The organism is Lysobacterales bacterium, from assembly GCA_019634735.1.
Lineage (GTDB): Bacteria > Pseudomonadota > Gammaproteobacteria > Xanthomonadales > UBA2363 > Pseudofulvimonas.
Genome location: JAHCAT010000022.1, coordinates 1 through 43,452 on the forward strand (window position 1 = coordinate 1; position 43,452 = coordinate 43,452).

The 43,452-nt window shown below is 71.4% G+C and carries 48 protein-coding genes and 1 tRNA gene; 18 read left to right on the forward strand and 31 right to left on the reverse strand.

Annotated features, from left to right (window positions below; all coding sequences use genetic code 11):
- The 4 genes from KF823_15900 to KF823_15915 form a co-directional block, all read right to left on the reverse strand.
- Positions 1-932, reverse strand: a 932-nt coding sequence (locus KF823_15900) for a histone deacetylase family protein (protein MBX3727385.1), incomplete at its 3' end; no start/stop codon positions are given.
- Between the two features lie 100 nt (positions 933-1,032).
- Positions 1,033-1,608 carry a cob(I)yrinic acid a,c-diamide adenosyltransferase gene (locus KF823_15905; protein ID MBX3727386.1) on the reverse strand — a complete coding sequence of 192 codons (576 nt, stop codon included), beginning with the start codon at positions 1,606-1,608 and terminating at the stop codon, positions 1,033-1,035.
- 5 nt (positions 1,609-1,613) lie between these two features.
- On the reverse strand, positions 1,614-2,177 hold the full coding sequence (locus tag KF823_15910) for a hypothetical protein (GenBank protein ID MBX3727387.1): 564 nt from the start codon (positions 2,175-2,177) through the stop codon (positions 1,614-1,616).
- Positions 2,177-2,830, reverse strand: a complete 654-nt coding sequence (locus KF823_15915; protein MBX3727388.1) for a histidine phosphatase family protein — start codon at positions 2,828-2,830, stop codon at positions 2,177-2,179. The genes KF823_15910 and KF823_15915 overlap by 1 nt, the downstream gene beginning before the upstream one ends.
- A 75-nt stretch (positions 2,831-2,905) precedes the next feature.
- Here KF823_15915 and KF823_15920 point away from each other — a divergent pair, with 75 nt between their 5' ends.
- A complete protein-coding gene (locus tag KF823_15920) occupies positions 2,906-4,117 on the forward strand; it encodes an FAD-dependent monooxygenase (protein MBX3727389.1) in 1,212 nt (403 codons plus the stop codon).
- Positions 4,114-5,283 carry an FAD-dependent monooxygenase gene (locus KF823_15925; GenBank protein ID MBX3727390.1) on the forward strand — a complete coding sequence of 390 codons (1,170 nt, stop codon included), beginning with the start codon at positions 4,114-4,116 and terminating at the stop codon, positions 5,281-5,283. Before KF823_15920 ends, KF823_15925 begins: the two co-directional genes overlap by 4 nt.
- Before the next feature lie 208 nt (positions 5,284-5,491).
- On the opposite strand, the gene KF823_15930 is transcribed toward KF823_15925, so the two are convergent.
- Both KF823_15930 and KF823_15935 read right to left on the reverse strand, forming a co-directional pair.
- Positions 5,492-5,941 (reverse strand): hypothetical protein, encoded by a 450-nt coding sequence (locus KF823_15930; protein MBX3727391.1) that lies wholly within the window; start codon positions 5,939-5,941, stop codon positions 5,492-5,494.
- A 24-nt stretch (positions 5,942-5,965) separates the two neighbouring features.
- Positions 5,966-6,769: an inositol monophosphatase gene (locus tag KF823_15935; GenBank protein ID MBX3727392.1), complete on the reverse strand. Its 804-nt coding sequence runs from the start codon at positions 6,767-6,769 to the stop codon at positions 5,966-5,968.
- 93 nt (positions 6,770-6,862) lie between these two features.
- On the opposite strand from KF823_15935, the gene KF823_15940 reads away from it, so the two are divergent.
- Positions 6,863-7,627 (forward strand): RNA methyltransferase, encoded by a 765-nt coding sequence (locus KF823_15940; protein MBX3727393.1) that lies wholly within the window; start codon positions 6,863-6,865, stop codon positions 7,625-7,627.
- 15 nt (positions 7,628-7,642) lie between these two features.
- Complete coding sequence (locus KF823_15945; protein ID MBX3727394.1) at positions 7,643-8,554, forward strand: hypothetical protein; 912 nt, start codon at positions 7,643-7,645, stop codon at positions 8,552-8,554.
- 172 nt (positions 8,555-8,726) lie between these two features.
- Here the strand turns inward: KF823_15945 and KF823_15950 are convergent, their stop codons facing one another.
- The 3 genes from KF823_15950 to KF823_15960 all read right to left on the reverse strand — a co-directional run bounded on the left by KF823_15950 (position 8,727) and on the right by KF823_15960 (position 11,450).
- Positions 8,727-9,380 (reverse strand): exopolysaccharide biosynthesis protein, encoded by a 654-nt coding sequence (locus KF823_15950; GenBank protein ID MBX3727395.1) that lies wholly within the window; start codon positions 9,378-9,380, stop codon positions 8,727-8,729.
- A gap of 104 nt (positions 9,381-9,484) precedes the next feature.
- On the reverse strand, positions 9,485-10,732 hold the full coding sequence (locus tag KF823_15955; GenBank protein ID MBX3727396.1) for an inorganic phosphate transporter: 1,248 nt from the start codon (positions 10,730-10,732) through the stop codon (positions 9,485-9,487).
- A gap of 40 nt (positions 10,733-10,772) precedes the next feature.
- Entirely contained in the window at positions 10,773-11,450 is a 678-nt protein-coding gene (locus KF823_15960; GenBank protein MBX3727397.1) for a TIGR00153 family protein, read from the reverse strand.
- 232 nt (positions 11,451-11,682) lie between these two features.
- Between KF823_15960 and KF823_15965 the strand changes: the two genes are divergently transcribed.
- The 5 genes from KF823_15965 to phoU are packed head-to-tail and all read left to right on the forward strand — an operon-like array spanning position 11,683 to position 16,066.
- Entirely contained in the window at positions 11,683-12,681 is a 999-nt protein-coding gene (locus KF823_15965; protein ID MBX3727398.1) for a PstS family phosphate ABC transporter substrate-binding protein, read from the forward strand.
- Between the two features lie 23 nt (positions 12,682-12,704).
- A complete protein-coding gene (pstC, locus tag KF823_15970; GenBank protein ID MBX3727399.1) occupies positions 12,705-13,646 on the forward strand; it encodes a phosphate ABC transporter permease subunit PstC in 942 nt (313 codons plus the stop codon).
- The gene (pstA, locus tag KF823_15975; GenBank protein ID MBX3727400.1) at positions 13,646-14,566 is read left to right on the forward strand and encodes a phosphate ABC transporter permease PstA; all 921 of its coding nucleotides are present in this window, start codon (positions 13,646-13,648) and stop codon (positions 14,564-14,566) included. The genes pstC and pstA overlap by 1 nt, the downstream gene beginning before the upstream one ends.
- 4 nt (positions 14,567-14,570) lie before the next feature.
- A complete protein-coding gene (gene pstB, locus KF823_15980; GenBank protein ID MBX3727401.1) occupies positions 14,571-15,347 on the forward strand; it encodes a phosphate ABC transporter ATP-binding protein in 777 nt (258 codons plus the stop codon).
- An 11-nt stretch (positions 15,348-15,358) separates the two neighbouring features.
- Complete coding sequence (gene phoU / locus KF823_15985) at positions 15,359-16,066, forward strand: phosphate signaling complex protein PhoU (protein ID MBX3727402.1); 708 nt, start codon at positions 15,359-15,361, stop codon at positions 16,064-16,066.
- Between the two features lie 724 nt (positions 16,067-16,790).
- Here phoU and KF823_15990 read toward each other — a convergent pair.
- The gene (locus KF823_15990; GenBank protein ID MBX3727403.1) at positions 16,791-17,198 is read right to left on the reverse strand and encodes a hypothetical protein; all 408 of its coding nucleotides are present in this window, start codon (positions 17,196-17,198) and stop codon (positions 16,791-16,793) included.
- 187 nt (positions 17,199-17,385) lie between these two features.
- Between KF823_15990 and KF823_15995 the strand changes: the two genes are divergently transcribed.
- Both KF823_15995 and KF823_16000 read left to right on the forward strand, forming a co-directional pair.
- The gene (locus KF823_15995) at positions 17,386-17,781 is read left to right on the forward strand and encodes an MGMT family protein (protein ID MBX3727404.1); all 396 of its coding nucleotides are present in this window, start codon (positions 17,386-17,388) and stop codon (positions 17,779-17,781) included.
- Positions 17,782-18,210: 429 nt separating this feature from the next.
- Complete coding sequence (locus KF823_16000) at positions 18,211-18,885, forward strand: rhomboid family intramembrane serine protease (GenBank protein ID MBX3727405.1); 675 nt, start codon at positions 18,211-18,213, stop codon at positions 18,883-18,885.
- Positions 18,886-18,986: 101 nt separating this feature from the next.
- On the opposite strand, the gene KF823_16005 is transcribed toward KF823_16000, so the two are convergent.
- A complete protein-coding gene (locus KF823_16005) occupies positions 18,987-19,154 on the reverse strand; it encodes a hypothetical protein (GenBank protein MBX3727406.1) in 168 nt (55 codons plus the stop codon).
- 437 nt (positions 19,155-19,591) lie between these two features.
- Complete coding sequence (locus KF823_16010) at positions 19,592-19,888, reverse strand: ComEA family DNA-binding protein (protein MBX3727407.1); 297 nt, start codon at positions 19,886-19,888, stop codon at positions 19,592-19,594.
- Between the two features lie 285 nt (positions 19,889-20,173).
- On the opposite strand from KF823_16010, the gene KF823_16015 reads away from it, so the two are divergent.
- From KF823_16015 to KF823_16025, 3 genes are all read left to right on the forward strand, one after another.
- Positions 20,174-21,658 (forward strand): M20 family metallopeptidase, encoded by a 1,485-nt coding sequence (locus KF823_16015; GenBank protein MBX3727408.1) that lies wholly within the window; start codon positions 20,174-20,176, stop codon positions 21,656-21,658.
- A 78-nt stretch (positions 21,659-21,736) separates the two neighbouring features.
- Positions 21,737-22,444: a hypothetical protein gene (locus KF823_16020; protein ID MBX3727409.1), complete on the forward strand. Its 708-nt coding sequence runs from the start codon at positions 21,737-21,739 to the stop codon at positions 22,442-22,444.
- A 77-nt stretch (positions 22,445-22,521) separates the two neighbouring features.
- Positions 22,522-23,001, forward strand: coding sequence for an SET domain-containing protein-lysine N-methyltransferase (locus tag KF823_16025; protein ID MBX3727410.1), 480 nt, complete (start codon positions 22,522-22,524; stop codon positions 22,999-23,001).
- A gap of 34 nt (positions 23,002-23,035) precedes the next feature.
- Here KF823_16025 and KF823_16030 read toward each other — a convergent pair whose 3' ends face one another.
- The 3 genes from KF823_16030 to KF823_16040 form a co-directional block, all read right to left on the reverse strand.
- The gene (locus KF823_16030; GenBank protein MBX3727411.1) at positions 23,036-23,719 is read right to left on the reverse strand and encodes a tellurite resistance TerB family protein; all 684 of its coding nucleotides are present in this window, start codon (positions 23,717-23,719) and stop codon (positions 23,036-23,038) included.
- Between the two features lie 57 nt (positions 23,720-23,776).
- Entirely contained in the window at positions 23,777-24,187 is a 411-nt protein-coding gene (locus KF823_16035) for a DUF2784 domain-containing protein (protein ID MBX3727412.1), read from the reverse strand.
- A gap of 109 nt (positions 24,188-24,296) precedes the next feature.
- On the reverse strand, positions 24,297-26,345 hold the full coding sequence (locus KF823_16040) for an elongation factor G (GenBank protein ID MBX3727413.1): 2,049 nt from the start codon (positions 26,343-26,345) through the stop codon (positions 24,297-24,299).
- Between the two features lie 219 nt (positions 26,346-26,564).
- Between KF823_16040 and KF823_16045 the strand changes: the two genes are divergently transcribed.
- The 3 genes from KF823_16045 (at position 26,565) to KF823_16055 (ending at position 29,058) form a co-directional block, all read left to right on the forward strand.
- Complete coding sequence (locus KF823_16045) at positions 26,565-27,266, forward strand: alpha/beta fold hydrolase (protein ID MBX3727414.1); 702 nt, start codon at positions 26,565-26,567, stop codon at positions 27,264-27,266.
- A 102-nt stretch (positions 27,267-27,368) separates the two neighbouring features.
- Positions 27,369-27,944: a glycine zipper 2TM domain-containing protein gene (locus KF823_16050; GenBank protein ID MBX3727415.1), complete on the forward strand. Its 576-nt coding sequence runs from the start codon at positions 27,369-27,371 to the stop codon at positions 27,942-27,944.
- A gap of 181 nt (positions 27,945-28,125) precedes the next feature.
- Positions 28,126-29,058, forward strand: coding sequence for a class I SAM-dependent methyltransferase (locus tag KF823_16055; protein ID MBX3727416.1), 933 nt, complete (start codon positions 28,126-28,128; stop codon positions 29,056-29,058).
- 31 nt (positions 29,059-29,089) lie between these two features.
- Here KF823_16055 and KF823_16060 read toward each other — a convergent pair whose 3' ends face one another.
- The 5 genes from KF823_16060 to KF823_16080 form a co-directional block, all read right to left on the reverse strand.
- Positions 29,090-29,815 (reverse strand): 2OG-Fe(II) oxygenase, encoded by a 726-nt coding sequence (locus KF823_16060; GenBank protein ID MBX3727417.1) that lies wholly within the window; start codon positions 29,813-29,815, stop codon positions 29,090-29,092.
- 51 nt (positions 29,816-29,866) lie between these two features.
- Positions 29,867-29,953: transfer RNA gene (locus KF823_16065), tRNA-Leu, on the reverse strand.
- Positions 29,954-30,065: 112 nt separating this feature from the next.
- Positions 30,066-32,738, reverse strand: a complete 2,673-nt coding sequence (locus KF823_16070; GenBank protein ID MBX3727418.1) for a hypothetical protein — start codon at positions 32,736-32,738, stop codon at positions 30,066-30,068.
- 89 nt (positions 32,739-32,827) lie between these two features.
- Complete coding sequence (locus tag KF823_16075) at positions 32,828-33,415, reverse strand: cysteine dioxygenase family protein (GenBank protein ID MBX3727419.1); 588 nt, start codon at positions 33,413-33,415, stop codon at positions 32,828-32,830.
- A 56-nt stretch (positions 33,416-33,471) separates the two neighbouring features.
- Entirely contained in the window at positions 33,472-34,569 is a 1,098-nt protein-coding gene (locus KF823_16080) for a homoserine O-acetyltransferase (GenBank protein ID MBX3727420.1), read from the reverse strand.
- Between the two features lie 82 nt (positions 34,570-34,651).
- Here KF823_16080 and KF823_16085 point away from each other — a divergent pair, with 82 nt between their 5' ends.
- Positions 34,652-35,332, forward strand: coding sequence for a hypothetical protein (locus tag KF823_16085; protein ID MBX3727421.1), 681 nt, complete (start codon positions 34,652-34,654; stop codon positions 35,330-35,332).
- Positions 35,333-35,518: 186 nt separating this feature from the next.
- Here KF823_16085 and ccmI read toward each other — a convergent pair whose 3' ends face one another.
- From ccmI to KF823_16140, 11 genes are all read right to left on the reverse strand, one after another.
- On the reverse strand, positions 35,519-36,754 hold the full coding sequence (ccmI, locus tag KF823_16090) for a c-type cytochrome biogenesis protein CcmI (GenBank protein ID MBX3727422.1): 1,236 nt from the start codon (positions 36,752-36,754) through the stop codon (positions 35,519-35,521).
- Positions 36,748-37,188, reverse strand: coding sequence for a cytochrome c-type biogenesis protein CcmH (locus KF823_16095; GenBank protein MBX3727423.1), 441 nt, complete (start codon positions 37,186-37,188; stop codon positions 36,748-36,750). Before KF823_16095 ends, ccmI begins: the two co-directional genes overlap by 7 nt.
- Positions 37,185-37,733: a DsbE family thiol:disulfide interchange protein gene (locus KF823_16100; GenBank protein MBX3727424.1), complete on the reverse strand. Its 549-nt coding sequence runs from the start codon at positions 37,731-37,733 to the stop codon at positions 37,185-37,187. The genes KF823_16095 and KF823_16100 overlap by 4 nt, the downstream gene beginning before the upstream one ends.
- Positions 37,730-39,667 carry a heme lyase CcmF/NrfE family subunit gene (locus KF823_16105; GenBank protein MBX3727425.1) on the reverse strand — a complete coding sequence of 646 codons (1,938 nt, stop codon included), beginning with the start codon at positions 39,665-39,667 and terminating at the stop codon, positions 37,730-37,732. The genes KF823_16100 and KF823_16105 overlap by 4 nt, the downstream gene beginning before the upstream one ends.
- 31 nt (positions 39,668-39,698) lie before the next feature.
- Positions 39,699-40,151, reverse strand: a complete 453-nt coding sequence (ccmE, locus tag KF823_16110; GenBank protein ID MBX3727426.1) for a cytochrome c maturation protein CcmE — start codon at positions 40,149-40,151, stop codon at positions 39,699-39,701.
- Positions 40,148-40,321 carry a heme exporter protein CcmD gene (gene ccmD / locus KF823_16115; protein ID MBX3727427.1) on the reverse strand — a complete coding sequence of 58 codons (174 nt, stop codon included), beginning with the start codon at positions 40,319-40,321 and terminating at the stop codon, positions 40,148-40,150. The genes ccmE and ccmD overlap by 4 nt, the downstream gene beginning before the upstream one ends.
- A complete protein-coding gene (gene ccmC / locus KF823_16120; GenBank protein MBX3727428.1) occupies positions 40,314-41,066 on the reverse strand; it encodes a heme ABC transporter permease CcmC in 753 nt (250 codons plus the stop codon). Before ccmC ends, ccmD begins: the two co-directional genes overlap by 8 nt.
- 97 nt (positions 41,067-41,163) lie before the next feature.
- Complete coding sequence (ccmB, locus tag KF823_16125) at positions 41,164-41,829, reverse strand: heme exporter protein CcmB (GenBank protein ID MBX3727429.1); 666 nt, start codon at positions 41,827-41,829, stop codon at positions 41,164-41,166.
- The gene (ccmA, locus tag KF823_16130; protein MBX3727430.1) at positions 41,829-42,476 is read right to left on the reverse strand and encodes a heme ABC exporter ATP-binding protein CcmA; all 648 of its coding nucleotides are present in this window, start codon (positions 42,474-42,476) and stop codon (positions 41,829-41,831) included. Before ccmA ends, ccmB begins: the two co-directional genes overlap by 1 nt.
- Entirely contained in the window at positions 42,476-42,973 is a 498-nt protein-coding gene (locus tag KF823_16135) for a DUF3293 domain-containing protein (GenBank protein MBX3727431.1), read from the reverse strand. The genes ccmA and KF823_16135 overlap by 1 nt, the downstream gene beginning before the upstream one ends.
- Positions 42,970-43,452: hypothetical protein (locus KF823_16140; protein MBX3727432.1), on the reverse strand; the 483-nt coding region annotated here is incomplete at its 5' end. The genes KF823_16140 and KF823_16135, both read right to left, overlap by 4 nt.

Below are 43,452 nucleotides of genomic sequence, written 5' to 3' on the forward strand. Positions count from 1 at the left end.
TAGGGCTGGCCGGGACCGATCAGCGCCAGGGCATGCGCCCGGGTGCAGGCGGTCAGTGCGCCCAGGTCGTAGCCGCCCTCCAGGCTGGAAACGACGCGGCCGTCGGCGTGGCGTTCGGCCAGCGCGACCAGTGCGGCGGTCAGCCAGGCGAAATCCCCGGTCTCCAGGCGCAGCCCCCCAAGGGGGTCGTCGCGGTGGCCGTCGAAGCCCGCGGAGACCAGCAGCAGTTCCGGCGCGAAGTCGTCGATGCGCGGCAGCAGCAGATCGGTCCAGGCGGTGCGGAACGCCGCCGAGCCAGCGCCCGGCGGCAGCGGCGCGTTTGCGATGTTTGCGCTGGCGCCGGTCTCTGTGAGGGCGCCGCTGCCTGGGTACAGCGGCCACTGGTGGCTGGAGGCGAACAGCACCCGCGGTTCGTCCCAGAAGATCGCCTGGCTGCCGTTGCCGTGGTGGACGTCGAAGTCCACCACCGCGACCCGAGAAAGGCCATGTCGGGCGAGGGCGTGGGCGGCGCCGACGGCGATCGAGTTGAACTGGCAGAAGCCCATCGCCAGGCGCCGGGTGGCATGGTGGCCGGGCGGCCGCACCGCGCAGAAAGCGCGCCGGCCGGCACCGCCCAGCACGTGGTCGACGGCGGCGATCACCGCGCCTGCCGCACGCAGCGCGGCGTCCAGCGAGCCCGGCCCGATTGCGGTATCGGGATCGAGCCGCACCACGGAACCGCTGCGGCCGGCCTCGAAGACGCGATCGACATGGGCCGCGGCATGTGCACTCAGGAGATCCTCGCGCGCGGCCAGCGGCGCTTCCAGGCGCGGGCAGCCGGACAGCGCCGGGTCGTCGAAGGCGGCCAGCGCAGCGGCGAGCCGGGCCGGCTGTTCCGGGTGCCCGGGCACCGGGTCGTGGCCGGCGCAATCGGGATGACTGAACAACGCCAGGGTTGAGCCGTGGCCGCCATCGCGGCTCGCGGCGCCGGCGTCGGCGTGCGCGGTCATCGGCGGTGGTCCGGATCCGGATTGCGGGTCCGCATGACCGGCGTCAGCCGGCGTCGGTCGGGTGGCCGCGCCGCGTGTGCTGCCAGAGCACCTCGCCGGCGCCTGCGGCCCGCGCCAGCACCCGTCCCAGCACGAACAGCAGGTCGGACAGGCGGTTGAGATAGCGGATGCACGGGCCGCGCACCGGTTCCTCGCGCGACAGTGCGACCAGCACGCGCTCGGCGCGCCGGCAGATGGTGCGGGCCAGGTGGCAGTGCGCCGCGGCAGCACCGCCACCGGGCAGGATGAAATCCTTCAACGGCGGCAGGTCGGCGTTGAAGCCGTCGAGCTGCTGTTCCAGGCGGGTCACATCGCGGTCGTGGACCAGCTCCGTGCCGGGCGGGAGGCACAGCTCGCCGCCGAGGTCGAACAGTTCGTGCTGGACCTGCACGAGCACGGCGGCCACGGCCGCAGGCAGATCCTGCTGTGCGAGCACGATGCCGATCGCGCTGTTCAGCTCGTCGACCGTGCCGTAGGCCTCGACGCGCAGGCTGTCCTTGCCGACCCGCGCGCCGTCGCCCAGGCCGGTGGAGCCGTCGTCGCCGGTGCGCGTGTAGATGCGCGAAAGGCGGTTGCCCATCGGGCTCAGCGGGCGGGCGCGGCCAGCGCCGGCCAGCGCCGGGTCAGCAGCGCCCAGCCGCCGAACAGCAGCAGCGAATAGAACAGGGCGCCGGCGATGGCGTTCTTGAGGAAGGGCAGGGCCGCGACGTAGCAGGCCAGCAGGCCGGCGGCGTCCTGCGGATAGAACGACGAGCCCCACCAGACCGCGAAGTTGGTAACCAGGAAGAAGCCGAGCGCGCTGGCGACGCTGGCCGCCGCCACGCTGGCCACGCCGATGCGGCCGCGCAGCAGGAAGCCCAGCAGCACCGTGCCGGCGATGCAGGCGTAGACCACCGGCAGCAGCGAATGGAAGCCGTAGCCGGCGCCGAACAGCAGGGCCAGGCCGACGTCGGACAGCGCCATCGCCGCCAGCGGCACCAGCAGGGCCAGGCGCCGGTCGACGAACAGGGCCCCCGCGAACAGCGCCATAGACTCCGCGGGCGCGAAGTTGGGCGGGTGCGGCAGCAGTCGGGCCAGCGCCACCAGCGCGATCATCGCGGCCAGGGTGCGGCCACGCGGGCTGAGCAGGAGCTCGGCGGCTTTCGACATCAGGAATCCTCTCCAGACAGGCTCGCCTCGAAGCGCGAGGCGTTGCAATAGGATAGCTCATAGCGCCCGTGGCGCTGCCGCAGCGCGCTGATCCGGCCGTGGTCCAGCACCAGCCGCAGCGCATGCTGCAGCGGCAGGCCCAGGGCCAGGCACAGCAGGGCGCGGATCGGTCCGGCATGGCCGGCGACCAGCACCAGTCCGTCCGGGCCCTGCTGCGCCTCGGTCTCGGTCAGCCACAGGCCGGCGCGTTCGGCGACGGCGGCGAAGGACTCGCCACCGGCCGGCGCATGGCCGACCCAGTCGGCGAGCCAGGCATGGACGTCGGCCGGGCGCGCCTCGTGCAGGCGCGACCACAGCTCTCCCTCCCAGGCGCCGAAGTCCATTTCGTCGAGGCGCGGCTCGACCCTGGGCAGGCGGCCAAACCGGCGCGCGAACGGTTCCAGCATGGCGCGGCTGCGCCGCAGGCTGGAGCCGACCAGACAACTGGCAGGCGGATAGGGCCAGTCGTCGGCCAGTTGCCGCGCCTGGCGTCGGGCCGGCGCGGACAACGGCAGGTCGGTCCGGCCGATGCAGCGACCGGCCGCGCCGTCGGGTTCGCCGTGGTAGAGCAGCACCAGTCGCATCGTCTTGCCGGCGGTTGGAGACCCCATCATGCCCGCCACCGCGGGACGGATGGAAACGGCGCGCACTTCCGGATGCGCCGGTCGACGCCGCTATCATGCCCGGCTATGGATACGCACAGGCGTGAGCTGGTCGTGGTGGGCGGCGGCCTGGTCGGCAGCAGCCTGGCGCTGGCCCTGGCCGGTGCCGGACGCGCGGTGACCCTGGTCGAGTCGCGTGCCGCCGGACAGGCGTTGGCCGACCCCCTCCAGGAGCGCTACCTCGCCCTCTCGGCGAGCAGCATCAATGCGCTGTCCGCCCTTGGAGTCTGGCCCGGGATATCGCCCCAGGCAGAGCCGATCAGGGCCGTGCACGCAAGCCGCGCGGGGACCTTCGGCCGCGTGTTGCTGCGCGCCAGCGAACACGGACGCGAGGATTTCGGTGCCGTGGTCCCGGCCAGCGTGCTGGGCGTGGCACTGGAGGCCGCGCTGGCGCGCTGTCCCCAGGTGGAACGGTTGCGGCCGGCCCGGCTGGAGGATTTCCGTCAGGACGCGGCGGGTATCCGGGCGACCGTCGCGACCGACGCCGGTCGCCACGCGCTCGAGGCCGGCGTGCTGGTCGCCGCCGACGGGGCCGACTCGCCGGTGCGCACGGCGCTCGCGGTGCCGGTCGAGCTGGACGACTACGGCCAGCACGCCATCGTGGCCAGCGTCGGTCTGGGTCGTGGCCACGAGGGCGTGGCCTACGAACGGTTCACCGCCGACGGCGCGATCGCGGCGCTGCCCTTGCCCGGGCGCCGCGCCGGCCTGGTCCTGACCCTGCCATCGGCGCACGCGGCGACGCTGGTGGATGGTGGGCCGACGGTCCTGGTGGCGGCCCTGCAGGAACGCTTCGGGCATCGCCTCGGACGCCTGCATTCGCCCGGACGGGTCTCGGCCTGGCCCCTGCTACGCCGCTACGCCCGGCAGTTGCACCAGGGCCGCGTGGTGCTGGTCGGCAATGCCGCCCAAAGCCTGCATCCGATCGCCGCACAGGGCTTCAATCTGGGGTTGCGCGACGCCCTGGTGCTGGCCGAGTGCCTGGATGCGCATGCCGAGCCGACGACTGCCCTGGCAGTGCATGCGGCCCGCCGGGAGCCCGACCGTTCCCGCATCGCCGGGCTGAGCCATGCCCTGGCGCGCTGGCCGAAGCTGTCGGTTCCGGGCGGATCGGCGGTCGCCAGCCTGGCCCTGGCGGCCTTCAACCTGCTGCCGCCGCTGCGCGATTCGCTTGCGCTTGCCGCGATGGGTTTTGCCGACGACGCGCCGGCGCTGGCCCTGGCGCCGGTGCCGGTGTCATGACCCCCCCGCGGATCCTGGTGGCCGGTGCCGGGCCCGCCGGGCAGGCGATGGCCCTGGCGATCGCCGCCAATGGCTTGCCGTGCACCCTGCTGGACCCGGCACCTGCCGCGCCGGAACCGGCCGGCGAGCCCGACCTGCGGGTGTTCGCCCTGACCCCGGCGTCCCTCGATCTGCTGGTGCGTGTGCTGGCCTGGCCGCCGCCGCAGGCGCCGCGCATCCAGGTGTTCCGGCGCATGCAGGTCTGGGAGCGGGACCCCGCCGACGGCTTCGAACTCGATGCTGCGGCCGGCGGCGCAAGCGCCCTGGGCGCCATCGTCGAACACAGCGTGCTGCAGCACGCGCTGGCCGGGCGGCTGGCCGTCCAGACCCGGGTCGAGCGGCTGCAGGGCGCCCAGGTCCTGCGGTGGCAGGAGCGGGCGTCCGGCATCGAGGTGGAGCTGGCCGACGGCCGCCGCCGCGAGGGCGCAGCGCTGGTCGCGGCCGACGGTGCCGGCTCGCCACTGCGCCGGCAGGCCGGCATCGACGTCGACCTGCACGACTACCGGCAGCGAGGTCTGGTCGCCAATGTCGTTGCTGCGATCGGCCACGGCGCGGTCGCCCGCCAACGGTTCCTGCCGGGTGGCCCCCTGGCCCTGTTGCCGCTGCCAGGCGACCGGGTGTCCATCGTCTGGACCCTGCCGACCGCCGAGGCGGACCGCCTGGCCGGGCTGCCGGACAGCGAATTCGACCAGGCACTCACCGAGGCGTCCGGGGGCATCCTGGGGCGGCTGGCCCTGGCCGGGCCGCGGGCCGGCTTTCCGTTGCGCCGACAGCTTGCCCGGCGCTACCGCGAGGGCCGCATGGTGTTGCTGGCCGATGCCGCCCACGCGGTGCATCCGCTGGCCGGGCAGGGACTCAACCTGGGCCTGGCCGATGTCGCGGTCCTGGCCCCGCTGCTGGCCGCCGCAGTGCGCCGCGGCCTGGATCCCGGGAGCGCCGCCGTCCTGGCGCGCTATGAGCGTGCCCGCCAGGGTGCCAATGCCCTGGCCGCGCACGGCTTCGGTGCGATCCTGGGCCTGTATGCCTGCAATCTGCCCGGAGCCGCCGGACTTCGCGCGTTCGGCCACGGCCTGCTGCGGCGGTTGCCGGCCCTGCGTCGAGCGGTGGTCGGAGTCGCGTCGGGCTGAGATCCGGGCCGACCGGCAGCGGCTGCGCTGCTGAATCCACGCCGAGGGGTGGGCGCCCCGAGCATCTTGTTGGAACAACGACCGTCCTGGTCGTGTTTCAAGCCGCGCGCACGGCGCAGGTCCGGACGCGCTCCCGTCGAATCAACTGCGTGCGCGGTTGCTTTGCCGAGCGGCCGTCCATGGCCGCGGTGCGGGTGGCGCCTTCCGGTCAGGGTCGAGGCGCGGCGGGCAGGGGCCAGGCGAGCCAGACGCCGGCCGCATGTACGGCGCCGATGGCCAGGCAGATCGTCGAGCTCCAGACCCAGAAGGCGGGGCTGTTGCCGCCAGGCGCGAGCACCGCCAGCGCGAATCCGGCGACGCCGCGGATCAGGTAGATGGCCGTGACCGCAACCAGGACCGTCTGCAGCAGGGGTAGCCTGGCCAGCACGCCGGCGCCCGCCAGCGCATAGGCCGCCCAGGTCGCCAGGACCAGGGCGATGCCGAGCGTGACCAGCGCGGGGTAGGCGCTGCCCTGCGCCGCCAGGCGCGCCATCCCTTCGCCCGCGCCGAACCACCGGTACCAGTCGGGCCCGCCCAGCACGACGCCTACGTGCAGGAGCGCCGCCACCGCGTTCAGTGTCGCGGCGGCGATCAGCAGGCTGGCACCGTTTCCGGCCATGGCGTTCGGAACGCGCCCTTCGCGTCAGCGCAGCGCGGTGGTCAGGTGCGGCTTGATGCAGGCCAGCATGGCGTCGACCACCTTGAGGTTGCCGGCCACCACGTGACCATTGTGCATGAAGCCGTCGCCGCCGGTGAAGTCGGTGCAGTGGCCGCCGGCCTCGCGCACCAGCAGCTGCCCGGCCGCGAGATCCCAGGGCTTGAGCCCGGGCTCGAAGTAGCCGTCGCAGCGGCCGGCCGCGACATAGGCGAGATCGAGTGCCGCCGAGCCGGTGCGGCGAACGTCTTCGGCGCCGGCCTCGACCAGCATCGAGCGCAGCATCGCCAGTTGCGGGTCGAGGTGCTCGCGCTGCCGGAACGGCAGGCCGGTGGTGACCAGGGCGCCCTCCAGGGAGCGGCGGTCGGCGACCCGGATGCGGCGCTCGTTGAGGAAGGCGCCGCCGCCCCGGCTGGCGGTGTACAGCTCGTTGCGGATCGGGTCGAACACGACGCCCAGCTCGGCATGGCCGCGCACCATCTGCGCGATCGACACGCAGAAGTGCGGGATGCCGCGCAGGTAGTTGTGGGTGCCGTCGAGCGGATCGATCACCCAGACGGTGTCGCCCTTGCCCTGCGCGCCGCTCTCCTCGGCGAGGATCGCGTGGCGGGGAAAGGCGCGGCGCAGTTCCTTTATGATCTCGGCCTCGGCCTGGCGATCGACTTCGCTGGCGAAGTCGTAGCGGTCCTTCTCGGTGACCGGGATGGCATCGAGCCGGGCCATGCGCCGGAGGATGACGGTGCCGGCGGCGCGCGCGGCCTTCACCGCGACGGTAAGGGCGGGTTTGATCATGACGGGACTGGCAAAGATCGGCTGGACGGTGCGCGGCAAGGCCGCGGCGGCCGGCAGTCTACCCTACATCGGGCCCGGCTCATGGGATGGCGCATGAACCGCCTGGCCCGGATCCGCGTGGTGCTGGTCGCCACCAGCCAGCCCGGCAACATCGGCGCCAGCGCGCGGGCGATGCTGACCATGGGCCTGGAACGCCTGCACCTGGTGGCGCCCCGGCTGTTCCCGCACGAGGAGGCGACCGCCCTGGCGGCGGGTGCCGGTGCCGTGCTGGAGGGTGCCGTGGTCGATGCCAGCCTGGACCAGGCCGTGGCCGACTGCGGCCTGCTGCTGGGCGCCAGTGCCCGGCGCCGCGGCGTGTCGCTGCCGGAGATCAGTCCGCGGGAAGCGGCAGTCACGGCGCTCGACGCGGCCGCGCGCGGCGAAGTCGCGTTGCTGTTCGGCACCGAACGCACCGGCCTGACCAACGACGAACTGCAGCGCTGCCACGCCTGCGTGCGGATCCCGGCCAACCCGGCATACAGCTCGCTGAACCTGTCCCAGGCCGTGCAGGTGCTGGCGTACGAAATTCGCCTGGCGGCGCTGGCCGGCGAGGGCGGCGGCGATCCCGGCCCGGCCGCGGAGCCCGCCGAGGCAGCCGCCACCGATGCCCAGATGGAAGGCTTGTTCCGCCACCTCGACGAGGCCTTGCGCGCGATCGATTTCCACAAGGGCAAGGACGGCACCACGATCACCCGACGCCTGCGCCGGCTGTTCCTGCGTGCCCGGCCCAGCGACCGCGAGGTCGCCATCCTGCATGGCATCCTCGCCGATGCCGAGCGCATGGCGCGGTTGGCCGGCGCGGCGTCGACGCGGCGCTGACGCTGGATCGCGACAATGCCGGTAATCGAGGGCCAGACCTTCATGACCCGCCTCACCACGCCCGCAGGCCGTGCGGCCGCGTCGCTCCTGTTGCTGGCACTGGCGGCCGCCCCTGCCGCGCAGGCGGCAGGCGGGTGCGACGGGCCCTGGCCGGTTGCCGAGACCAGCCGTACTTTCATCGATCCCGCCAGGAACGACCGTGAGGTGCCGGCGCGGCTGTTCCATCCTGGCATCGCCGCGGGGGTGGGTGGCCAGCCGGTCGCCGGCTGCGCCTTCCCGATCCTTGCCTTCGGGCATGGTTTCACCATCCCGGAGACCCGCTACCGCTGGCTGGCGCTGGCGCTGGCGGCACAGGGCTTCGTGGTCGCACTCGCCGCCACCGAGACCGGCCTGTCGCCCAGCCACGGCGCCCTCGCGGACGATCTCGCCTTCCTGCCCCGGGCGCTGGTTCGCGATCCCACCTTCGCGTCCGTGGCCGGTACGCCGCATGCCATTGGCGGCCACTCCATGGGCGGCGGCGCGGCCCTGCTGGCGGTGGCCTCGGCGCCACGCACCGGCGCGCTGTTCGCGCTGGCGCCGGCGGAGACCAACCCGTCGGCGATCGCCGCGGCGGCCTCGATCCGTGCGTCTGCCCTGCTGGTCACCGGCTCCCGCGACTGCGTGACGCCGACCGCCCAGCATGCCGGCCCGATGTTCGCCGCGCTGGCCACGCCGCCGGACCGGCGGCAGTTGCTGGACATCGCCGGTGGCAGCCATTGCCAGTTCTCCGACGGCTGGTTCACCTGCACCCTGGGCGAGGCGTCCTGCGGCGGCGGCGCCACGCTGCCGGCCGCCGAGCAGCAGGGACAGGTGCTGCAGGCCCTGCTGCCGCTGCTGGTCGACCGCCTGGTGGCGGATGCCCTGTTCGTGGACGATTTCGGCGCCTGACCTGCGAGCTGTCTGCGAACACCCGGTCCGCCGCGGCCATGGGTGCTCGCCCGGCGAGTCCGATGCGCAGGAAGTCTGCCGGGCGCCTGTGCGCGCAGGCGCCGGACGTGCGAACCGAAGGGCGCTCAGGATCCCTTGCAGGAACGGGTTTGCACGGCGGCCTGGAGGTGGATCAATCGTCCGACGCGCCAGTCCCGCCGTTGCGGCCATTCCGGCCGTTGCGCCGGCGCCGACGCAGGTGGCCGGCCTTGAGGTTGCGCCAGGCCACGCCGACCGCCAGCACCAGGGGGCCGACCACGAACCAGGAGCTGATCAGCAGCACGCCGTCGCGTTCGATCATGGCGATCGCGATCGACAGCAGCACCAGGGCGAACAGGTAATTGGTGAACGGGATGGGCAGCGACAACAGGATGCCGTAGAAAACCAGCATCAGGCCGGAGGCCCGGTTGCCGGCATTGTCGAACAGCCAGAGCGCGCGCGGCCGGCAGAAGCGCTCCAGCACCCGCAGAACGCGACCCATGCGCGCGAAGAACCGAGCGAAGCTGTCCTTGCGCAGCGTCTTGCGCCTGACCCGCGCCGGCAGCCAGGGTCGTGCCAGCCCGGCCATCAGCTGCACGCCCAGCAGGGCGATCACCGGGCCGGTCAGCGCGCCGACGCCCGGCACAGGAATGAACGCCGGCAGGGTCAGCAGCAGGACCAGCACGCCGAAGCCGCGCCGTTCGAACCGGTCGACCAGCGCGCCGATGGCCACGGTGTCGCCGTCGATGCCGTCCAGGGCGTCCTGGATGACTTCGGTGGTGCGCTGGTGCCTGCCGTTGCCGTTCATCTCGGGACCGAGGATGCGGCCAGCCGGCCGTGCGCGCGCTGAACGCCGGACATCAGGCCGGGGCCGGCAAGGGGTTCGGGGCGGGCGTCATCGCGGCGCGTCGGTCAGAACACCGCGCGGAAGATCAGGAAGAAGATCACCGACAGCAGGGCGCCGGCCGGCACCGTCACCACCCACGACACGAAGATGTTGCGCACCACCTGCAGGTTGATGGCGGCGATGCCGCGGGCCATGCCGACGCCGAGCACGGCGCCGACCAGGGTGTGGGTGGTCGAGATCGGCAGGCCGGTGCCGGAGGCCAGGACGATGGTGGCGGCAGCGGCCATCTCGGCGGCGAAGCCGCGGCTGGGGGTGAGGGCCGTGATCTGCTCGCCGACCGTGCGCATCACGGCGCGGCCGTAGGTCATCAGGCCGAACACGATGCCGGCGCCGCCCAGAAGCAGGATCCACGGAGGCATCGACGAGGTCTGCTGGACCTGGCCGCTGGTCGCGGTGCTGATCACGGCCGCGACCGGACCGACGGCGTTGGCGACGTCGTTGGAGCCGTGCGCGAAGGCCATCGAGCAGGCGGTGACGATCATCAGCACCGCGAACACGCGCTCGACGGTGGCGAAGTGGTTGTCGCGGTCGGCGCCTGGCACCGGCTGGATGCGCCGGATGAGGGCCCAGCCCATGACCGCGATGCCCAGGCCGATCGCCGCCGACAGCAGATAGGTCTGCCGGGTGTCGAGATCCAGGCCGACATGGGTGAGGCCCTTGAGCAGGGTCACCAGCGAGATGTTGAAGGCGGCGAAGAACATGTAGACCGGCACCCAGCGCTTGGCCTGTGCCAGGGGGTTCTCGCGGTCCAGGATCAGCCACTGGACCGTCCGGAAGATGATGAAGGCGACGATGCCGGCGAGCAGGGGCGACACCACCCAGCTCATCACGATGGTGCCGACCTTGGCCCATTTGACCGCCTCGAAGCCGATACCGACCACCGCGAAGCCGACGATGGCGCCGACGATCGAGTGCGTGGTCGAGACCGGCCAGCCGTGTCGCGAGGCGAGGTTCAGCCAGACCGCCGCGGCCAGCAGCGCCGAGAGCATCCCGAAGATCAGCAGCTCGGGGTTTCCAGCCAGGTCGGCGGTGTCGATCATGCCGCTGCGTATCGTCGCGGTGACCGCGCCGCCGGCAAGCACGGCGCCGGCGAACTCGAACACCGCGGCGATCAGGAACGCCTGGCGCATGCTGATCGCCTTGGCGCCAGTCGAGGTCGCCATGGCGTTGGCGACGTCGTTGGCGCCGATGCCCCAGGCCATGTACAGGCCGAACACCGCGGCCAGGATGATGTACAGCGTCATGCCTTCCATGGTCTTTCCGTCGCTGGGTTGCGGGGAGGGGCGGGGCGGATCAGCGGGCGATCAGGCGCTGCAGGAGGCCGCCGACCCGGTGCGAGAAGTCGCCCAGGTCGCCCAGCCACTCGATCGCCTTGTACAGGAAGATGACGTCGACCGGCGGCAGCGACTGCTCCATGGCGAACACCTGGGCGCGCAGCTCGGAGGCGAGGGTGTCGGTGTCGTCCTCGATGGCGTCGAGCTCGGTGATCATCCGCTCGACCAGCTTCACCTCGGCGCCGCGGAAGCCGGCGGTGAACAGCTCGTCCAGTTCGCCGACGCTGCGCTCGGCCTGGTCGACAGCGTCGACGCTGCGCTGGGCGAGGCGCCGGTAGCCGGGGGCCAGCGAGTCGGGAAGCACCATGCGCCGGCCGTACATCAGTCCGGCGATGTCCTTGGCGCGGTTGGCGATGCGGTCCTGGGTGGTGATCAGGTCGAGCAGGTCGCCGCGGTCGACCGGCATCATCAGGGTGCTCGGCAGGCGGATGCGCAGGTCGGCCTTGAGGCGGTCGGCCTCGTGCTCGATGTCCTGCAGTCGGGACCGCACGTTGGCCGCCCGCTCCCAGTCGCCGGCCAGCGCCGCCTCGATGAAATCGAGCAGCACGTGGCCGGCCTCCGCGGCCTTGGCCATGTGGTCCTTGAGCGGCTGGACCGGCGACCGGCCGAAGATGCCGGCGAGGAAACTGGTGGGCATGGACGACTCCTGCTGGGTCATGGTGCGGCCGCGGTCCGTTCAGGGCGCGGCGATGGTAGGCGTTCCGGTATGACCGTTGCCATCGTGGCGCAGCGGCGGCCGGGAGGCCATTGTCATACAACAGTCACATCCCTGAAATATGCTGCGGCGCAATCCGATGGCGACCTGCCGGTCCGGTTCCCGAGCCGGTGCGGCCATAGCCCTCCCTCCACCCTGTGCCGAGATCGCCCCGATGCGCCTGCGCCGCCCCCTGCTGTGCCTAGCCGCCGTGTCCGCCGCCCTGGCGGGCTGTGCCGAGCGGGTCGAGACGACCATGGTCCGCATGGACGGCTCGTCCACGGTCTACCCGGTCGCCGAGGCGGTCGCCGAAGAGTTCCAGGCCAGCCGCGGCGGCCAGGTCCGGGTCACCGTCGGCGTGTCGGGTACCGGCGGCGGCTTCAAGAAGTTCTGCCGCGGAGAAACCGACATCTCCAATGCCTCCCGGCCGATCCTGGACGAGGAGATCGCCGCCTGCCAGGCCGCCGGCATCGGGTACATCGAGCTGCCGATCGCCTTCGACGCGCTGACCGTGGTCATCCACCCGGGCAACACCTGGGCCGAGGAGATGACCGTCGAGCAGCTGCGCACGCTGTGGGAGCCCTCGGCGCAGGGCGTGGTGATGCGCTGGAACCAGGTCGACCCATCCTGGCCGGACGAGCCGGTCAAGCTGTTCGGCGCCGGATCGGACTCCGGCACCTTCGACTACTTCACCGAGGCGGTGATGGGTCGTGCCAAGGCCAGCCGCGGCGACTTCACGGCCAGCGAGGACGACAACATGCTGGTCACCGGTGTCGCCCAGGACGTGCATGCGATCGGCTACTTCGGCTACGCCTACTACGCCGAGAACGCCACTCGCGTGAAGGCCGTGCGGATCCGGGGGGAGGGCGCCGACAGCGCGGTCGGTCCGTCGCCGCAGACCGTGCTGGACGGCAGCTACACGCCGATGTCCCGGCCCAACTTCATCTACGTGAGCGTTGCCGCCGCCGAGCGACCCGAGGTCCGGGACTTCGTCGAGTACTTCCTGGGCGAGGCGGCGCCGCTGATCGAGGAGGTCAAGTACGTGCCGTTGCCGCCGAGGGCCTACGAGCTTGCCCGCGAGCGGTTCCAGGCGCGGCGCGCCGGCACCGTCTTCGAGGGGCACTCGGAGATCGGCGTCAGCGTCGAGGAGCTGCTCAGCCGCGAGCCGCGCTGACGGCGCGCCTGGAGGGCATGGCCATGGCCACCGAAAAGGCGCGGATCGCCGCCGCCAGCCGGCTGCGCGCCGACAGTCCCGTGGCGCGCCGGCGCCGGCTGGTCGAGCGCCTCGTGCAGGCCGTGCTGTTCCTGGCCGCGTTCTCGGCGGTGGCGATCACCGTTGCGATCGTCGCGACCCTGTTGATCGAGTCGGCGACCTTCTTCCGCCACGTGTCGCTCTGGGAGTTCCTGACCGACACCCAGTGGACGCCGCTGTTCGAGAACGCCCGCTACGGCATCGCCCCCCTGGTCGCCGGCACGCTGACCACCAGCCTGGTCGCGCTGCTCGTGGCGGTGCCGTTGGGCACCATCACCGCGATCTACCTCAGCGAGTTCGCCAAGCCGCGCGTCCGCGAGGTGGTCAAGCCCATCCTCGAGCTGATCAGCGGCGTGCCGACCGTGGTGTTCGGCTACTTCGCCCTGCTGTTCGTCACCCCGCTGCTGCAGAAGTTCATGCCCGGACTGCCTGGCTTCAACATGCTGGGGCCGGGCATCGTCATCGGCATCATGATCGTGCCCTACATCAGTTCGCTGTCCGAGGACGCCATGCGCGCGGTGCCGATGCACCTGCGAGAGGCGTCCTACGCGATGGGCGCGAGCCGGTTCCAGACCGCGCTGCGCGTGGTCGTGCCGGCGGCGCTGTCCGGCATCGTCGCATCCTACGTGCTCGGCATCTCGCGCGCGGTCGGCGAGACCATGGTGGTGGCGATCGCCGCCGGCCAGCAGCCGAACCTGACCTTCGACCCGACCGAGGCGGCGGCGACCATCACCGCCTATATCGTGCAGGTCGCGATGGGCGACCTGCCGCACGGCTCGATCGGCTATCAGAGCATCTTCGCGGCCGGACTGACGCTGTTCGCGATCACCCTGTTCTTCAATCTGATCGGGCACTGGGTCCGGCGCCGCTACAGGGAGGCGTACTGATGCGTCTTACCCCCGAACAACTGCATTCGCTGAGCGTTCGCCACAAGGCCAAGGACCTGGCCTTCGAGGTGATCGGTCTGGTCGTCATGCTGGTCTCGCTGCTGGTGCTGGCTGCGCTGTTCGCGCAACTGGTCGCCGATGGCCTGGTGCGGATCAACGGCAGCTTCTTCCTGGAGTTTCCGTCGCGGCGCGCCGAGCAGGCGGGCATCCTGTCGGCCTGGGTGGGCAGTCTGCTGGTGATGCTGGTGACCGCGTTCGCTGCGGTTCCCATTGGCGTCGCGGCCGGCATCTACCTGGAGGAGTACGCCGGCAAGGGCTGGCTGGCGCAGGCGATCGAGATCAACGTCAGCAACCTCGCGGGCGTCCCGTCGATCATCTACGGCCTGCTGGCGCTCGGTCTGCTGGTGTATGGACTGGGCCTGGGGCAGAGCATTCTGACTGCCGGCCTGACCCTGGGCATGCTGATCCTGCCGATCGTCATCGTCGCCACCCGGGAGGCGCTGCGGGCGGTGCCCGGCACCATCCGCGAGGCTTCGTTCGGCCTCGGCGCCACACGCTGGCAGACCATCCGGCACCATGTCCTGCCGTACTCCTCGGCGGGCATCCTGACCGGCATCATCATCGGCCTGTCGCGCGCGATCGGCGAGACCGCGCCGATCATCACCATCGGCGCGCTGACCTTCATCGCCTTCCTGCCGCCGGCGCCGATCACCGCGACGCCGCCGTTCCTCAACATGGACTGGCTGGCGTCGCCGTTCACGGTCATGCCGATCCAGATGTTCAACTGGGTGTCGCGACCGGATCCCGCGTTCCACGTCAACGCCGCCGCCGCCGGTGTCGTGCTGGTGGCCATGACGCTGCTGATGAACGCCACCGCGATCTGGCTGCGCTACCGCGCCCGCAAACGCATCAAGTGGTGATCCGATGAACCAGAGCCTTCCGGCCATCAAGGCCGACGTCCGCAACCTGAGCTTCTTCTACGGCGACTTCCAGGCGGTACGCGACGTCTCCATGCCGGTCGCCGAGCACGAGGTCACCGCCCTGATCGGGCCGTCCGGTTGCGGCAAGTCGACCTTCCTGCGCTGTTTCAACCGCATGCATGACCTCTACCCCGGCAGCCGCTACCAGGGCGAGATCAACCTGCGCCCCGACGGCGTCAACCTGCTCGATCGCGGCATCGACCCGGTCGAGGCCCGGCTGCGCATCGGCATGGTGTTCCAGAAGCCCAACCCGTTCCCGAAGTCCATCTACGAGAACGTCGCCTATGGTCTTCGGGTGGTCGGCGAGAAACGCCGCCACGTGATCGCCGAGAAGGTCGAGAAAGCGCTGCGGGACGCGGCGCTGTGGGACGAGGTCAAGGACCGTCTGGATACCCTCGGCACCAGCCTGTCGGGTGGCCAGCAGCAGCGCCTGTGCATCGCCCGGGCACTGGCCACCGAGCCGGAGATCCTGCTCTTCGACGAGCCCACCTCGGCGCTCGACCCGATCGCGACGGCGAACATCGAAGAGCTGATCGCCGAACTGAAGTCGCGGGTCACGATCCTCATCGTCACCCACAACATGCAACAGGCCGGCAGGGTGTCGAAGTACACTGCCTTCATGTACCTGGGCGAGCTTGTGGAGTTCGGGGAGACCGGGCAGGTGTTCACCAAGCCTGCCAAGGAAAAGACCGAGAGCTACATCACCGGCCGATTCGGCTGACCGGAACCGACATGACCCTTCCCTCCTCCAACCATATCGTCAAGCAGTTCGATGAGGACCTCGCGATCCTGCGCGACCTGGTCCTGCGCATGGGCGGCCTGGTGGAGAACCAGCTCGCCGCCGCGATCGACGCACTCGAACGCGGCGACGGCGCCGCAGCGACGGCGGTCATCCGGGGCGACCGGGAGATCGATCGCATCGAGCTGGAGTCCGATGCCGAGATCGCCCGCCTGCTTGCCCTGCGCGCGCCCCTGGGCATCGACCTGCGCACCGTCCTGACCCTGGGCAAGACGGTCAACGACCTGGAGCGGATCGGCGACGAGGCCAAGAAGATCGCCCGGGGCACGCGCAACAGCGCGGCCCAGGGCCGGGAGCTGGCCGGGATGCCGACCCTGGCCGGTGTCCTGGACATGGCCGTGCTTGCCAGGGGAATGCTGCGCGATGCCCTGAATGCGCTGGTGCGCCTGGACCTGGACCTGGCCGGCAAGGTCGCCGGCAGCGACGACCTGCAGGACCAGGCCTTGAAGGATGCGATCACCCAGGGCAAGGCCCTGATGCAGTCGCGACCGGAGCTTGTCGACGCCGCATTCGACCTGGTGTTCATGGCGAAGTCGCTGGAGCGCATCGCCGACCACGCCAAGAACATCGCCAACTATGTCCACTACCTCGTGGAAGGAAAGGACGTCCGCCATCCGGCCGCGCGCCGCGACGCCGTCTGAGCGGGATCCTCCCGGCCTGCCGCCAGCGCCTGCCCGGAGAGCGGGTGCGGGCCGATCCGGACCTGCCGTTCGCCGGGCCGGGGGGCGCCTGTCCGCTTGACCCGATTAGCGTCGGGTCTCAGCCCAGGATCGGGGACCCAGGGCCAGGACCCGGTGTTCGGTAAGCGCAGCGCGCTGTGTTCCCCTCTCCCTGTGGGACCTGATTAGCGTCGTGCCTCAGCTCAGGATCTGGGACCAAGGACCAGGACCCGGTGTTCGGTGACCGCAGCGCGCTGTGCTCCCCTTTCCCTGTGGGAGAGGGGCCGGGGGGAGAGGGTCGGGACTGGCCATGATCTGCATCGTTGCCGGCCCAACGGCGTGCGCTGGTCGGGGCGGCCCTCTCCCCCGCCCCTCCCCCGCAGGCGGGGGAGGGGCGGAGTGCGGTGCCGTCGCATCGGCGATACGCCGCCTGGCAGTGGGCTGAGACACGACGCCAATCAGGTCCGCTCGACGGGTCCTGCCACGTCCCGCGCCGAGCGCGGTACCGGTCGGAGCGCCCGAGGCCGCAGGGTCTGCTCGGAGCCGGGCCGACGGGCTGCCGAGGAACGGCGGCCCTGGTCGTACGTCGAGTCGCGCCCGCGGTGCAGGTCCGCAAGGTGCTTCCGGCAAGTCCGGTGTCTGCGCAGTCCGCTGGCCGGGCGGCCTTCCAGGGTCGCAGCCAGCAGGGGCCTTCCTTTGCAGGCTGCTACAGAACGTCGCCGCCGCCGCCGGCCAGGGCGCGCTCCAGCCGGTCGGCCAGGGTGCCGATCTCGGCGACCACGCGATCCAGCTCGGTACCGTCCAACAGCTCGTAAGGACGGTTCTCGCACAGGTGCAGGTAGGGCACGTCGTCGAGGTCGCTGACCGCCAGAAAGCCGAGGCGCTGCTCCCAGTTGAAGCGCAGCGCGCGCAAGCAGCCGTCGCCGTCGATCGGCGCCACGGGCGTCGATACACGCAGGTACCGGTTGCCCCGCTCATCCTCCAGTTCGGCCAGGAACACCCCCTGGCGACGGCCGCCCTCCAGGGGCAGGTCGAAGCTCAACAGATAGGGGTCGTTGCTGCCCAGGGGCCAGCGCGATGCGCAATGCAGTCGGATGTCCTCGAAGCTGTCCATGGGGTCGTCTCCGGTTGCGCGGGATCGGGTTCGGCCGGGATGGCGGATGCCAGTGTACCCGGCTGCGCGTGGCGTCCGTGTCGGCGCTTGCATCACCGCCGCTGAGGTGCCAGCGTGGCCGGGGTCATCCGCACCATGCCCCGACAGCGGTCGGTCGTGGCTGCCACCCGAAGCGTTGAGGATGTTCATGGCGGCTTCCGATCCCCTGCAAAGAAGCCTGGCGGCGACCTCCGTGCCGCGCGGCGAGGCGGCCCTTGCCGCGCTCTGGCAGGCGATCGCGGCGCTTCCGGCGGGCGAAGTGGCCAGCTATGGCGAGGTGGCGCGGCGTGCCGGCCTGCCCGGGCGGGCGCGCCTGGCGGCCCGCGCCCTGCGCCTGGCCCCCGATTCCCTGCAACTGCCCTGGCACCGGGTGGTGGCGGCGGGTCTTCGGATCGCCTTCGCGCCCGGCAGCAGGGGGTTCCGCCTGCAGCGCAGCCGCCTGCAGGCCGAAGGACACCGGATCGATGCGCGGGGCCGGCTGGTCGGGGCGGCCGCCGCGGTTGACGTGGACATCGACGCCGCGCTGTGGGCGCCGCCGGACTGAGCCTGCGGCGATGCCTCGGCGGCCGCGGGCGGCGGCGCTTGCGAGCATCGCCTTGCCGGCACGACTGGCGGGCCGTCAGGCCTGTCGTAGCCGGGCCTGTGCGATGGCGGCCGGCTGTCACAGAGAACTGGGGCCGTGGATACCCTGCTGGCGGACTGCTCCTCGTCCTGCCGGTATCCTGCCCGGGCGGGCGCCGATCGACCACCGGGAAAACGACCAGCGACCGGCGCTGTTTCGCCGATTGCCAGGATCGACCCGTGGTCGAATCGAGCGGAACGCTCGCCGCTGGCGATCCGCCGACGTACCGAATCGGGATCCACGCGCCGACGGGCGGGGGGGGGGGGCGGTCGGCACGAAGCGAGGTGAGGGCTTGCCGACGGGCGTCGGCGACGCCGTTATGCTCCAACAACCCCTGACGCCGAGGTGCCGATGCCCAGCCAGCTTCCGCCCGCCACCCGCTACCTGCTGCTCGCCTTCGCGGCGGTGTTCGTCGTCCAGCAGTTGTGGCCGGAGCCGGTCCTGGCGCGCTTCGGCCTGTGGCCCGAGGTCGGGCCGATCCTGGTCGCGCACACCGAGGCCGGGCCGGTGTACGCCCGTTTCGGCTGGTGGCAGTTCCTGAGCCACGGCTTCCTGCACGGTGGTATCGCGCACCTTCTGCTCAACGGCGTGGTGCTGCTGGGTTTCGGTCCCGCCCTCGAGCTGCGCTGGGGGGCGGCGAGGTTCGCGCTGTTCTTCGCGCTGTGCGTGATCGGCGGCGGCCTGGCGCAATGGCTGCTGACCGCGAGACCGGTGCCGGGTCAGGGGGTCAGCGTGACCCTGGGCGCGTCCGGCGGGGTGTTCGGGGTGGTGACGGTGTTCGCGATGCTCCATCCCCGGCAGCGCGTCCTGCTGCTGATTCCCCCGGTGCCCATGCCCGCCTGGTTGCTGGTCGTGCTGTTCGCAGTCGCGAGCACGGTGCTCGGCGTGACCGGCTGGGTGCCGGGCATCGCCCATTTCGCGCACCTGGGCGGCATGGTGACCGGCCTCGTCCTGTGGTTCGTGCTGGCGCGCCACTGGCGCAGAACGGTGACGCCCTCGTCGCTGCGCAACGACACCGAATCCTGAGCGGACGAGGAGGCGGATGCGATCGGCACGGTGCGCCTTGCCGGACGCCCGCCCGCCCCGGGCGGGCGGAACGGCGGCGGTGGGGTCGGTCCCTGGGCGGCTCAGAGCCGCTTCGAGAACACGCCGATCAGCAAGGTGGCGTAGCCCGCGAGCAGCGCCCAGACGGCATTGGCGCTGAGCACCGGCATCGGCAGCACGATGCCGGCGACGCCCGCTGCGACCAGCAGCAGGGAAACGATCAGGACAGGCCAGGTCGGGGGCGTGAGCATGGCGGCTCCGGCAGCGGACGCCCCATGGTAGTCGCCCCCGCAGCGGTGCGCCTAGCCCGGATTGACCCCGAGGCTGCTGTTGCAGCCGGCGATCCAGGCGCGTTGGCGCGATCTGCGCCCGTTGGCCAGTTCGACGATGCGTCGGCTACGCCCTGGTCAACGGTCCGCTGCCCGCACCACGACGCGATCCCGACGGCCTCGCCGCGCGTCTTCCCGAAACGCCGGGCCGGTCCCGACGCGGCCCGCCGGGCGGCGGGTGCCCCCGGCAGACCCGGGAAGGCGAGCGTGGGCGACAGCCTCTGCTGGTCCACCCGATGCACAGGCTGCCGAATGGGCGCCAATGGCCGGCGGCGGGGCGGGGCACAGGCCCCGCCTCCGCAGCGGGTGGCTCGCGGTAGCTGCAGCAGGCAGTCCCGGGACAGCCTGCCGAGCCGCGTTCAGCGCTGTGCCGGCGTCGCGGCCGCGACCGGTTCCGGGCTGACCGTGATGTCGGCGCGCAGCTGTTCGACCAGGCGCAGGCCGATGCCGCGCACCTTGGCCAGGTCCTCGACCTGCAGGAACGGACCGTTGGCCTCCCGCCAGGCGACGATCGCCTCGGCCTTGGCCGGGCCGATGCCGTTGAGCTGTACCAGGGTGGCGGCGTCGGCGCGGTTGATGTCGACCGGGCCGGCCGCGGCGACGAGGCCGGCGAACGCCAGGGCGGCGATGAACGTCAGGGACTTGAGCAGGGACATGGTGGCTTCCTCGATGGATTGGGACGATGGCCGGCAGGATTGCCTGGCAGGGCCATCGTCGGCGTCGCTCGGTGTCTGTGCCATCGGTCTGCGCCGCATTCGCTGCTAGGCAACCAGCGCGATGTGGCGACGGAAAATTCCGACGCACGCCGAGGCGTGCCCCGCGATGCGGGCGTTCAGGGCTGACCCGCCACCGCTCCCGCACCAGCACAGCCCGCGCCAGCCCGGTTCGGGCTGTCGCCGGCACGGGTTAGACTGGGCGCATCCGCAATCCAGGACTCCGCCATGGACCACCAGGCCGCCGGCAGCTTTGCCGCCTCCGTCTGGGACGAGGAAATCGTCCCGCAGCTGACCGAGTACATCCGTATTCCCAACAAGTCGCCGATGTTCGATCGCGACTGGGAGAAGCACGGCTACATGGACGACGCCGTGCGGATGATGGAGGCGTGGTGCCGCAGCAAGGAGGTACCTGGCATGCAGGTCGAGGTGGTGCGCCTGCCCGGACGCACGCCACTGCTTCTCCTGGATATCCCCGGCGACAGCGATGACGTGGTGCTGCTCTACGGCCATCTGGACAAGCAGCCGGAAATGACCGGCTGGGACGCCGACCTCGGACCGTGGAAGCCGGTGCTGCGCGACGACCGCCTGTACGGGCGCGGTGGTGCCGACGATGGCTATGCCTGCTATGCCTCGGTGACGGCGATCATGGCGCTGAAGGCGCAGCAGGTCCCGCACGCGCGCTGCGTTGTCCTGATCGAGGCCTGCGAGGAGTCCGGCTCCTACGACCTGCCGTACTACGTCGACCACCTGGCCGACCGCATCGGCCAGCCGTCCCTGGTGGTCTGCCTGGATTCGGGCTGCGGCAACTACGACCAGATGTGGATGACCACCAGCCTGCGCGGCCTGACCGGCGGCGAACTGACCGTGAAGGTGCTGTCCGAGGGCGTCCACTCGGGCGATGCCTCGGGCATTGTGCCGTCCAGCTTCCGGGTGCTTCGCCAGCTGCTGTCGCGCCTGGAGGACGAGACCACCGGCGCGATCCGCCCGCAGGGGCTGCACGTCGAGGTCCCGGCCGAGCGCATCGAGCAGGCCCGGGTCGCGGCCTCGTTCCTGGCCGACGAGGTTTGGGGCAAGTTCCCGTTCCTGCCCGGCATGCGGCCGATGCGCGAGGAACTGGACGAGCTCATCCTCAACCGCACCTGGCGCCCGGCGCTGTCGGTGACCGGCGTCGATGGCATGCCGCCCCTGGATTCCGCCGGCAACGTGCTGCGTCCGCACACTGCAGTGAAGCTGTCGCTACGGTTGCCACCAACGCTCGAGCCGAACCAGGCGGGTGCGCTGGTCAAGGAGTTGCTCGAACGCGACCCGCCCTGCGGCGCCCATGTCCATTTCGAGCTGGAGAAGGCCGGTGCGGGCTGGAACGCGCCGCCGCTGGCACCCTGGCTGGCGGACTCGGTCGATGCCGCCTCGAAGCTGCACTTCGGCGCACCGCCGGCATTCATGGGCGAAGGCGGCACGATCCCCTTCATGGGCATGCTCGGAGCGAAGTTCCCCGGCGCCCAGTTCCTCATCACCGGCGTGCTCGGGCCGCAGTCGAACGCCCACGGGCCGAACGAGTTCCTGCACATTCCGACCGGCAAGAAGCTCACCGCCTGCGTCGCCAAGGTCATCGCCGACCACCACCAGGCGGGTCTGCAGGGCCTGACCCGAGGCAGCGCGGTCGCCACTGGCGCGCCCGCCCACTACGGAAAGGGGCACGGCTGCTGCTGAGGTCCCGGATTACCGGCGCACCGTCCCGGCTGGCGCCGGTGTGCCCTTCCCCCAAGGCCAGCCACAGGGAGCAGCGACATGACGCAACATCAAGACAACCCTCAAGGTCAGCCGCCGGGCGGCCCGGATCGCGGCAATCCGTACGCGCAGCACGCGCAGGCAGCTGCGGACCGCGCCAAGGCGGCGGCCCAGGACGCCCTGGGCGTGGCCCGGCGCCTGCTGGGCAATCCGGTCGGCGGCATCGGCGAGGCCCATGCCGGCCTGACCCAGGACCGCGCCCTGGGCGTCGCCGTGGTGTTCGCCCTGGTGGCGGCGATCGGCCTGGCGCTGGCCGGCGGCATGCTGATCCGCTCGATGGTCGGCGCGGCGATGGGCGCCTATGGCGCGATGCCGGGCTTCGGCTTCCACTTCGGGCAGTTCATCAAGGCGGTGCTGGTCAACCTCATCACCATTGCCGCCGCCGGCGGTGGCGTGCTGCTGTTCGCGCCCTTGCTGGGCGGCCGCACCAATCCGGTCTCCGCCCTGCTGGTGTCCGCCACCGCCTACCTGCCGCTGGGCATCGCCGCGCTGCTGGCGGCGATCCTGGGCTGGCTGTTCAAGAGCCAGCTCGGCGCCATCCTGGTCGGCCTGCTGATGCTGTACGGCCTGTGCTACCTGGTGCTGACGCTCAACGCCGGCCTGCGCCATGTCGCCGGCGTCGACGAGCGCCGCGCCGCGCTGGGCACGCCGACCGTGCTGGCCTTCGCCATGCTGGTGATGTGGCTGGTGGGCCGGCTGTTCGGCTGATCCGCCCTGACGGTCCACCGTGCCGGCGGGCGCGGTGGACCGGTAAACTGCAAGGCTGCTCCGACACGCAGCCGACCATGACCAGACGCATCGAAGTCCGCCGCTCCGGCATCCACGGCCGCGGCGTGTTCGCCGCCACCGACCTCGCCGCCAGCCTGCGCGTCATCGAGTACCGCGGACGACGGATCAGCCACGACGAGGCCGACGCCTGCTACGACGGCACCCTCGACTCCGGTCACACCTTCCTGTTCACGTTGAACGACCACTGGATCGTCGACGCCAACCAGGGCGGCAACAGCGCCCGCTGGATCAACCACAGCTGCGATCCGAACTGCGAAGCGGTGATCCATGTCGACCGGAACGGCGACGAAGCCCGGGACCGGGTCTTCATCGAGACGCTGCGACCGGTCAGGGCCGGCGAGGAGCTGACCTACAACTACGGCATCGTCCTGGACGTGCCACACACGGCGCGGCTCAAGCGGATCTGGGCGTGCCGCTGCGGTGCCCGCAACTGCACGGGCACCATGCTGCAGCCGAGACGCCGACGGGCCGCCTGAGCGCCCGGCGCCGCGCGGTGCCGGGACCGACCGCTCAGGATCCGCCGTTGTCGAGCTGGGCGTCGAGGCTGCGCCGAAGGCCGGGATCCAGGCGCAGGCCCTCGGCCAGGGCGTCCACGTAGGCCTTCTCCATGGTGCCTTTCTCGTCGACCATGAGGACGGTGGCCAGGTAGATCTCGGACGCGAGTTCCGGCGAGCTGGCGAGGGCCGCGACCCGTGCCGGGTCGACCGGCCGGGCCAGCTCGGCTTCGACGAAGCGCTCGAGTTCCGGGTCGTGGGCGATGCGCGCCACCTCGTCGCGGATCAGGCTCCGCTCGCGGTCGTCGATGTGGCCATCGGCCTTGGCGGCCGAGATCAGGGCGACCAGGATCGCCTGGCTGTGCACCTCCAGCTCCGGGCCGGAGAGGTGGTCCAGCGTGCGCGGTTCGATGCTTGCGAAGTGGCCGCCGCCCGACTGGTGCTGGCGCCAGGCGCGCCAGGCCAGGGTGCCGATCGCCGCGAGGCCGCCCCACTTGGCGAGCTTGCGGCCGCTGCGCCGGCCCAGCAGCAGCGCGAGCGCGCCGCCGGACAGGGCGCCCTGCGCGAACTGGCCCAGCTTGATGCCGCCGACGCCCTGGTTCTGCAGGCGCTCGGAGAGCCCGTCGGCGCGACCGCGCAGATCATCGGTCATGTCCCGGGCCGAGCGGAGGAGCTGGTCGAGGAATCCGGACGTCTGCATCGCGTGCTCCTGGCAGGGGGTGTGGGGCCATCATGATCGGCGTGCGCCGCGCGGCGATCAATGGGCCGGAAGTCGTCCCCGGGCCGGCGCCGGTGGCCATCGCCACCAGGCGGCGGCAACGGCCAGCGCGAACAGCGTGTAGGCCGCAACGAAGGCCCACCAGGGAGCCTGCACGTAAAGCAGGCGATCCAGCCAGCAGGCGATGAAGCTGCCTTCGCAGACCGTCTGGCCGGCCCGCAGGCGCAGCGCCTGCTCCCAGTCGGTGAGCGGGCACAGGCGGCCCAGCCATGACTGCAGCGCGATGAACGCCACGGTGGCGAGGTGCGCCTGGCGGAACCGGCGGTTCCTGGTCCAGCGCCAGCCGAACAGTCCGCCGACGACCACCAGGAGCAGGCCGAGCACCACGAACGCGACGACGGCGACATGTGCGGCCAGCACCAGGTCGGCCAGCAGGGCTGCGCCGCTCATGGCCGCTCCTGGTCCCGTGACCGGCGGGACGCCCATCCCGGGACCGGTCGCCACAGGTGCGTGCGTCGGGCCTCGCCCGCGGCCATCCGGGGCACCGGAATGCCCGCCATCAGTCGTCGTCCGCCTTGGGCCGGAACGCCTCGGCGAGCTGCTTCTGCACCGGCGGCGGCACCGGCTCGTAGTGGCTGAACTCGATGGTGTAGCGGCCCTTGCCGCCGGTGATCGCCTTCAGTTCGTTGGCGTAGTCGCCGACCTCGGCCAGCGGCACCTGCGCCTTGACCACCAGCTCGCCGCCGCGCAGGGCATCGGTGCCGTTGATGCGCGCCCGCTTGCCGGCGAGGCCACCGGTCACGTCGCCCATGTGGGCCTCGGGCACCGAGACGTCCAGGTTGACGATCGGCTCCAGGACGATCGGCCGGGCCTTGGCGATGGCATCCATGAAGGCCTTGCGTCCGGCGGTCACGAAGGCGATCTCCTTGGAGTCCACCGGATGGTGCTTGCCGTCGTAGACCACCACCTTGACGTCCTGGATCTGGTAGCCGGCGATGGCGCCATGTTCCAGCACCTGGCGGACGCCCTTCTCGATCGCCGGGATGAACTGGTTGGGAATGGAGCCGCCGACGGTGTCGTCCTCGAAGGCGAACCCGGTGCCGCGCGCCAGCGGCTCGATGCGCAGGAAGACCTCCCCGAACTGGCCGGCGCCGCCGGTCTGCTTCTTGTGCCGATGATGGCCGTCGGCGCGTCCGCTCACCGTTTCGCGATAGGCGATGCGCGGCGGCCGGGTGCTCACCTCGACGCCATAGCGCTCCTTCATGCGCTCCAGCATCACCCGCAGGTGCAGCTCGCCCAGGCCGCGGATGACGGTCTCGTTGAGCTCCTTGTTGTGCTCGACCCGGAAGCAGGGATCCTCCTCGGCCAGCCGGTGCAGGGCGGTCGCCAGCTTCTGCTCCTGGCCCTTGTGCTGGGGCTCGATCGCCAGGCCGAACATCGGCTGGGGGAAATCGATCGGCTTGAGGTGGATGTGGTCCTCGTCGTGGCTGTCGTGCAGGACGGCGTCGAAGTGGATGTCCTCGACCTTGGCCACCGCGGCGATGTCGCCGGGCACGGCCTGGTCGATCTCGACGTGGTCCTTGCCGCGCAGCTTGAACAGATGCCCGACCTTGAACGGCTTCTTGCCGTCGTCGATGAACAGCTGGGTGTCGCGTCGCACCGTGCCCTGGTAGATCCGGAACACGCCGAGCTTGCCGACGAACGGATCGTTGACGATCTTGAACACGTCGGCGACCACGTGGCGGGCCGGATCGGGCGTGGTGCGGAAAGGCTCGGCGGCCGCACCGGCGCCCTTCACGAACATCGGCGGGTTGGCCTCGCCCGGGTGCGGCATCAGCGACTCGAACAGGCCGAGCAGTTCGGCGATGCCGGCGCCGCTGCGCGCCGAGACGAAGCAGATAGGCACCAGGTGACCTTCGCGCAGGCACTGCTCGAAGGCGTCGTGCAGCTCCTGGCCGGTCAGCCCGGCCTCGCCTTCCTCCAGATAGCGCCCCATCACCGACTCGTTGACCTCGACCACCTGGTCGAGGATGCGCTGGTGGGCCTCGGCGACCGATCCGAAGTCCGATGCGCCCTCGCCGCGGCCGAAGCAGTCGACCACCCGGGTGGCGCCGGCGGCGGGCAGGTTGATCGGCAGGCATTCCGGCCCGAACGTCTCACGCAGCTGTTCGACCAGCAGTTCCAGGTCGACGCCTTCGTGGTCGATCTTGTTGACCACGATCAGCCGGCACAGCCGGCGCGCGCGGGCGTAGTCCATCATCCGCTGGCTGCCGTGTTCGATGCCGGCCGCGGCGTCGAGCACCACCGCGCAGGTCTCCACCGCCGCCAGCGCCGACAGGGTCGGGCCCCGGAAATCGGGATAGCCCGGCGTGTCGATCAGGTTGATGTGGACACCGCCGTGGTCGATGCTGGTGATCGTCGAGTTGATCGAGTGGCCGCGCGCCTTCTCCATGGGGTCGAAGTCGGAAACCGTGGTGCCGCGTTCGACCGTGCCTGCCGTCTGGATGGTTCCGCCGGCCTGCAGCAGGGCTTCGCAGAGCGTGGTTTTGCCGGCGCCGGAGTGGCCCACGAGGGCGATGTTTCGGATCTGTTCGGTACGATGGCTCATGCCTGCGCTTCCTTTGGATGGTCCGCCCCGCCCCTCCCGGGCGGGCCGGACATGCTCGCGTCCCGGAAAGCCCCGGACGCGGCTCCGCTGGCGAGCCATCCCTGGCCCGCAGGCAGGTCTGCGCTTTCAGACCGTCCCTGGCGGATGCCTGTCCCGGACAGCTTGCGGGGCGCGCGGCGATTTGCAAGGTTCGCCGCACAATGACGGGAGGCCCCGTCGATGGCGATGACAGCGGTCCTGGTGCACGGCGCGGGCGGCGGCGGCTGGCAGTGGCAGGCCTGGGCCCCGGTACTGGCGCGGGCCGGGTTCGCCGTGCTGGCCCCCGACCTGCGTCCCTGCGCCGCCGGCCTGGCGGCGACCACGTTCGACCACTACCAGGACCAGGTCGACGCCTGGTGCGCGAGCGCCGGTAAGGAGCTCGTCCTGATCGGTGCCAGCCTGGGGGCACTGCTGGCCCTGCGCGCCGCCGGTCCGCATCAGGCGGCCGCCCTGGTGCTTGTCAACCCTGTGCCGCCAGCGGGCATCCGGCCCTGGCCAGCGTTTCCGGAACGGCCGTCGGTCGTCGCCTGGTCGGCCGGGCCGCTGCACTCCACGGTACGCGCCTTGCCGGGGCTGCCCCTGGACCATGTCCGGGCCATCCACAGGCGCTGGCGCGACGAATCCGGACAGGTGCTGGCACAGGCCGCCGCCGGCGTCCCCGGCGCCCGGCTGGCCTGTCCGGTACTGGTGCTGGCCGGTGCCGAGGACACCGACATCCCGCCCGCCACCAGCCAGGCCGTGGCCGGGGCGCTGCGCGGCGCCTGCCTGGTGCTGGCCGGTCAAGGCCATCTCTCCCCCCTGCTGGGTGCCGGGGCGGCGTCGGTTGCGACACTGGCCGCAGACTGGCTGGCGCTGGCGGCGGGAACGGGCAATTCCGGCTGAACGGTGGCGCGCCCGAGGGGCGGGATTCAGAACCGATTAACCGCGTCACGCCGATAGTGGCGCCGTCCATCGCGATCCTCGCGATGCATGGAGAGCACCACGATGCGCGTTGTCATCCTGTTCGCAGCCGGTCTGGGTCTTGCCACGGGTGTCCAGGCCTGGGACGGACCCTCGTCCGGTTACTTCCGCGATGGCGGTGAGGTTCGCCACGCCTGGGGCGAGGTGCTCGAGGTGCAGCCGATCTACCGCACCACCCACCATCCGCAATCCCGCGAGGTCTGCTACGAGGCCCCGGTCGAGTACTACAGCGAAGGCCGGCCGCGCTCGGCGGGCGGTACCGTGCTGGGCGCGGTGATCGGTGGCGTGATCGGCAACCAGATCGGCCGCAACAGCGGCTCCCGGCACGGCTATTACCGCCACGGTCCGCATCGCGACACGACCACCGCCGCCGGTGCCGCAGTCGGCGCCGCGATCGGCTACCAGGCCAGCCGTGGCCCCGGCTACGTGACCCGGGGTTACGAGCAGCGCTGCCAGTACGAGCGCGACTGGCAGCCGGCGCAGGAGGTGGTCGGCTACGACGTGACCTATCGTTATCGCGGCGAGATCTACCAGACCCGCACCGACTACCACCCGGGCGACAGCATCCGCGTGCAGGTCGCGGTCACCCCGGTGCGCTGAACCCGCGTGAGGCCCCGCCGGCACGGTCCGGCGGGGCAGGCGGTGCGGCCCGGCGCATCCGCTTGGCGGGGCCATTCCTTGTCCGGGTTCCGCGCGGCCCGCATAATTGCCGGTCACCCGGACCCGCGCCCTGCGCGGCCGGCCCGGTGGCGTCGACGCCACCGCCCAGCCTCCCGCGCACATGACCAGCCAGTTCACCAACTACCAGTCGTTCTGGAACGACAAGGCCAGCACCGTCACGGGCGCCATGATCGCCGTCGACGGCAGCGCCGACGAAGCGACCCTGGAAGCCACCGGGCGCTATTCCGCGCGCCAGGTCCGGCACGCCCTCGAACTCGCGCCGGGCGACCATGTCCTCGAGCTGGGCTGCGGCGTCGGTCGCATCGGCAGCCACCTGGCGCCCGATTGCACGCTCTGGCACGGCGTCGACATCGCCCCGCGCATGATCGAGGTCGCGCGCGACCGCCTGTCCGGCCTGCCCGACGGTCGGGTGCGGCTGGACGCCCTCGACCGCACCCGGCTTGCGCCCTGTGCGGATGCCGCCTACGACAAGGCCTACTGCGTGGCGGTGTTCATCCACATGGACAAGGAGGACTTCCTGATCTACCTCAGGGAGCTGTTCCGCGTCCTCAAGCCCGGCGGCCGGCTGTTCTTCGACCACTGGAACCTCGCCCACCCGGTCGGCTTCCAGCGCTTCGAGGCCGAGGTCGCCCAGTACGTCGACTTCGACCAGTCCGCGCGCAAGGATGTCGCCCGCAACCAGTTCACCTGCCCGCAGGAGGTCGAGCTGTTCCTGCAGGCGGCCGGCTTCGAGCTGGCCCTGCTGGAGGCTGGGGCGCCGTTCCTGCAGGCGGTCGCCGTCAAGCCCGGAGGCGAAGCTGCCGGACAGGTCGGCGAGCGGCTGCGTCGCGACCTCGCCCGGATCCAGTACGGCCCGCGCTGGACGCAGTGGTTCGGCGGCCTGTTCCCGATGTTCTACGGCGACGAGCATCCGGCCGCGCTGCTGGCGCGCATGCCGGCGGCCGACAGCGACGAGGAATCGGCGATGCACCACCTGTGGGTGCGGGCGATCTGGCGCAACCACCCGGACCGTTGGGGCCCGGTCACCGACTGAGCCGCAGCCGCGGCCTCGGTAAACGTGCGGGCTACAGGTGGTAGCCCTTGTACAGCGTGCTGTGCGCGGGCCGCTGCTCCTCGGCCGGCCGCGTGCTGGTGTAGTAGTACATGGCGATCGAGCGCCGGTGGACGCCCTCCGGCGCTGCCCAGGGCGCGGGATGGCCGTGGAAGGTGTCCGAGCGGGTCGCGAACAGCACGGCCCGGTTGAACAGCGGCTCGACCCGGCGCACCCGTTCGCGCGCCTGGGTATCCCATAGCTCGAGCTCGCCGCCCCAGCCGTCCTGCCACTGCGGATTGAGGTAGATCAGCAGGTTCAGGCGCCGGTGCGCCTGCAGGCCGTCGTGCCAGTTGAAGTCGGCATGGATGCCCAGGTGGTCGCCGCGCCGGCTGAGGTGCAGGCCGCCACCGCGCAGGTGCGGATCGGGCAGCAGATGCTCGATGCCGGTCAGCGCCTCCAGGAAGCGGATGAACGGGCCGGCATTGAGGTCGTGGATGGCCTGCCGCAGAGGCGCCGGGAAGGCCTCCTCGCGGGCGCTGCCGAGCTTGACCTCGTAGCCCTGGGCGCCGAACCGGTCCCAGGCCACGGCGTCGTCCGGCCCCGGGAACGCCTGCTCCAGGCGCGTCGCCACCTCGGGCCGCAGGAAACCGTCCATCACCAGGTGAGGATACGGATCGGCATTGCGGAAGCCGTCGGCATCCGCCTGCGCGATCGCGGCGAGCCGGGCGGGGTCGAAGGCGTAGTCCGGTTCGTGCATGCGCGCGGTGGGCAGGCGGGAAGGCGGGCGGTGCCGGCCGTGCCGGATCCCTGGTGCCGGAGGTGGGACTCGAACCCACACGCTTTTGAGGGCGGCGGATTTTGAGTCCGCTGCGTCTACCGATTCCGCCACTCCGGCGCGGGCGGCAAGTCTAGCAGCCGGCGGTCACGCATGTGCCTGGCGGCGGCCGCCGGCCAGGGCGGATCACCCGGTTCGCGGCCGGGGGCCCGGATGCGGGCGTCCGCCCCGGTCAGCGGCCCAATTCGAACCCGTTCCGGAAAGCGCGATTCGGAAGGATCTGCCACGGTTCGTTACCGTGTGTCCAGTCGTCCAGCCAGAACAGCAGCCGATTCTCCGTGCGGAAATAGTTGACGGGTGCGTTGCGCGCGCCGGCGGGTGAGGGAAGCAGGCCGGTCTGCCACCAGTCACCGTCCCCGGAGATCCGGCACAGGTTCTGGCGGCCGTCGCGCCGACAGGCGAACAGCGCCTGGTGGGGCGTCTCGTCGGGGTCCAGCAGGCTGGATGGAATGCCCACCGGGGGCCAGAAATACCATTCGCCCAGTCCGTCGATGGCGCGCTGTGTGCCGGCCGGGGTGCCCGTGCTGATCCAGTACTCCGTGCCGGTGGCGATATGCAGGTGGTCCCCCACCCAAGCCGGCGAATTGCCGGGGTCCAGGGGCGGCACCGGCAGGCGGACAGTTCCCGCAGTCGTCAGGTCCGACGCCCAGACCGTCCAGCCTTCCGGGGGCTGCCAGAGCCTGAAGGCAACCATGCCCGAACCGGAAGCGCTCAGGTCCACGGGGTTCTGGTCGAACTGCCGGATCCGCGTGGGCGTTCCGCCGGCGCGCGGCATCCCCCACAACCCCGATCCCTGCACGTCCTGCGCGCAGAAGACAAGCTGCCCGCCGGTGCCGGTGACGCCACGCGGGTCGAAGGTCGGGCAGGGCAACAGTGGTGGAACGAGCTGCTGGGTACCGGTCACGGTGCCGTCGGTTCGCCAGAGCAGGTCGGCCCCGTCGATCGGCCGGCGAATGGCCAGTATCGCCACACCCCCATGCTGGCCGTACGGGGCGACCAGGACGCCTTGGCTGGCTCCGGCGTCGACAAGGACACGCGTGCCCCAGGGCGCGGACCACGCGCACACCCCCACGTTGTCCTGCGGAGGCACGCGGCATTGGAACAGCAGGTAGGGAACGGCGCCACCATCCACGCCGAACAGCGGAACGCCGCCGGCCGCCTGGATGACCTCAGGATTGATCAGGTCCTCCGCCGCGTGCCTGAGGGCGAGCGGCTGCGCGCCCGAGGTCCGGAAGACCAGGCGGGAGCCGATCGCCAGCGGGGACGAATCGAACTGCAATCCGCCGCCGAGCTGGAGGTCGTGCCACTGCCCGTTCTCCAGATCGACCCGGAATGGCGAGGGGGGAAGGCAGTTTCCTGAGCAGGACGAGCCGTAGAAGCGATCGGCGATCCACTCGCCGCCAGCCCGGTATCCCGGCGCGTTCGCTGGCCAGGTGGAGCGCGTGCCTCGCCAGACATCGGCTACAGGTCCGATCCCCGCAGGCGTGCCGTCGGTACGCCATATCTCGTGGGTATGCCGCCCCGGGCGACTGGCGAAATATAGATGTCCGTCCGGTGCCTTGGTGGCGGGACTCAACGAGAAGCGGGTGTCCCGCAGGAGCACGGAAACGCCGTTCGCATCGGCACGGAAACGAACGAACTCGTACTCGTCGTTCTGGCCGGCGGGTGCCGGTCGGCTCCAGAGAAGGCCACCGCCCTGCCGCAGCCAGCGATCCCCTACCTGCGAGGGCCTGGCCGGGAAGGGAACCGTCGTTCCGCCGTCAATGACGAGTCCCTGTCCGTTGGAGTTCGCGTAACGCAGCAGTTCCTCGTCGGTCCGAGCATAGACCAGGCCGTCCTGCACAGCGGCCAGCGAGAGGAAGAGCGGCGGCTGCGACAGGCCGGCCACCACGGAATCGAGCACGGAGACCATCGACGATGCCCCATCGAAGCGCCTAAGCTCGGACACGTAGTTGCTGGCGGCGAAATGCGAGCGGGTGTAGTAGGCCTGGTTGCCCAGCGCGGACAGGGCCAGCGGCTGGGACACGCAGGACGGCTCCTGCGTCCAGTCCGCGATCTGGGTGCCGGCCACCGACCCGTCGGTCCTGACCACGCGCTGATGCACGCAGTCGCGAACCAGCAGCCAGTAGTAGCCGTCGTCGGCATCGTGGAGGACGCGGGGCCACTCCCAGGCATGGCCGGCCGGCACCGACATCAGCATCGCGTTGCTTCCCGGCAAGCCCTCGGTGCTCCACAGTTCCAGCAGCACCGGAGGCTGCGCGGCCTCGCGCAGGAATACGACGCGATTGCCGACCGTCGCCATGCGCGTATAAGACCACCCGCCCGCCGACGACTGCAGCTGGATCTTGTCTTCGCCCGGGCGCACCGACCACAGCGATGCGCCCTCGCCGAACACGATCCGGTCGCCCGCCGTGGCCATGCCGAGAACCACCGCGGTTCCCTCGTCGCCCGCGAGGGTGGCGACCCGGGTCGCCTGCTGGTCGCCGGTCACCGCCCAGATCTCGAGCTGGCCTTGGCGATGGACGACCGCGTACAGGGGGCCGGTCGACGGGAGAAGGTGCTTGATCCGGTCGGGGTCCGGCCCGGTATCGATTTCCAGTGCCAGGGCCGAGTTGCCGGTATTCGGATCGATGCGATAGAGCGCCTGGCCGGTGTCCGGCCGGAAACCTACGGCGTAGAGCGAGCCGGCATGCCAGACCATTCTCGGCCCGTCGCCCGTGTTGGGATGAAGTCCAAACGCAGGGTCGAAGAAATGCAGGTCCGGATCGGGCGCGGTCGTTGCGTCCACGACCATGCGCAGGGCGATGCCGGCCCACGCATTGGTGTAGATGAACGCGGCTGCCACGGTGGCGGCGCACAGAGACTGGAGCTTGCGAACAATCGATTGAACCATATGTGGAAGCGGTTCCAGCGGTGCGGTGGATTAGGGGCGCATCAATCCAGCGACAGCGGCCGCGCGCAGCAGCGGTACCAGTCCTCGCCGCGCGGCTGGAACACCGAGCAGCAGCGCATCTCGCCGCCGTAGATGTGCAGGGAGACCGCGACGTCGCGGTCGCTGGCGTTGCGGATGGCGTGGTACTCGTGCGGCGGGATCAGGCTGCCGGCCGAACCCGGGCCGGCGTCCAGGGTGCCGCGCTGCTCGAAGCGGAAATCGTCGCCGTCGCGCTCGAGCAGCTCGTACTGGACGATCTCCAGGGTGCCGGCGACCACGCCCTCGACGCACCACAGGCCAGAGTGGTCGTGCACCGGGGTGCCCTGGCCGGGCCCCCAGGTCATCGCGATCACCGTGTAGCCCAGCTCCTCGCTGCGGTGGATCTCGCGGCGCGCATAGTGCTCCGGATGCGGCTGGAAGACCTCGTCGGGCAGGCTCAGGCGCTGCTCGCGCATGAGCTGGCACAGGGTCTGGCGCAGGGCAGTGGTCAATTCGGCGCAGTCGCGGCCGCGGATGGCCCCGTCCAGGGCCTGGACCAGCTCGGCATGGCCCGCGAAATCGCGGATCGGGGCGGATGCGATGGCGTTCATGGCCGTCACTTTACCATCACGGCCGTCGGCGGCCCCGGGCGGCGCCGGATGGGCGCTCAGATCGCGGCCATGAAGTCGCCGATCGCCTTGCCGAAGCGCGGCGTGTCGACCAGAAAGGCGTCATGGCCCTGGATCGAGGGCAGGGCGGCGAACTGCGTCGGCACGCCGCCCTCGCGCAGGCCTTCGGCGATCTCCTCCTGCTGCTCCAGCGGGAACAGCAGGTCGGTCTCGACGCCGATCACCAGGGCGCCGCGGGCACGGATGCGGGCCAGGCCGCGCGCCACCGAGCCGCCGTAGTCGGCGACGTCGAACCAGTCCATGGCGCGCGACAGGTACAGGTAGCAGTTCGGATCGAAGCGGGTGATGAAGCGCTCGGCCTGGTAGGCCAGGTAGGACTCGACCGCGAACTCCGGGCCGAACGCGCTGCCGTCGCGGACATCTTCGGCGACCTTGCTGCGCCCGAAGCGCTGCCGCCACTCGCGCGCCGAGCGGTAGGTGGTCATGCCCAGCTTGCGGGCCAGCAGCATGCCGGTCACCGGAAATGCGTCGGCGTCGTAGTGGCCGCCGTTCCAGGCCGGGTCGGATCGGATCAGCTCGCGCTGCAGCGAGCGGATGGCGATCGAGAACGGCAGCGAATGCGGGGCGGTCGACACCAGCAGCAGGTGGCGGGCCGCCTCCGGCAGGTTCAGCGCATAGGCCAGGGCGCTCATGCCACCCATCGAGGGGCCGACCAGGCAGTGCAGGCGCTCGATGCCCAGCGACCTGACCACCTCGTGCGCGGCCAGCGCGACGTCCTCCAGACTGAGCGCCGGGAAGTCCAGGCGCCAGGGTTGGCCGGTGGCCGGATTCGGCGAGGCCGGCCCGGTCGAACCCATGCAACTGCCCAGGGAATTCACGCAGACCACGAACCAGCGCCGGGTGTCGATCGCCTTGCCAGGTCCGATGATGTCGTCCCACCAGCCCGGCGTCGGATCGTCGGGATGGGCCGCGGCATGGGCGCTGGGCGACATGCCGGTCAGTACCAGCACGGCATTGTCGCGGGCCGGCGCCAGCTCGCCCCAGGTCTCGTAGGCGACGCGGGCGTCCTCCAGGCGGCCGCCGCGGCGCATGGCGAACGGCGAGGGCAGTGGACAGTATCGGGTGGCGGGGGTCATGGCGCGCAAGGCTACAGGCGCACAGCGGCGCGGCCAAGCGCGGTGCGCCCGCGCGCAGCACGGCTTGCGTATGCTGTCGACCATGCACGGCAACTCCCGCCCCGTCTCCAGCCGCCAGTCCGACATCCACGACCGCCTGGACGACGTGGTGCGCCGCCACCTCGCACAGCCCTGGCGTGCGCCGGTGCATGCGGCGACCGAGCGGGCCATGGCTCCGCTGCTGGAGGAACTCGCGAGCTGGCGAGGACCGGTGGTACTTGACTCCGGATGCGGCGACGGCGCCAGCACCCTGCGCCTGGCCTACCGGCACCGCACAGCGCTGGTGATCGGCCTGGACAAGTCGGCGCTGCGCCTGCAACGCCTGGCACCGGGTGGCTGGTTGCGCCGCGGCAACGTCTGCCTGTGCCGCGCCGAGGTCGCCCAGGCCTGGCGCCTGCTGGCCCGTGCCGGGGTGCGGCTGGACGCCCACTGGCTGCTCTACCCCAACCCCTGGCCGAAGCCGACCCAGCTGCTGCGCCGCTGGCACGCCCACCCGGTGTTTCCCGACCTGGTGCGCCTGGGCGGGCGGCTCGAGGCGCGCAGCAACTGGCCGCTGTACCTGGCGGAGCTGGCCCGTGCCCTGGACCTGTGCGGGCAGCGCAGCCGCCTCACCATCCTGCCCCCGGAGGAGCCGCTGCTGACGCCGTTCGAACTCAAGTACCGCGACAGCGGCCATACCCTGTGGCGACTGCAGGCCGAACTGTCGGCTCGCGCGCCGGGCTGAGCGCACGAGCAGCGCGCCCTTTGGCGACCCCTGAGTCAGCGGTGCAGGCCCGTCGGGATACGGCTGGCAGCGGCTCGGGCCGATCGGCACGGGCAGGCGGCATGGCCGACGCGTGACCGGAGGCGCGCCGGACGGGCGCATCGAAGAACGACCAGGTGGATCGTGCTTCAACGCGCTGCGATGGGCTCAGCCCTCGACGGCCCGGTCCAGCGCCAGACTCAGCGCCCCGACCTCGCCGACCACGACGGCCTGCGGCACCGCCTCGAGGTCGCCGGCAGCGGGCTGAGCCTGGCCGCTGCGCGACAACCGGGCGCTGACCAGGATGCTTGCCCCCATCTCTATCTGCACGCCGTCCAGCATGCGGTCGGCCTGCGACAGGGAAACCACCAGCGGGAAGCGCGGTGCCTCGATGCGGCGGATCGCCAGCGGCGGACCGCCACCCGGCGCCCGGGCGATCACGAACAGGGTCGCGTCCGGTGGCGCCTGGGCCGCCACGCCCGCATCCAGCACCACTTCGACGGCGATCTGTGGGCCCTGAGGCGGGCGTTCCTCTGCTGCGGCGCCCGCGTCGTCGAGCTGGGCTGCCGTCGCCTCGGCGTCCAGGCCGGCGCGCCGTCGCGCCGCGGCGATCTGTTCGTCCAGGCGCGCGACCACCGGCTCACCCGCCGGCAGCAGGGCGCGCAGGCGGGTCCAGGTCGCCGCAGCCCCGGCGTCGTCGCCGTCCTGCTGCTGGGCGATGCCGAGCAGCCACAGTCCCTTCTGCTGGGTCGGATCGATGCTCAGCGCCTGCTCGACCAGGGTGCGGGGCTGACCGCCCAGGCGTCGGTCCGGACCGGCCAGGGCCAGGGCCTCGGCATGCTCGACCAGCACCTCAGGTTGCGCCGGTGCCAGCGCGAAGGCGCTGCTGGTGGCGCGCAGCATGTCCTGGAAGCGCTCCAGCGACCGGTAGCTGCGGGCCAGCAGCAGCCAGCCGTCGATATTGGTGGGCTCGTCGCGCAGGCGCTGCTCGAGGCCGGCGAGCGCCGACTCCATGTCCTGGGCATTGCCGAGCTGCGCCGGCGCAGTCAGTGCGCGCGGATCGAGCGCGGCCGGCTGGCCGATCGCGAACCAGATCGCCACCGCAAGCGCTGGCACGGCGATCGCCAGGCCGATCGCCAGTCCCCGGGCGGGCGCCGGATGCTCAGGGGCTGGCGCCTCCAGCAGGGCCAGCAGCGCCGCTGCGATCCGCTCGCGCTCGCGCGCGAAGCCGGCGTCGTCGAGCTCGCCCGCGGCATGGCGGCCGCGAAGCACGGCCAGTTCGGCCTCCAGGTCACGACGGTCGACGCCGTCGCCGGAACGCCGGCGCAGCAGCGGCGGCAACAGCAGGCCCAGCGCGGCCAGGCTCAGGGCCAGCACGCCGAGCCAGAACAGGGCGATCACCATTCCTCGTCCTTGGCAGGTTCAAGCGGGGCAGTACCGGCCGCCGCGCGGCGCCGGCGCACGATGGCGGCGACCGTCACCAGCCCGGCCAGCAGCAGCAGGGCGGGACCGAACCAGATCCACCAGGTGCGACGGTCCAGGGGCGGCCGGTACAGCACGAAATCGCCGTAGCGCTCGGTCAGGAAGCTCTTGACCTCGGCGTCGCTGCGGCCGTCGCGGATCAGTTCGAACAGTTCGCGGCGCAGGTCGCGCGCCAGCGGCGCGTCTGAGTCGGCCAGGCTCTGGTTCTGGCAGACCATGCAGCGCAGTTCCGCAGCCAGGGCGTTGAAGCGTGCCCGTTCGGCCTCGTCGGCGAACGGCAGCGGGTCGACGGCGGCGGAGGCCAGCCCCCCCAGCAGCAGCGCCAGCGCCGCCAGGGCGACGCGCAGCCCGGTCACGAGCCGGCCTCCGCCTGCAACTGCGCGAGCAGCGGCAGCAGGGTGCGCTGCAGGTCCTGCTCGGTCAGCGGCCCCACGAACTTGTGGCGGATCACGCCGGCGGCGTCGATCACGAAGGTCTCCGGGGCGCCGTAGACACCGTAATGCAGGGCGACGCGGTTGTCGGGGTCGGCAGCGATCGCGTGGTAGGGGTCCCCGAACTGCGCCAGCCAGCGCAGCGCGTCGGCACGCTCGTCCTTCCAGTTCAGGCCGACCAGGGCGATGTCGCGGCGCGCGCCCAGGCGCTCGACCAGCGGGTGTTCGACGCGGCAGCCGGCGCACCAGCTCGCCCAGACGTTGAGTAGCCACGGTCGGCCGAGGAAGGCGCTGCTGCTGACCTCGGCCTCGCCCTCGCGCAGGCCGGGCAGGGTGAACGATGGCGCCGGCTTGCCGATCAGCACCGAGGGCAGGCGGTCGGGCGGCCGTTCCTCGCTCAGACGGATGCCGGCAAACAACAGCACGACCAGGCCCAGGAAGGCGGCCAGCGGCAGCAGACGCAACATCATGCCGCGACCTTCCGCGCCACCGCGGGGGCGGCTGCCTGGCGGCGTGCGTAGCGGGCATCGGCCGCGGCCCACAGGCCGCCCAGCATCATCAGCAGCGAACCCAGCCAGATCCAGCGTATGAAGGGCTTGTGGTAGATACGCAGCGACCAGCCACCGGCCTCGTCGACCGGCTCGCCCATGGCGACGTACAGGTCGCGGAACAGGCCAGGGTCGATCGCGGCCTCGGTCATGACCTGGCCGCGCCGGTAGCTGCGCTTTTCCGGACGCAGCACGGTGAGCTCGCGGTCGCCGCGCAGCACGGTGACCGTGCCGTACTCACCGCCGAAATTCGGACCGTCGCGATGGGCGCTGCCGTCGAAGCGGAACTGGTAGCCGGCGACCTCGACCGACTCGCCGGGCGACAGTGCGACGTCGCGCTCGATGCTGGTCGTTTCCGTGACCAGCACGCCGATCACGAACAGGCCGACGCCGACATGGGCGATCGCCATGCCGATCATCTCGCGGCTGAAGGCACGCTGCTCGCGCAGCCGTGCCAGTACGAAGGCCAGGGTCCCGGCGACCACCCAGGTGCCGCCGAGCACGCCAGCGGCACCCTTCAGCGGTACCCCGGCCAGGGCCAGGACCGCGATCGCTACCAGCACCGCGAACGCGGCGGCCGGCCACAGCAGGCGACCCTGGGTGCCGGACTGCTCGGCCCGCCAGCGGGTCACCGGCCCCAACGGCAGCAGCAGGACGATCGGGATCATCAGCAGCGTGAACAGCAGGCCGAAGTAAGGCGGCCCGACCGAGATCTTGTCGCCGGTGACGGCGTCCAGGGCCAGCGGTGCCAGCGTGCCCAGCAGCACCATCGCGCAGGCCACCGCCATGAACAGGTTGTTGAGCAGCAGCAGGGTCTCGCGCGAGTTGCCGGCGAACGGTTCGCCAGCCGCGATCTTCGGCGCGCGAAGCGCATAGAGCAGCAGCGAGCCGCCGACCGCCATGCCAAGGAAGATCAGGACGAACATGCCGCGTTCGGGGTCGCTGGCGAAGGCATGCACGCTGGTCAGCACACCGGAGCGGACCAGGAAGGCGCCGAGCAGGCTGAGCGAGAACGCCGCAATCGACAGCAGCAGGGTCCAGGCCATGAAGCTGCCGCGCTTTTCGGTGACCGCCTGGGAGTGGATCAGGGCGGTGCCGACCAACCAGGGCATGAACGAGGCGTTCTCGACCGGGTCCCAGAACCACCAGCCGCCCCAGCCCAGTTCGTAGTAGGCCCACCACGAGCCCAGCGCGATGCCGAGCGTGAGCAGTGCCCAGGCGACGTTGGTCCAGGGGCGCGCCCAGCGCACCCACTGCCGCTCGAGGCGCCCCTCGAGCATGGCCGCGATCGCGAAGGCGAAGGCGACCGCGAAGCCCACGTAGCCCGCATAGAGCATCGGCGGATGCACGATCAGGCCGAAATCCTGCAGCAGCGGATTCAGATCGACGCCGTCCGGGGGCGGCGGAAGCAGCCGCTCGAAGGGGTTGGAGGTGAACAGCGTGAAGCTCAGGAAACCGATGCTGATCAGCCCCATCACCGCCAGGACATGGGCGGTGAAGCGCTCGGGCAGGTGGCCGCTGAACATCGCCACCGCGACGGTCCAGATCGCCAGGAACAGCGCCCAGAGCACCAGTGAGCCTTCATGGGCGCCCCAGACCGCCGAAAACCGGTAGTACCAGGGCAGTTCGAGGTTGGAGTTCTGGGCGACGTAGGCCACCGAGAAGTCCTGCACCATGAAGGCCCAGGTCAGCAGGCCGAAGGCCAGCGCCACGAACACGAACTGGCCGACCGCGGCCGGCGCCGCGACTGCGCGCCAGGCCGGCCGGCCGATCCCGGTGGCGAGCAGCGGCAGCGCCTGCACGGCGCTGAGCAGCAGAGCGAGGATGAGCGCGAAGTGGCCGAGTTCGGGAAGCATGGGGGAATCGCCGGGTGCGGGTGGGGAAAGGTCAGTAGGCCTTGGCGGGCGAGGCGCCGTTGCCGCGCGCCCGCTCCATCGCGTCCATCACTTCCTTGGGCATGTAGGTCTCGTCGTGCTTGGCAAGAACCTTGTTGGCCTCGAACAGACCGTCCTCGCGCAGGTGCCCGTGGGCGATCACGCTCTGGCCCTCGCGGAACAGGTCCGGGAGGATGCCTTCGTAGAAGACAGCGTGTTCGTTGACCCGGTCGGTGACGGTGAAGCCGACCTTCAGGCCGCCCAGGCGCTGGATGCTGTCCTCGAGCACGACGCCACCGAGGCGGAAGCGGGCGCCCGGTTCCAGGCCCTCTTCGCGCACTGCGGTCGGGCTGTACAGGTAGCTGACGTTGCCGCTCAGCGCGTAGAGGGCAAGCGCGGTGGCGGTGACCGCACCGAGCACGATCAGGGAGATGGCGATCAGGCGGCGCTTCTGCTTGGGACTCATGGCTGCGAGGAGGGATTGGTCGGGGCGACGGGACGGCGCGGCCGCTGCCGGCGCAGCGCGCGTCGCCGCCGGAACGGAGCGGTCGCGTCCCAGGCCAGCACCACCGCGGTGACGGCGTAGGCGCTCCACACGTAGGCGCCATAACCGCCCATGGCGAGGAACTCAGACATCGCTGCGCGCCCCCAGTTCCTGGCGCACCCAGGCGCTGCCGGCCTCCTGCTCGAGCAGGGCGACGCGGGTGCGGGCGAACAGGCTGCCGGCGAAGTACAGTTTGCTGGCCACGGCCATGGCCAGAAGCGGCCAGAGCATCGACGGATGGATCGAGGATTCGCCGAACATGCGCACGGTCGGCCCCTGGTGCAGCGAATTCCACCAGGTCACCGCGAAGTGCACCACCGGCACGTTGACCACGCCGACCAGGGCCAGCAGGCAGGCCGCGCGCCGGCCGGCGCGACGGTCCTCGAAGGCCTGCGCCAGGGCGATCACGCCCAGATAGAGGAAGAACAGCACCAGTTCGGAGGTGAGCCGCGGGTCCCAGTCCCACCAGGTGCCCCACATCGGCCGGCCCCAGATCGAGCCGGTGACCAGGGTGATCAGGGTGAACGCCGCGCCGGTCGGGGCGGCGGTCAGCACCAGGGTCTCGGCCAGCTTCATGCGCCAGACCAGGGCCACGAAGGCGGCGACCGCCATGAACGCGAACACCGCCATCGACATCCACGCGGCCGGGACGTGCACGTAGATGATCCGGAAGCTGTCTCCTTGCTGGTAGTCGGGCGGCGCCAGAACCAGACCGGCATACAGGCCGTATGCGGCCAGCAGGGCGGCCAGCGCGAAGCACCACGGCTGCAGGCGGGCCGCGAAGGCGTAGAAGGTCGGTGGCGAACCGAGTCGATGGAACCAGAGCGGCAGTTTCATGGCGACGGCAGGCAGGCGGAAGCGCCCGCGACAATGATGGCACGGCGTGCGTCGACGCCGGATTGACGAAGGTCAAGTCGTGGCCGGTCGCGCCCGATCACCGCAGCCCCAGGCGCAGGGCAGCGGCGCATACGAACGGGCCGACCGAGCAGGCGGCGACCAGGCCGGCGCCCAGCAGCAGCAGGGGCGGCAGCACCGGCAGGCCCTGGCGCCCGGCATCGAGCGTGCCGACCGCCAGGATCAGCACCGGTACCGCCAGGGGCAGCAGCAGCAGCGCCAGCAACGCGCCTCCGCGACCGGCATGCACGGTCAGCGCCGCGCAGACCGCGCCGATCCATGCCAGCGTGGGCGTGGCCAGCACCTGGGTCAGCACCAGCAGGGGCAGGCTGTCGGAGGGCAGCCTCAGCATCAGGGCGAACAGCGGCGCCGCGAGGATCAGCGGCAGCGCGGCAGTCAGCCAGAAGGCGGTGACCCGGGCCGCAGCCAGCAGGGGGAGCGGCGCGGGGGCGACCACCATCTGTTCGAGGCTGCCGTCGTCGGCGTCCGGGCGGAACAGCGTGTCGAGGGCCAGCAACAGCGCGAGCAGCAGGGCGATCCAGTTGACCGCAGGCGCCAGCCGCGCCAGCAAGGCCGGCTCCGGACCCACCGCCAATGCCACCAGCAGACAGACCAGCACAGCGAAGAACAGCGGCTGCATCAGGTCGAAGCGGCGGCGCGCGGCCAGCCGAAGATCGCGCACCAGCAGAGCGGACAGGGCGCGCATCAGGCCGCTCCCTGCAGGCCGAGGACCTGGCGGTCGCCGGAGAACCCCGCCTGACCCGCCCGGTGCACGCTGAGGACCACGGCCCCGCCGCCCCGCAGCTGGTGGTCGATCAGTCGATCGACCAGCCGACAGCCGTCCGGGTCGAGGTTGGCGTAGGGCTCGTCGAGCAGCCAGATCGGCGCGTCGACCAGCAGCAGGCGCGCCAGCGCCACGCGCTTGCGCTGGCCGGCCGAGAGTTCGCGCACCGGGACCGGCGCGAAGCCGTCCAGGCCGACCGCGGCCAGCGCCTGGTCGCGGCCGAGCCGACCCTTGCGCGCATACAGGGCGGCGCCGAACCCGAGGTTCTCGGCCACCGTCAGCGCGGTCTTCAGGCCCAGGGCGTGGCCCAGCCAGGCAATCGCCACGGGATCGCCATCGGCTTCCGTGCTGCGTTCGACCGTGCCTTCGTCGGGTCCGAGCAGGCCGGCCAGCAGGCGCAGCAGGGTGCTTTTACCGCTGCCGTTTCCACCATTGAGCAGCAATGCCTGGCCGGGTCGGACCTGCACGGTCAGGTCGCTGAAGAGCGGATCTCCGCCATAGCCGAACGACAGCCCCTGGGTCGCCAGCAGGGCGGGCAGGGGCGTCTTGGCCAGTGTCGGATCGTCCATCACGACCATAGCCAGCGTGGGTCGTCGCCAAGGTGTGCCCGCCAGTCGGGCTGGTAAAGACGCAAGCGGGCAATGCCGTCGGCAGCCACGCAGACGGTGGCGGCCTGCCCGAATTCCGCAGCCAACCCGTCCAGCAGGTCAGGGTCCAGATCGGTCAGCCAGCATGAGGGCTCCGGCCAGCCGCCATCGGCAGCGCTGTTGGCCGCCGGATGCCAGTGCAGGCCCAGGCCCGCCAGGCGCGCGCGGAGCTGCGCGGCCCGTGCGAGATTCTCCTCCCCGGACTGCTGCTGTCCGCCCGGATTGAAGGCGGTCAGCAGGCCATGGACACGGCCCGGGGCCGGGGGCGGCACGGGCGCCGGCCGACCCGGGATCAGGCGCAGGCTGCCGGCGCCGCCGGTGGCATTGCCGCGAATCCGGTAGATCGCGTCCAGCCAGGCTTCGAGCAGGGCCCGTACCGTCTCCGTGCTGCCGGCGGGGGCCGGCGCAGCGGGTTTCATCCGTTACCCGGCGCGTCGCCGCCGTTGCCGCCACCACCTCCGCCACCGGGCTTGCCCCTACCGCGCCGCACCGGACCTCGCCGCTTGCGGGGAGCGCCGTCCGCGGGTGCCCCGCCCGGGGCCCGATTGCCGATGTTGTCGCCCTGGGCGGCAGCCGTGCCGCCCCGCCCCGACTGGACGTTGCCTTCGCGAGGACGGTGCTGGCCACCGCCCGGCTTGCGACGCTTCCTTGCCGCCCCTGGTGCATCGCCCGCGGGTCCCGGGGCCTTGTCGCGCGGGCGACCGGCGCCGCTGTCGATACGGTTGCCGATGTCGTCGTCGAAGGCGGCCGGTGGCCGGCTGGCGGTGTTGCCGGGTCCCTCGCCGGGGTACCAGGTCCGGAACAGCATCTCGTTGCTGTCCATGGGGCCGGTCATCGTCCGCGGCTTGCGGTGGCCGCGGGCGCCCGGCGCCGCCGGCTTGCCGGCGCCGGGTCCGGC

Coding starts and splice junctions, on each gene's coding strand:
- KF823_16105 (MBX3727425.1), bottom strand. CDS start 39,667: ATGCTTCCCGAACTCGGCCACTTCGCGCTCATCCTCGCTCTGCTGCTC.
- KF823_16010 (MBX3727407.1), bottom strand. CDS start 19,888: ATGTCCCTGCTCAAGTCCCTGACGTTCATCGCCGCCCTGGCGTTCGCC.
- KF823_15945 (MBX3727394.1), top strand. CDS start 7,643: ATGCCGGTAATCGAGGGCCAGACCTTCATGACCCGCCTCACCACGCCC.
- KF823_15935 (MBX3727392.1), bottom strand. CDS start 6,769: ATGATCAAACCCGCCCTTACCGTCGCGGTGAAGGCCGCGCGCGCCGCC.
- KF823_16135 (MBX3727431.1), bottom strand. CDS start 42,973: ATGAAACCCGCTGCGCCGGCCCCCGCCGGCAGCACGGAGACGGTACGG.
- KF823_16080 (MBX3727420.1), bottom strand. CDS start 34,569: ATGACCCCCGCCACCCGATACTGTCCACTGCCCTCGCCGTTCGCCATG.
- KF823_16100 (MBX3727424.1), bottom strand. CDS start 37,733: ATGATGTTGCGTCTGCTGCCGCTGGCCGCCTTCCTGGGCCTGGTCGTG.
- KF823_16050 (MBX3727415.1), top strand. CDS start 27,369: ATGCGCGTTGTCATCCTGTTCGCAGCCGGTCTGGGTCTTGCCACGGGT.
- pstC (MBX3727399.1), top strand. CDS start 12,705: ATGGCCACCGAAAAGGCGCGGATCGCCGCCGCCAGCCGGCTGCGCGCC.
- KF823_16015 (MBX3727408.1), top strand. CDS start 20,174: ATGGACCACCAGGCCGCCGGCAGCTTTGCCGCCTCCGTCTGGGACGAG.
- KF823_16075 (MBX3727419.1), bottom strand. CDS start 33,415: ATGAACGCCATCGCATCCGCCCCGATCCGCGATTTCGCGGGCCATGCC.
- KF823_16025 (MBX3727410.1), top strand. CDS start 22,522: ATGACCAGACGCATCGAAGTCCGCCGCTCCGGCATCCACGGCCGCGGC.
- KF823_15920 (MBX3727389.1), top strand. CDS start 2,906: ATGGATACGCACAGGCGTGAGCTGGTCGTGGTGGGCGGCGGCCTGGTC.
- ccmD (MBX3727427.1), bottom strand. CDS start 40,321: ATGTCTGAGTTCCTCGCCATGGGCGGTTATGGCGCCTACGTGTGGAGC.
- KF823_16055 (MBX3727416.1), top strand. CDS start 28,126: ATGACCAGCCAGTTCACCAACTACCAGTCGTTCTGGAACGACAAGGCC.
- KF823_15905 (MBX3727386.1), bottom strand. CDS start 1,608: ATGGGCAACCGCCTTTCGCGCATCTACACGCGCACCGGCGACGACGGC.
- KF823_15915 (MBX3727388.1), bottom strand. CDS start 2,830: ATGATGGGGTCTCCAACCGCCGGCAAGACGATGCGACTGGTGCTGCTC.
- ccmI (MBX3727422.1), bottom strand. CDS start 36,754: ATGGTGATCGCCCTGTTCTGGCTCGGCGTGCTGGCCCTGAGCCTGGCC.
- KF823_16005 (MBX3727406.1), bottom strand. CDS start 19,154: ATGCTCACGCCCCCGACCTGGCCTGTCCTGATCGTTTCCCTGCTGCTG.
- KF823_16040 (MBX3727413.1), bottom strand. CDS start 26,345: ATGAGCCATCGTACCGAACAGATCCGAAACATCGCCCTCGTGGGCCAC.
- ccmC (MBX3727428.1), bottom strand. CDS start 41,066: ATGAAACTGCCGCTCTGGTTCCATCGACTCGGTTCGCCACCGACCTTC.
- KF823_15950 (MBX3727395.1), bottom strand. CDS start 9,380: ATGAACGGCAACGGCAGGCACCAGCGCACCACCGAAGTCATCCAGGAC.
- KF823_15955 (MBX3727396.1), bottom strand. CDS start 10,732: ATGGAAGGCATGACGCTGTACATCATCCTGGCCGCGGTGTTCGGCCTG.
- KF823_15910 (MBX3727387.1), bottom strand. CDS start 2,177: ATGTCGAAAGCCGCCGAGCTCCTGCTCAGCCCGCGTGGCCGCACCCTG.
- KF823_15960 (MBX3727397.1), bottom strand. CDS start 11,450: ATGCCCACCAGTTTCCTCGCCGGCATCTTCGGCCGGTCGCCGGTCCAG.
- KF823_16030 (MBX3727411.1), bottom strand. CDS start 23,719: ATGCAGACGTCCGGATTCCTCGACCAGCTCCTCCGCTCGGCCCGGGAC.
- KF823_15940 (MBX3727393.1), top strand. CDS start 6,863: ATGAACCGCCTGGCCCGGATCCGCGTGGTGCTGGTCGCCACCAGCCAG.
- KF823_16060 (MBX3727417.1), bottom strand. CDS start 29,815: ATGCACGAACCGGACTACGCCTTCGACCCCGCCCGGCTCGCCGCGATC.
- ccmE (MBX3727426.1), bottom strand. CDS start 40,151: ATGAGTCCCAAGCAGAAGCGCCGCCTGATCGCCATCTCCCTGATCGTG.
- pstB (MBX3727401.1), top strand. CDS start 14,571: ATGAACCAGAGCCTTCCGGCCATCAAGGCCGACGTCCGCAACCTGAGC.
- KF823_15965 (MBX3727398.1), top strand. CDS start 11,683: ATGCGCCTGCGCCGCCCCCTGCTGTGCCTAGCCGCCGTGTCCGCCGCC.
- KF823_16000 (MBX3727405.1), top strand. CDS start 18,211: ATGCCCAGCCAGCTTCCGCCCGCCACCCGCTACCTGCTGCTCGCCTTC.
- KF823_15990 (MBX3727403.1), bottom strand. CDS start 17,198: ATGGACAGCTTCGAGGACATCCGACTGCATTGCGCATCGCGCTGGCCC.
- pstA (MBX3727400.1), top strand. CDS start 13,646: ATGCGTCTTACCCCCGAACAACTGCATTCGCTGAGCGTTCGCCACAAG.
- KF823_15925 (MBX3727390.1), top strand. CDS start 4,114: ATGACCCCCCCGCGGATCCTGGTGGCCGGTGCCGGGCCCGCCGGGCAG.
- KF823_15930 (MBX3727391.1), bottom strand. CDS start 5,941: ATGGCCGGAAACGGTGCCAGCCTGCTGATCGCCGCCGCGACACTGAAC.
- KF823_15995 (MBX3727404.1), top strand. CDS start 17,386: ATGGCGGCTTCCGATCCCCTGCAAAGAAGCCTGGCGGCGACCTCCGTG.
- KF823_16035 (MBX3727412.1), bottom strand. CDS start 24,187: ATGAGCGGCGCAGCCCTGCTGGCCGACCTGGTGCTGGCCGCACATGTC.
- KF823_16045 (MBX3727414.1), top strand. CDS start 26,565: ATGGCGATGACAGCGGTCCTGGTGCACGGCGCGGGCGGCGGCGGCTGG.
- ccmA (MBX3727430.1), bottom strand. CDS start 42,476: ATGGACGATCCGACACTGGCCAAGACGCCCCTGCCCGCCCTGCTGGCG.
- KF823_16085 (MBX3727421.1), top strand. CDS start 34,652: ATGCACGGCAACTCCCGCCCCGTCTCCAGCCGCCAGTCCGACATCCAC.
- KF823_16020 (MBX3727409.1), top strand. CDS start 21,737: ATGACGCAACATCAAGACAACCCTCAAGGTCAGCCGCCGGGCGGCCCG.
- ccmB (MBX3727429.1), bottom strand. CDS start 41,829: ATGCGCGCCCTGTCCGCTCTGCTGGTGCGCGATCTTCGGCTGGCCGCG.
- phoU (MBX3727402.1), top strand. CDS start 15,359: ATGACCCTTCCCTCCTCCAACCATATCGTCAAGCAGTTCGATGAGGAC.